At 69.8% G+C, this 56,525-nt stretch carries 52 protein-coding genes and 2 pseudogenes (1 of these 54 cut by a window edge); 27 read left to right on the top strand and 27 right to left on the bottom strand.

Features of this window, described 5'->3' with window-relative positions:
• Positions 1–37, bottom strand: partial view of a TetR/AcrR family transcriptional regulator gene (locus ACFRU2_RS00610; protein ID WP_382966386.1) — the 5' portion only. Its footprint begins 572 nt before the window's first position; only the first 37 of its 609 coding nucleotides appear in the window; it begins with the start codon at positions 35–37; the stop codon falls past the left edge of the window.
• 117 nt (positions 38–154) lie between these two features.
• Between ACFRU2_RS00610 and ACFRU2_RS00605 the strand changes: the two genes are divergently transcribed.
• From ACFRU2_RS00605 to ACFRU2_RS00590, 4 genes are all read left to right on the top strand, one after another.
• Positions 155–787 (top strand): FMN-dependent NADH-azoreductase, encoded by a 633-nt coding sequence (locus ACFRU2_RS00605; protein WP_382966385.1) that lies wholly within the window; start codon positions 155–157, stop codon positions 785–787.
• A gap of 431 nt (positions 788–1,218) precedes the next feature.
• Positions 1,219–3,240 (top strand): ATP-binding cassette domain-containing protein, encoded by a 2,022-nt coding sequence (locus ACFRU2_RS00600; protein WP_382967786.1) that lies wholly within the window; start codon positions 1,219–1,221, stop codon positions 3,238–3,240.
• A gap of 129 nt (positions 3,241–3,369) precedes the next feature.
• Positions 3,370–3,777, top strand: coding sequence for a phosphotransferase family protein (locus ACFRU2_RS00595; RefSeq protein WP_382966384.1), 408 nt, complete (start codon positions 3,370–3,372; stop codon positions 3,775–3,777).
• Between the two features lie 50 nt (positions 3,778–3,827).
• Entirely contained in the window at positions 3,828–4,514 is a 687-nt protein-coding gene (locus tag ACFRU2_RS00590; protein WP_382966383.1) for a class I SAM-dependent methyltransferase, read from the top strand.
• Here the strand turns inward: ACFRU2_RS00590 and ACFRU2_RS00585 are convergent.
• Complete coding sequence (locus tag ACFRU2_RS00585; RefSeq protein ID WP_382966382.1) at positions 4,444–5,427, bottom strand: LuxR C-terminal-related transcriptional regulator; 984 nt, start codon at positions 5,425–5,427, stop codon at positions 4,444–4,446. The genes ACFRU2_RS00590 and ACFRU2_RS00585 overlap by 71 nt on opposite strands.
• Positions 5,428–5,558: 131 nt before the next feature.
• Positions 5,559–5,867 carry a hypothetical protein gene (locus tag ACFRU2_RS00580; RefSeq protein ID WP_382966381.1) on the bottom strand — a complete coding sequence of 103 codons (309 nt, stop codon included), beginning with the start codon at positions 5,865–5,867 and terminating at the stop codon, positions 5,559–5,561.
• 448 nt (positions 5,868–6,315) lie between these two features.
• On the opposite strand from ACFRU2_RS00580, the gene ACFRU2_RS00575 reads away from it, so the two are divergent.
• From ACFRU2_RS00575 to ACFRU2_RS00540, 8 genes are all read left to right on the top strand, one after another.
• Positions 6,316–6,480, top strand: coding sequence for a hypothetical protein (locus ACFRU2_RS00575; RefSeq protein WP_382966380.1), 165 nt, complete (start codon positions 6,316–6,318; stop codon positions 6,478–6,480).
• A 20-nt stretch (positions 6,481–6,500) separates the two neighbouring features.
• On the top strand, positions 6,501–7,280 hold the full coding sequence (locus tag ACFRU2_RS00570) for a YqcI/YcgG family protein (protein ID WP_382966379.1): 780 nt from the start codon (positions 6,501–6,503) through the stop codon (positions 7,278–7,280).
• Positions 7,277–8,125, top strand: a complete 849-nt coding sequence (locus tag ACFRU2_RS00565; RefSeq protein ID WP_382966378.1) for an arginase family protein — start codon at positions 7,277–7,279, stop codon at positions 8,123–8,125. Before ACFRU2_RS00570 ends, ACFRU2_RS00565 begins: the two co-directional genes overlap by 4 nt.
• 85 nt (positions 8,126–8,210) lie before the next feature.
• Entirely contained in the window at positions 8,211–9,188 is a 978-nt protein-coding gene (gene cysK, locus ACFRU2_RS00560) for a cysteine synthase A (RefSeq protein WP_382966377.1), read from the top strand.
• Positions 9,189–9,222: 34 nt separating this feature from the next.
• Positions 9,223–10,341 (top strand): homoserine O-acetyltransferase, encoded by a 1,119-nt coding sequence (locus tag ACFRU2_RS00555; protein WP_382966376.1) that lies wholly within the window; start codon positions 9,223–9,225, stop codon positions 10,339–10,341.
• 69 nt (positions 10,342–10,410) lie between these two features.
• Entirely contained in the window at positions 10,411–11,166 is a 756-nt protein-coding gene (locus ACFRU2_RS00550) for an SDR family oxidoreductase (RefSeq protein ID WP_382966375.1), read from the top strand.
• Positions 11,160–12,137, top strand: a complete 978-nt coding sequence (locus ACFRU2_RS00545) for a RimK family alpha-L-glutamate ligase (protein WP_382966374.1) — start codon at positions 11,160–11,162, stop codon at positions 12,135–12,137. Before ACFRU2_RS00550 ends, ACFRU2_RS00545 begins: the two co-directional genes overlap by 7 nt.
• 143 nt (positions 12,138–12,280) lie before the next feature.
• Positions 12,281–13,195, top strand: a complete 915-nt coding sequence (locus ACFRU2_RS00540) for a DMT family transporter (RefSeq protein WP_382966373.1) — start codon at positions 12,281–12,283, stop codon at positions 13,193–13,195.
• A 276-nt stretch (positions 13,196–13,471) separates the two neighbouring features.
• Here the strand turns inward: ACFRU2_RS00540 and ACFRU2_RS00535 are convergent, their stop codons facing one another.
• The 3 genes from ACFRU2_RS00535 to ACFRU2_RS00525 all read right to left on the bottom strand — a co-directional run bounded on the left by ACFRU2_RS00535 (position 13,472) and on the right by ACFRU2_RS00525 (position 17,225).
• Positions 13,472–14,413 (bottom strand): hypothetical protein, encoded by a 942-nt coding sequence (locus ACFRU2_RS00535; protein ID WP_382966372.1) that lies wholly within the window; start codon positions 14,411–14,413, stop codon positions 13,472–13,474.
• Positions 14,414–14,449: 36 nt separating this feature from the next.
• Positions 14,450–15,943 (bottom strand): APC family permease, encoded by a 1,494-nt coding sequence (locus ACFRU2_RS00530; RefSeq protein ID WP_382966371.1) that lies wholly within the window; start codon positions 15,941–15,943, stop codon positions 14,450–14,452.
• Between the two features lie 121 nt (positions 15,944–16,064).
• Entirely contained in the window at positions 16,065–17,225 is a 1,161-nt protein-coding gene (locus ACFRU2_RS00525; RefSeq protein WP_382966370.1) for an agmatine/peptidylarginine deiminase, read from the bottom strand.
• Between the two features lie 152 nt (positions 17,226–17,377).
• Here ACFRU2_RS00525 and ACFRU2_RS00520 point away from each other — a divergent pair, with 152 nt between their 5' ends.
• Positions 17,378–18,013 (top strand): TetR/AcrR family transcriptional regulator, encoded by a 636-nt coding sequence (locus ACFRU2_RS00520; protein ID WP_382966369.1) that lies wholly within the window; start codon positions 17,378–17,380, stop codon positions 18,011–18,013.
• Positions 18,014–18,028: 15 nt separating this feature from the next.
• On the opposite strand, the gene ACFRU2_RS00515 is transcribed toward ACFRU2_RS00520, so the two are convergent.
• From ACFRU2_RS00515 to ACFRU2_RS00460, 12 genes are all read right to left on the bottom strand, one after another.
• Complete coding sequence (locus tag ACFRU2_RS00515; protein WP_382966368.1) at positions 18,029–18,826, bottom strand: ABC transporter ATP-binding protein; 798 nt, start codon at positions 18,824–18,826, stop codon at positions 18,029–18,031.
• Positions 18,819–19,814, bottom strand: a complete 996-nt coding sequence (locus tag ACFRU2_RS00510; protein ID WP_382966367.1) for an ABC transporter ATP-binding protein — start codon at positions 19,812–19,814, stop codon at positions 18,819–18,821. Before ACFRU2_RS00510 ends, ACFRU2_RS00515 begins: the two co-directional genes overlap by 8 nt.
• Positions 19,811–20,665 carry an ABC transporter permease gene (locus ACFRU2_RS00505; RefSeq protein WP_382966366.1) on the bottom strand — a complete coding sequence of 285 codons (855 nt, stop codon included), beginning with the start codon at positions 20,663–20,665 and terminating at the stop codon, positions 19,811–19,813. Before ACFRU2_RS00505 ends, ACFRU2_RS00510 begins: the two co-directional genes overlap by 4 nt.
• A complete protein-coding gene (locus tag ACFRU2_RS00500; protein WP_382966365.1) occupies positions 20,662–21,621 on the bottom strand; it encodes an ABC transporter permease in 960 nt (319 codons plus the stop codon). The genes ACFRU2_RS00505 and ACFRU2_RS00500 overlap by 4 nt, the downstream gene beginning before the upstream one ends.
• Positions 21,618–23,279: an ABC transporter substrate-binding protein gene (locus ACFRU2_RS00495; RefSeq protein WP_382966364.1), complete on the bottom strand. Its 1,662-nt coding sequence runs from the start codon at positions 23,277–23,279 to the stop codon at positions 21,618–21,620. Before ACFRU2_RS00495 ends, ACFRU2_RS00500 begins: the two co-directional genes overlap by 4 nt.
• Before the next feature lie 80 nt (positions 23,280–23,359).
• Positions 23,360–24,358: an agmatine/peptidylarginine deiminase gene (locus ACFRU2_RS00490; RefSeq protein WP_382967784.1), complete on the bottom strand. Its 999-nt coding sequence runs from the start codon at positions 24,356–24,358 to the stop codon at positions 23,360–23,362.
• Between the two features lie 369 nt (positions 24,359–24,727).
• Entirely contained in the window at positions 24,728–25,681 is a 954-nt protein-coding gene (locus ACFRU2_RS00485) for a nitrilase-related carbon-nitrogen hydrolase (RefSeq protein ID WP_382966363.1), read from the bottom strand.
• 422 nt (positions 25,682–26,103) lie between these two features.
• A complete protein-coding gene (locus ACFRU2_RS00480) occupies positions 26,104–27,264 on the bottom strand; it encodes an agmatine/peptidylarginine deiminase (protein ID WP_382966362.1) in 1,161 nt (386 codons plus the stop codon).
• Positions 27,265–27,432: 168 nt separating this feature from the next.
• Positions 27,433–28,632 carry an ABC transporter permease gene (locus tag ACFRU2_RS00475; protein ID WP_382966361.1) on the bottom strand — a complete coding sequence of 400 codons (1,200 nt, stop codon included), beginning with the start codon at positions 28,630–28,632 and terminating at the stop codon, positions 27,433–27,435.
• Complete coding sequence (locus ACFRU2_RS00470; protein ID WP_382966360.1) at positions 28,629–29,363, bottom strand: ABC transporter ATP-binding protein; 735 nt, start codon at positions 29,361–29,363, stop codon at positions 28,629–28,631. Before ACFRU2_RS00470 ends, ACFRU2_RS00475 begins: the two co-directional genes overlap by 4 nt.
• The gene (locus ACFRU2_RS00465) at positions 29,360–30,499 is read right to left on the bottom strand and encodes a peptidoglycan-binding protein (protein ID WP_382966359.1); all 1,140 of its coding nucleotides are present in this window, start codon (positions 30,497–30,499) and stop codon (positions 29,360–29,362) included. The genes ACFRU2_RS00470 and ACFRU2_RS00465 overlap by 4 nt, the downstream gene beginning before the upstream one ends.
• 2 nt (positions 30,500–30,501) lie before the next feature.
• A complete protein-coding gene (locus ACFRU2_RS00460; protein WP_382966358.1) occupies positions 30,502–31,029 on the bottom strand; it encodes a hypothetical protein in 528 nt (175 codons plus the stop codon).
• 172 nt (positions 31,030–31,201) lie between these two features.
• Between ACFRU2_RS00460 and ACFRU2_RS00455 the strand changes: the two genes are divergently transcribed.
• Positions 31,202–31,858, top strand: a complete 657-nt coding sequence (locus tag ACFRU2_RS00455) for a response regulator transcription factor (RefSeq protein WP_382966357.1) — start codon at positions 31,202–31,204, stop codon at positions 31,856–31,858.
• Entirely contained in the window at positions 31,855–33,168 is a 1,314-nt protein-coding gene (locus tag ACFRU2_RS00450) for a sensor histidine kinase (RefSeq protein WP_382966356.1), read from the top strand. Before ACFRU2_RS00455 ends, ACFRU2_RS00450 begins: the two co-directional genes overlap by 4 nt.
• Before the next feature lie 16 nt (positions 33,169–33,184).
• Here ACFRU2_RS00450 and ACFRU2_RS00445 read toward each other — a convergent pair.
• From ACFRU2_RS00445 to ACFRU2_RS00435, 3 genes and pseudogenes are all read right to left on the bottom strand, one after another.
• Positions 33,185–33,861, bottom strand: a pseudogene (locus ACFRU2_RS00445) (agmatine deiminase family protein).
• A gap of 217 nt (positions 33,862–34,078) precedes the next feature.
• The gene (locus ACFRU2_RS00440; protein WP_382966355.1) at positions 34,079–35,530 is read right to left on the bottom strand and encodes a purine-cytosine permease family protein; all 1,452 of its coding nucleotides are present in this window, start codon (positions 35,528–35,530) and stop codon (positions 34,079–34,081) included.
• A 315-nt stretch (positions 35,531–35,845) separates the two neighbouring features.
• Positions 35,846–36,424: a TetR/AcrR family transcriptional regulator gene (locus tag ACFRU2_RS00435; RefSeq protein WP_382966354.1), complete on the bottom strand. Its 579-nt coding sequence runs from the start codon at positions 36,422–36,424 to the stop codon at positions 35,846–35,848.
• 234 nt (positions 36,425–36,658) lie between these two features.
• Between ACFRU2_RS00435 and ACFRU2_RS00430 the strand changes: the two genes are divergently transcribed.
• The 3 genes from ACFRU2_RS00430 to ACFRU2_RS00420 are packed head-to-tail and all read left to right on the top strand — an operon-like array spanning position 36,659 to position 38,963.
• Complete coding sequence (locus ACFRU2_RS00430) at positions 36,659–37,756, top strand: 7TM domain-containing protein (protein ID WP_382966353.1); 1,098 nt, start codon at positions 36,659–36,661, stop codon at positions 37,754–37,756.
• Positions 37,753–38,616 carry a sugar-transfer associated ATP-grasp domain-containing protein gene (locus ACFRU2_RS00425; RefSeq protein WP_382966352.1) on the top strand — a complete coding sequence of 288 codons (864 nt, stop codon included), beginning with the start codon at positions 37,753–37,755 and terminating at the stop codon, positions 38,614–38,616. Before ACFRU2_RS00430 ends, ACFRU2_RS00425 begins: the two co-directional genes overlap by 4 nt.
• A complete protein-coding gene (locus ACFRU2_RS00420; RefSeq protein ID WP_382966351.1) occupies positions 38,616–38,963 on the top strand; it encodes a hypothetical protein in 348 nt (115 codons plus the stop codon). Before ACFRU2_RS00425 ends, ACFRU2_RS00420 begins: the two co-directional genes overlap by 1 nt.
• A 2-nt stretch (positions 38,964–38,965) precedes the next feature.
• Here ACFRU2_RS00420 and ACFRU2_RS00415 read toward each other — a convergent pair whose 3' ends face one another.
• The 4 genes from ACFRU2_RS00415 to ACFRU2_RS00400 form a co-directional block, all read right to left on the bottom strand.
• Complete coding sequence (locus tag ACFRU2_RS00415; protein ID WP_382966350.1) at positions 38,966–39,631, bottom strand: response regulator; 666 nt, start codon at positions 39,629–39,631, stop codon at positions 38,966–38,968.
• Positions 39,628–41,094 (bottom strand): sensor histidine kinase, encoded by a 1,467-nt coding sequence (locus ACFRU2_RS00410; protein ID WP_382966349.1) that lies wholly within the window; start codon positions 41,092–41,094, stop codon positions 39,628–39,630. The genes ACFRU2_RS00415 and ACFRU2_RS00410 overlap by 4 nt, the downstream gene beginning before the upstream one ends.
• A gap of 65 nt (positions 41,095–41,159) precedes the next feature.
• Positions 41,160–42,320 carry an agmatine deiminase family protein gene (locus ACFRU2_RS00405; RefSeq protein WP_382966348.1) on the bottom strand — a complete coding sequence of 387 codons (1,161 nt, stop codon included), beginning with the start codon at positions 42,318–42,320 and terminating at the stop codon, positions 41,160–41,162.
• Positions 42,321–42,418: 98 nt separating this feature from the next.
• Positions 42,419–43,963: a serine/threonine-protein kinase gene (locus ACFRU2_RS00400; RefSeq protein WP_382966347.1), complete on the bottom strand. Its 1,545-nt coding sequence runs from the start codon at positions 43,961–43,963 to the stop codon at positions 42,419–42,421.
• A 140-nt stretch (positions 43,964–44,103) separates the two neighbouring features.
• On the opposite strand from ACFRU2_RS00400, the gene ACFRU2_RS00395 reads away from it, so the two are divergent.
• The 5 genes from ACFRU2_RS00395 (at position 44,104) to ACFRU2_RS00375 (ending at position 50,672) form a co-directional block, all read left to right on the top strand.
• Positions 44,104–44,685, top strand: coding sequence for a TetR/AcrR family transcriptional regulator (locus ACFRU2_RS00395; RefSeq protein WP_382966346.1), 582 nt, complete (start codon positions 44,104–44,106; stop codon positions 44,683–44,685).
• 194 nt (positions 44,686–44,879) lie between these two features.
• Positions 44,880–46,052, top strand: a complete 1,173-nt coding sequence (locus ACFRU2_RS00390) for an agmatine deiminase family protein (RefSeq protein WP_382966345.1) — start codon at positions 44,880–44,882, stop codon at positions 46,050–46,052.
• Between the two features lie 235 nt (positions 46,053–46,287).
• Positions 46,288–47,820: a Na+/H+ antiporter NhaC gene (gene nhaC / locus ACFRU2_RS00385; protein WP_382966344.1), complete on the top strand. Its 1,533-nt coding sequence runs from the start codon at positions 46,288–46,290 to the stop codon at positions 47,818–47,820.
• Between the two features lie 41 nt (positions 47,821–47,861).
• Complete coding sequence (locus tag ACFRU2_RS00380; RefSeq protein WP_382966343.1) at positions 47,862–49,322, top strand: basic amino acid/polyamine antiporter; 1,461 nt, start codon at positions 47,862–47,864, stop codon at positions 49,320–49,322.
• A gap of 90 nt (positions 49,323–49,412) precedes the next feature.
• A complete protein-coding gene (locus ACFRU2_RS00375; RefSeq protein WP_351438744.1) occupies positions 49,413–50,672 on the top strand; it encodes an arginine deiminase in 1,260 nt (419 codons plus the stop codon).
• Positions 50,673–50,758: 86 nt separating this feature from the next.
• On the opposite strand, the gene ACFRU2_RS00370 is transcribed toward ACFRU2_RS00375, so the two are convergent.
• Positions 50,759–51,205, bottom strand: coding sequence for a hypothetical protein (locus ACFRU2_RS00370; RefSeq protein WP_382966342.1), 447 nt, complete (start codon positions 51,203–51,205; stop codon positions 50,759–50,761).
• Between the two features lie 185 nt (positions 51,206–51,390).
• Between ACFRU2_RS00370 and ACFRU2_RS00365 the strand changes: the two genes are divergently transcribed.
• From ACFRU2_RS00365 to ACFRU2_RS00350, 4 genes and pseudogenes are all read left to right on the top strand, one after another.
• Positions 51,391–51,882: a DUF1269 domain-containing protein gene (locus ACFRU2_RS00365; protein WP_382966341.1), complete on the top strand. Its 492-nt coding sequence runs from the start codon at positions 51,391–51,393 to the stop codon at positions 51,880–51,882.
• A gap of 51 nt (positions 51,883–51,933) precedes the next feature.
• Positions 51,934–52,092, top strand: a pseudogene (locus ACFRU2_RS00360) (DUF6480 family protein); the annotation flags it as partial.
• Between the two features lie 157 nt (positions 52,093–52,249).
• Positions 52,250–52,729, top strand: a complete 480-nt coding sequence (locus tag ACFRU2_RS00355) for a hypothetical protein (RefSeq protein WP_382966340.1) — start codon at positions 52,250–52,252, stop codon at positions 52,727–52,729.
• 345 nt (positions 52,730–53,074) lie between these two features.
• The gene (locus tag ACFRU2_RS00350; RefSeq protein WP_382966339.1) at positions 53,075–54,292 is read left to right on the top strand and encodes a hypothetical protein; all 1,218 of its coding nucleotides are present in this window, start codon (positions 53,075–53,077) and stop codon (positions 54,290–54,292) included.
• Between the two features lie 1,416 nt (positions 54,293–55,708).
• On the opposite strand, the gene ACFRU2_RS00345 is transcribed toward ACFRU2_RS00350, so the two are convergent.
• Positions 55,709–56,017 (bottom strand): hypothetical protein, encoded by a 309-nt coding sequence (locus ACFRU2_RS00345; RefSeq protein ID WP_382966338.1) that lies wholly within the window; start codon positions 56,015–56,017, stop codon positions 55,709–55,711.
• Positions 56,018–56,525: the final 508 nt, after the last annotated feature.

The raw sequence follows: 56,525 nt of genomic DNA, 5'->3' as shown, positions 1-56,525 counted from the left end.
CGCGGGGCGCTCCCACCGGCAGGACGAATCGATTCACAGCATCCACGCTACATCGGGAATGCTAAACGGGGTAAAGTCCGTTTACGCTGATGCGCGAATGCACCGCTGCCATGCCGCCGGGACGAACATCCCGCTGACCTGTGGAGATACAGTCATGAGCTTGCTGCGCCTGGATTTCAGCCTCTTCCCCGACGCCTCGGCCGGCGCCGAGATCGCCGACCTGGTGGAGGCCGAGTGGACCGCCGCCCACCCCGGTGAGCCCGTCGTACGCCGACGCCCGGGTACCGACCCGCTTCCCTCCGACGCCTGGGCGCTGGCCACCACCGCCGCCTCCACGCCCGAACCCGACCGCACCGCCGCCCAGCGCGAAGCCCTCGCCCTGGCCACCCGCCTGGCCGGGGAGTTGACCGGCGCGGACGCGGTCGTACTGGCCGCACCGCTGTACAACTACGGGGTTTCCCAGCACTTCAAGACCTGGGTCGACCTGGTCATCACCGGAGCCGGCGGCCCCAACCCGATCCTGGAAGGAACACCCACCGTGCTGGTCACCGTACGGGGCGGCGGTTACGGCCCCGGCGCCCCGCGGCACGGCTGGGACCACTCCACCGCCTACCTCACCCGCATCCTGGCCGACGTGTTCCGGGCCGACCTGACCGTCATCGAACGCGAGCTCACCCTCGCCGCGACCACCCCGGGCATGGAAGCCCTCCGCGACGAGGCCTCCCGGATCCACAAGGAGGCCCTGGCCGCGGCCCGCACGACCAGCCTCACCCCGACCGCCGGATAACGGCCCGACGCACCCACCCGCGCTTCCAAGCAGGGCCCCCGGATCATCCGGGGGCCCTGCCTGCGTTCCACGGGAACCTGATCCTCGTAACCCCACCCGTCACACGTGTATCAACACCGGCGTTTCGGCCAGCGCCCTCCGGGGCGGGACCCGCACGCCTCAAGGGTGGATGCACCCTGCACGAGCAGCCTTCCGCGCTCCTGTACGGGATCCGCTTCGTCTCAAACACGCGTGTTCGATCCGGTGCCCCAGGTCGTTGACCCCGGCACCATCACGTGAACACAACACACCGCGCAGCGAATGCAGTTGACCTCATCCGGCAGCGCAGGCACATCCTTGGGCAGCCGGGCTCCACCATCGAGAGGTATCCCCATGACGCCCGCTCGTTCCGAACTCCTCGACCTCGTCCGACAGGAAGCGGGGTGGACCGTATGACCGGCCGGCCACAGGCCGACGAAGAGTCCTCCGCGCTGGACGACGAATCCTCCGTGGTGTCGGAGTCGGAACGACTGCTGTTCGGCGGGGAGCTGGCGTACGACGTCGGCTGGGAACGGCACGAAGGCGCCTGGCTGAAGCTCGGCCTCGTGACCATGGCCAAGGCCTTGCCCCGTATGGTCGGCACCGGACTGAAGCTCGCGCACCTCGCCGACGCACGCGCCCTGCGCGTGGTGCTCGGCGCCGAGGTCGGGCGGGGTGTCGCCCAGGCGGTCGGTCTGGTCGCGGTCAACGGCGTACTGGGCCACGTGCTGGCCGGCGGCACGACCAACCAGCGCCTGGCCCAGGCCGTACCCTCGCTCGTGCTGGTCGCGGTCACGGCGTTGCTGGGTTCGCTGCTGCGCTCCGCGTCGACGGCGGCCACCGGCGAGCTCGAACCCAAGGTCCAGCGCGTCGCCACGGAACGGTACCTGGGACTGGTGCACCGGGTGGAGCTCGCGGCGATCGAGGACGACGAGTTCCACCGGCTGCTGGACGCGGCCCGCTACGGGGCCGACTCCGCCCGCCGGATGATCCGGTACTGCACCAACACGTTGAACTCCGGGATCTCCCTGATCGCGGCCGCCGGTGTGCTCACGGTGCTGCACGTCGCGCTCCTGCCCCTTCTCGTCCTGATGACCCTGCCGAGCGCGTGGAGTTCGCTGACGATCTCCAAGCAGCGCTACATCAGCTTCCACACCTTCGTGCAGCACGCGCGGGCCGGACACCTGCTGGGGCAGCTGCTGACCCAGCGGGAGGCCGCCGCCGAGGTCCGGGTCCACGAGGTCGGCCCCTTCCTCCTCGGCCACTTCCGGCAGATGGCCGAGACCAGCGAGCGCGAGCAGACCCGCCTGGCCCGCAACGCCGCCAGGATCGGGCTGATCGCGGACGGTGCTTCCGGGGCCGCGACCCTCCTCACGTACGGGGCGCTGGGGCTGCTGCTGTGGAGCGGCCGGATGGACCTGGCGGTCGCGGGCACCGCGGTGCTCGCCATCCGCGCCGGCTCCTCCAGCCTCGACGGCCTGGTCCTGCAGATGGCGGACCTGCACCAGGAGTCGCTCTTCGTCGCCGACTACGAGCGGCTGTGCACGGAGGCCGAGGCGCGCGCGATCCCGGAAACCGGAGAGGACCTGCCCGAACAGGTGCGGGAAGTCCGCTTCGAGAAGGTCACGTTCACCTACCCGGGCTCCGGCGGCGAGACCCCGGATCCGACCCTGCGCGAGGTGTCCCTGTCCTTCCCGATGGGCAAGGTCATCGCCTTGGTCGGGGCCAACGGCTCGGGCAAGTCCACCGTCGTCAAACTCCTGGCCGGCCTGCACCTTCCCGACGAGGGAGGCGGCACGATCTGGTGGGACGACGTGGACGCCGCCAAGGCCGACCGAGGACAGATCTTCGCCCGCATCGCCCTCATGTCGCAGTCCTTCTTCCGGTGGCCGTTCACGGTGCGGGTCAACATCGGCATCGGCCGGCCCACCGTGCCCATCGAGGACGCAGCGGTGCAGGACGCGGCGGCCTTCTCCGGCGCCGACAAGTTCATCGCGGCACTGCCCCGGGGCTTCGGCACGCTCCTGGGCCGGGGATACAAGGGCGGGCGCGAGGCGTCCGGCGGAGAATGGCAGCTGACGGGCATCAGCCGCGCCTGGTACAAACGCGCCGGGATCCTGGTGGTCGACGAGCCCACCAGCGCTCTGGACGCGGTCGCCGAGCAGCGGGTCTTCGATCAGATCCGCGCGCTTGCCGCGACCGGCCAGACGATCATCTTCATCACCCACCGACTGCATTCGGTGCGGCAGGCCGACGTCATCCACGTCATGAAGGACGGCCGGCTCGCCGAGTCCGGGACGTTCTCGGAGCTCATGGACGAGGCCACCGGCACGGGGGACTTCAGGGATTCCTACCTGATCCAGGCGGCCGCGTTCGCGGAAACCCTGCCCGCCCAGCGTGCCCCCGCCGCGGACGGCCCCGAGGCGGCGCGATGAACGGCGGGGCCCGGCACACGGTGCCGGTCGACGTCACCGCGGCCGTCACCGTCCACCACCGCCCTCCCGTCGGCACCGACTCCCCATCTGGAGGAGGCCGGGCCGCACCTGGCCGCCGGGGACGAGGGGGTGGTCCTCGCCTTGGCCGGGATGTACGTGGAGCTCCCGCGGCCCGCAGCGGTGCCGACGCACGGGGACCTGCAGTACCGCAACGTCCTCCTCGCCGACGACGGCGCGCTGCGCCTGCTCGACTTCGAGCGGTCGGAGTACGGCACCGTCACGCGGGACATGGTCCGCCTGAGCGACACCTGGACCGGCCGGCCCGACCTGCGCGCCGCGTTCCTCGACGGGTACGGCAGAGCCCTCACGCCCGCCGAGGATCTCCGCCTGGGCTGCGAGACGGCCTTCGACGCGGTGTCCGGCTTCGCTTACGGCCACGCCCACGACGACCCCGAACTCGCCGAACGCGGCCGCCGCACCCTGCTCCGGCTCCGGCTCCGGCTCCGGCTCCGGCTCCGAGCCACCGGGCATCCGTAGCCCGCCACGGGCCGCTCGTGAACACCGACACGAAAGGGAACACCTCCCCGATGAAGCAGGCACCCACCGCGCAGGACTGGCACGCCCACTACGCAGCCGGCCGGGACTTCCGGCCGCTGTCCGACACCGAGCAGGCCATCCTCCGCGAGCGGCTGGCCCCGCCCGACGGCGCCGAGGTTCCGAGGGCCATGGAGGTGGCGTGCGGAACCGGGGAGCTGGCCCGCCTCCTCGCCGGTCTCGGCTACCTGGTCGACGCGGTGGACTTCGCCGAGGCGGCGCTCGAACGCGCGGCCGCGACCTCGGCCGCGACCTCGACTTCCGGGATCGCCTACCACTGCTGCGACGTCACGGCCGGGGACATCGGCGCGCTCCCCGCCCACGACAGCCGGACCTACGAGGTCATCACCCTCCGCCGGGCCGTGGCGCACCTGCCCGACCGCACCCGGACCGTCGCCGAGCTCGCCGGTCTGCTCGCCCCTGACGGGATCCTGTGCGTCATCACCCCGCACGCCGACCGGCAGCCCGCGCACCTGCGCGGGATCAGTCTGGACGACGCCGAGATCGACCTGCTCACCGACGGCTGGGAGCACACCGACCGCATCGAGGCCGGCAACTCCACCGTCCTGCTGCTGCGCGGACCCAAGTCCACCACCCCACCGGCCCCGGTCAGAGAAGGCCGAGTTCCCCGACGCGCAGGCCTGCCTGGAACCGGCTCTTCGCGCCCAGCCGCTCCATGAGCTTGGCGGTGATCCGGCGGGTGGTCCGCAGCGAGACCCCGAGGCGCAGGGCCACCGCCTCGTCGGTCAGCCCCTGCGCGAGGAGCTTGAGGACCTCGCGCTCTTGGCGGCCGAGGTCCTCGCCGTCCACCGGGACCGACTCCATCAGGGGGGTCCCGGTGGCCCACAGGTGGTCGAAGAGCGCGCACAGAGCGGCGACCGTCCCGGGACCGCGGAGCAGGACCGCGCCCTCCTCACTCCGTTCGGGGTTGGCCGGCACCAGGGCCGAGGTCCGATCGGTGATGATCATGCGCAGCGGGAGCGCGGCCACGGTCCGCGTCTGCCCGCCCCTCGCGTTGAGCCACCGGGCGTACTCGACGCTCGGCGGATGGCTGCGGACGCTGTCGACGTACAGGGTGCGCAGCCGCACGCCGCGTTCGAGGAGAGCCTCGTCCAGCGGCTTGGCCGCTTCGAGGTTCTGCTCCGTCTGCGCCCCGCCGGGTGAGAGCGCCGAGAGCTCCTCGCGGACGTCCTCGACGAGCTCCGCCAGCCGCGCCCGTACCGCTTCGACGCCGATCAGGTGCTCGACGTGGGGGTGTTCGCGCGTGCCGTGAAGGTGGGCGAACCGGGCGATCAGTGTGGCCGCCGCGGCCCGGCTGCGCTCGATCTGGTGCTGACGCTCCAGCAGTTCGGCTTGCTGCCGAGCCAGTAGGGCCTCCAGGCCGTACTCGGGGCTGATCACCTGCACCGGGCTGCCCCCGTCGACGGGCGGGCGCAGCAGGGAGAGCGAGGCGAGCCGGTCCATGGCGGCGCGCACCTCGGCCGGGTCGGATCCCGTCTGGGCGGCGATCTTGTCCAAGGTCATGTCGGGACTGGACAGCATCAGCTGATAGGTGCGCTCGGCCAGTTCGTCGAGCCCAAGTGATTCGAGCATGCTGCCTGTTCCCCTTCGACGGTGGAACCGATGATGCTCGAATCGGCCGGGAATGGATCGTGCCGTCCTGTCGAGGGCCGCTGTTTCGATGCGCCACAGTGGACAGGACGGCGTACAGGATTCCCGTCGGTTCAGGGGAGGTCCGGGGCGCGCCGCCCCGTGTAGTACTCCGCCACCAGACCGGGCCAGACCGCGGACACGGTCCACTCGTCCGTGAGGACGGACCAACAGGCCTCGCAGGCCTGGGATTCGGCCTCCGCCAGGGTCCGGGCCCGGACGAACGCGGTCAGGACCGCCGTCCCGGGCTCCGGTCCGCCGTGCGTCGTCAGGTGCTCGATCCCGGCCGCCGCCAGGGCGGTCGCGTGGCGGGAGGGATCGACCGTCGGCGGATCGGGGAGCAGTCCGTGATCCGCCCGGAGCAGCAGGTGGATCAGGTACACGGCGATCGGCCCGTCTGCCGGCCGGCGACGAGCGACCGGGTGCCCGGGTGCAACGGCCCGGAGCGAGAGGTCGGGATCAAGGCGGAACAACTCCAAGGCGGTTCGGGGTCCGTGGGGACCGGGAACCTGGGCGGGCTCCCGCGACGCGATGCCGGACCGTGCGGGGGTGGGGGGCGGCGAAGGAACGCGCCCCTTCGAAGGCTGCCTTCCCGGCGGCCGGTCTGTACACCGTCCGGCGGTTCAGGTTGGTGACAGTGGCACTGCCCTGCCAGCAGCCCGTGCGGTGGCAGGCTGCGGCCCAGTCACCAGGCTGCCGCTCGAATCCATGGCGGACGCGCATTCGCATCGGCCACGATGGGACCCACCGGCCGACAAGGCCCCTCGGAAAGAGCGGGGAGAGGCCGGTTCTCGATTCGATCCCCCGTTCTCTCTTTTCTTTGGAGTTTCCATGAACCGCTTCGCCATGCTCGCTTGCGGACTGCTCGCCATTCTGGGATTCGCCGCGACCACCGAGTTCCCCGACACCACGACCCGGCTCACGGCCGATCCCGCGGTGGCGGTGACGGCGCCGGTCGATCCCGCGCCGAAGGGGGATTCGGCCGGATGGCAGTGACCGGGAATCCGCATTCCGTCATGGTGAACACGTCAACGAAGAGAATCGCCCTGATCTCCCAGGAACACGTCGAGGAGATCGGTACGGACTGGCATCGGGACGCCCTGCGCGAAGTGGCGTCCCGGCTCGAAGACCCGGGCTTCCCCTGCGTCTTCTCGAAGAACGCGCTGCGCAAGCAGCTGCTGAGGTTCGTCTTCGTGGAGAACGGCGACGCCGGCGGCATCCGGCACCTGGCGCAGGGGCTCAAGGAGTACGTAGAGCTCTCCAGGGAGTGGGACGGCAAGCTCGACACGGCGTATCCGCTGGTCGTCGTGTTCTCGGCCGGGGCGGTCGAGGGCCGTCGCACGGAGGACCACCACGCCTTCGGTTGGAAGGTCCTCCAGGGACTGCACGAAATCGACTCGGCGCCCTGGCCCGCGGACGTCGACCGGGATCCGAGTTCCCCGGGCTGGTCCATGTGCTTCGACGGAATGCCGCTGTTCTGCAACATGAGCAGCCCGGCGCACCGGAAACGCCGCAGCCGCAATCTCGGAGAGCGCTTCGTCATGGTGGTCAATCCGCGGGAGCGTTTCGACGTGTTCGCCGGTGACACACCGAGCGGCCGGAAGGTCCGCGCCAACATACGCGGCCGGATCGATCGGTACGACGAGATCCCGCATGCCCCGCAACTCGGCTCCTACGGAGCCGGCGCACTCGAATGGTTCCAGTACGGCCTTGACGACGAGAACGCCGAGCAGACGGACAGCTGCCCGTTCGCGTTCCGTCGCACCGGGCCGGCCGAGGAAAGGAATTCCCCGTGAATATCGACATGAATACCGACATGAAGATCGACCTCATTGTTTCCCAGGGCCGGGTGGCCGACCGCGTACCGCGGATGATCGAGGGCGCGGCCCTGGTGGCACGGGCCCTGGAGGAGCGCTACGGACTCCTGGGCCGGGCGATCGGCACCTTCGCGCCGCCCGCCGACGACGACTGGAGCGTGAGCCTGCCCCAGGCGAGGGAGACCCTGCTCGGACTGGGCACGGCGGTCACCGAGAGCCTGGGGGCAGGCCGGCTCCCGGTGCTGATCTCCAACACCTGCTCGGCCAGTATCGCCACCCTGCCCGCCGTGGCGCGGGAACGCCCGGACGCCGTGGTGCTGTACATCGATGCCCACGGGGACTTCAACACGCCGGAGACGACCGGCACCGGCTACCTCGGGGGCATGGTCCTCGCGGCCGCGTGCGGACTCTGGGACAGCGGCCACGGCTCCGGTCTCCGGCCCGGGCAGGCCGTCCTGGTCGGCGCCCGGGACATCGACGAGCCCGAGCGCGACCTGCTCGCGCAGACCGGCGTCCGCGTCATCCCCCCGGCGGAGGTGACCGGGGAGAGCATCCTGCGCGCAGTCGGCGGGGCACCGGTGTGGATCCACATCGACTGGGACGTACTCGACCCGGAAACCGCCGTGCCGGCCGAATACGTCGTCCCGGGCGGCCTGTTCGAGTCCCAGATCCGGGCGGTCTTCGAGGCAATCCCTCGGGATCAGCTGGTCGGGGTCGAGCTGGCCGAGTTCAACGCCCCGCTGGACGAGGAGATTTCCGAGGCCGCGGTCGCCGCGATCCTCGACATGGTCGCTCCCGCCTTCGAGGACGTACGGGCCCCATAGCCGGCCCTCCTCGAGACCTGCCCGGCATCCAGCCCCGGCCACGCCCGCCCTGCCAAGCCAAGCCACGCCATCGAAAGCGACACCCATGCCTCTCCACGACAGCATCCTCGACACCATCGGGCGCACGCCCATCGTCAGGCTGCACCGGCTCGCACCCGAGCACGTCTCGGTCTACGTGAAGGTGGAGTCCTTCAACCCCGGCGGCTCGGTCAAGGACCGCCTCGCCCTCTCCGTGATTCTCGACGCCGAGGCGAAGGGGCTGCTGAAACCCGGCGACACGATCGCCGAGTGCACCTCGGGCAACGTCGGCATCGCCCTGGCCATGGTGGCAGCGGCTCGCGGCTACAAGTTCGTGGCGGTGATGTCCGACTCCTACTCGGTGGAGCGGCGCAAGCTCATCCGCGCGTACGGCGGCAAGGTCATCCTCTTCCCCGGCGCCCTGGGCAGCAGCGGCGGCAACCGGCTGGCGGACGAACTGGCCGCCCGCCACGGCTGGTTCCGCGCCCGGCAGTTCGACAACCCGGCGAATCCGGCGTACCACCGCGAGACCACGGCGTCGGAGATCCTCAGCGACTTCGCCGGGAAGCGGCTGGACTACTTCGTGACCGGCTTCGGCACCAGCGGCACCCTGACCGGTGTCGGACAGATGCTGAAGCGGGCCCGGCCCGAGGTCCGGATCATCGCCGCCGAGCCGGACAATGCCGCCGTCCTGTCCGGCCAGGCGTGGAACGTCCACCGGATCCAGGGCTGGGCACCCGACTTCGTACCGAGCGTGCTCGACCGGAGCGTCATCGACGAACTCCTCACCGTCGACGAGGTGGACGGCCGCGACACCGCGCGCCGGCTCGCCGCCGAGGAAGGAATCTTCACCGGGCTCTCGGCGGGCGCCACCCTGGCGACCGCACTGCGCGTCGCGCAGACCGCGCCGGCCGGGTCCGTACTGCTGGCGATGCTGCCGGACACCGGAGAGCGCTACCTGTCCACGTTCCTGCTCGAAGGGGTGACCGAGGGCTCGGACGACGAGTGGCTGGCCTCGCTGGACGCCCTCGCGCGCAGCGCATGAAGGCCCCGACAGAGGACCGAAAGGAAGCAGACGCATGACGGAGTTCATCCCCCGCGCGACCCGCTTCGTCGACCTGCCCGACGGCTTCCCGATGAGGGCCGGCGGCACCCTCCACGGCGCGCGGATCGCCTACGAGTCCTTCGGGCGGCCGAGCCCGGCCGGAGACAACGTCATCCTGATCCTCACCGGGCTCTCGACGGACGCGCACGCCGCCTCTCATCCGCACGACCCCGGCCCCGGCTGGTGGGAGGCGATGCTCGGCCCGGGCAGACCCATCGACACCGATCGCTGGCACGTCATCTGCGTGAACTCGCTGGGCAGTTGCAAGGGATCCACCGGGCCCGCCTCGATCGATCCCCGGACCGGTGAGCCCTACCGGCTGGACTTTCCGGAGCTGTCCATCGAGGACATCGCCGACGCCGCGGCCCACACGGTCCGCGCGCTCGGCTTCGAACGACTGGCCTGCGTGATCGGCGTCTCGATGGGAGGAATGGGCGCGCTGTCACTGCTCACCCGTCATCCCGGGCTCGCACGCAGTCACGTCAACATCTCCGCCGGAGTGCACTCGTTGCCGTTCTCGATCGCGGTGCGCTCCCTCCAGCGCCAGGCGATCCGCTTCGACCCCCAGTGGAACCAGGGCCGGTACGACACGGAACACTATCCGTGCCGCGGAATGCTGACGGCACGCAAGCTCGGCATGATGACGTACCGCTCGGCCCGGGAGTGGGACAGCCGCTTCGGCCGGGCCCGCCTGAGTCCCGAACGCAGCTGCGACGAGGGGCCGTTCGGCCTCGAGTTCCAGGTCGAGGGCTACCTGGACTTCCACGCCCAGCGGTTCCTGCACCGCTTCGATCCCAACAGCTACCTCTACCTCAGCCGCAGCATGGACCGCTTCGACCTCGGGGAATCCTGCGGCACCACCGCCGAGGAAGCGCTGGCCCGGCTGCACCTGGAGAAGGCCCTGGTGATCGGGGTCGAGAGCGACATCCTCTTCCCCCTGTCGCAGCAGCGGGAGCTCGCCGAGGCGCTGGGAGCCGGCGGGCCCGGCGTCGAATTCCTCGCGCTGGAGTCCCCGCAGGGCCACGACGCCTTCCTCGTCGACGTCGCCCGCTTCGGGCCGCCGGTGGCGAAGTTCCTGTCGGTCGGCTGGTAAAGCCCCCTCCCCCGCCCTCCGTTACCCGCTTTCCCTCCCCCGGGCCGTATTCGACCTCTGGAGCCAGACGTGCCAGACGTGCCAGACCATCCGTCCCCCACCGCCCTCGTCACGGGCGCCAACCGAGGCATCGGCCTCGAAGTCGCCCGCCGGCTCGGCGAGCGCGGCGTCCGGGTCCTGCTCGGCGGCCGCGACCCCGGGGCGACCGCCGCGGCCGCGGCCGACCTGCGCGACGGCGGGCTCGACGCCGAACCCCTCGTCCTCGACGTGACGAAGCCGGACACGATCGCGGCCGCCGCGGCGGAGGTCGCCCGCACCCGCGGCCGGCTCGACATCCTGGTCAACAACGCCGGGATCCGCGTCGAGGAGTACGGCCGACGGCCGTCGGAGCAGCCCCTGCCCCAGTGGCGGGAGACCTTCGACACCAACCTGTTCGGCGTCGTCGCGGTGACGACCGCCTTCCTGCCGCTGATCCTGCGGGCGGAGGCGGGACGCATCGTGAACGTCTCCAGCCTGCTCGCCTCCCTGACCCTGCACAGCGACCCGGATTCCTACACGTACAGCCCGGCGTTCAAGTCCCTTCCGGCGTACAGCGCTTCCAAGAGCGCGGTGAACTCGTGGACCGTGCACCTGGCTTACGAACTGCGCGACACACCGATCAAGGTGAACGCCGTCCACCCGGGCTACACCAGGACCGCCATGAACGACGGCGCGGGCGAACTAGATCCCCCGCAGGGCGCCGAGACCGCAGTGCGGATGGCCCTGCTCGGCAGCGACGGGCCCAGCGGCGGCTACCTGCACCTCGGGGAGACCCTGCCGTGGTGATCCCCTCCGGCACCGACACGTACGCCCCCACCACCACCGACCCCACCACCAGCCCCACCGAAAGGACACCCACCATGGGCACCGTTGCCCTGGTCACGGATGCTGCAAGCCTCCCCATCGACCACGACATGCCGCTGCTGCTCGAAGCCTTTGCGGAGGTCGGACTCGCCGTCGAAGTGTGCGACTGGCAGGACCCGGCCGTCGACTGGCCGCGCTTCGGCGCCGTACTGCTGCGCTCGCCCTGGACGTACGTGGAACGGCTACCGGACTTCGTCGCGTGGTGCGAGCAAGTCGCCGCCACCACCGACCTGTTCAATCCGCTGTCGGCCGTGTGCTGGAGCCTCGACAAGTACTACCTGGCCGATCTCGCCGCGCACGGGGTGCCGGTCGTGCCGAGCCGCTTCGTCGAGCCCGGGGAGGATCCGCTGTCGGTGGTACGGGAGTTCCTCGCCGCCCATCCACAGGTCGACGAGATCGTGGTCAAGCCGACCGTCGGCGCCTACTCCAAGGGCGTCCAGCGCTACGCCCGATCCATGACGGAGGCGGCGGCCCGGTACGTCGCCGACAGGCTCGGCGAGGGGTGCCACCTCATCCTGCAGCCCTACCTGGAGGCCGTGGACCGGGAGGGCGAGACCGATCTGATCTACTTCGACGGGGTGTACAGCCATGCCATCCGCAAGAGCGCGCTGCTGATGGCCGACGGCACGGTGAACGTCCCGACGCTCGAGAGCCGCACCGCGCGCTGCGCCGACGCGGACGAACGGGCCGTCGCCTCGGCCGTACTCGAAGCGGCGGCCGCGCGCCTCGGCCTGGACCGACCGCTGCTCTACGGCCGCGTCGACCTGATCCGTGGCAGCGACGGCCGGCCCGTGGTGCTGGAGATGGAGCTCTGCGAGCCCTCGCTGAGCCTGCCCTTCAGCGAGGACGGCGCCCTGCGGCTCGCCCGGGCCGTCGCCGAGCGGCTGCGCTGACCCCGCTCCGTCGCGCGACGGAGCCCGGCGGCCTGCCTATCTATCTGACTGCCTGCCTGCCTGCCTGCCTGCCTGCCTGCCTGCCTGCGAAACCACCCTTCCCACATCACTTGATCATTCCGACCCGATGAAAGTTGTCAGTCATGGACGTCAAAGCCCCCGCTGCCACCCCTGTGCGCGTGCCGTCATCCCCACCGTCACGGGCCAACGGCACCCTGTTCGCCGCGCTCGGCGTACTGAGCTTCTCCTTCAGCTTCCCCGGAACCGCCTGGGCACTGGACGGGTTCGGCCCCTGGGCCGCGATCGGGGTCCGGGGTGTGCTGGCCGCCGTCATCGCCCTCGCGGCGCTGCTGCTCTGCCGCGTGCCGATACCTGCCCGCAAGGACTGGCCCGCCCTCGCCGTGGTCGCCGGCGGCTGCGCGATCGGCTTCCCTCTGCTGACCACGCTCGCCCTTCAGACCTCCTCCACGGCGCACTCCGCGGTCGTCATCGGGGCACTTCCCATGGCCACGGCGACCATCGCCGCACTCCGCACCCGGCGCCACCCCTCGAAGGTGTTCTGGGCCGCGGCCGCCACCGGTGCGGCCGCCGTCATCACCTTCACCCTGGCGCAGAACCACGGCGCGCCGACCGTCGCCGACCTGTACCTCTTCGGCGCCCTGCTGGTCTGCGCGGCCGGCTACGCCGAGGGCGGGCGGCTGTCGGCGCGGATGCCCGGCTGGCACGTCATCGCCTGGGGCGTGGTGATCGCCGCCCCCGTCAACCTGGCCGTGGCCGCGCTGGCGCTCCAGCACGAGCCCGTACACCTCACCGCGAAGGCCGTCATCGGCATGGCCTACATCGCCGCCATCTCGCAGTTCGGCGGGTTCGTGGTCTGGTACAAGGGCATGGGCCTGATCGGAGTGGCCAGGGCGAGCCAGCTGCAACTCGCCCAGCCGCTCCTGACGCTGGTGTGGGCCGTGCTCCTGCTCGGCGAACACCTCAGCCCCGCCGTCCCGCTCACCGCAGTCATCGTGCTCGGCTGCATCGTCGTCACCCAACGGGCCCGAGCCTCCTGACCACGGCTTCCCGACCCACTCTCCACATGCGGCGCCCGGGCCACCCGCCCGGGCGCCGCAGAGGCGTACCTGCTGGTCGGAGCGGCATGTGTCAGGGCACCGGCGAGGAGCCGGACCAAGGGGCGGGTGAAGGACGCCGGCGGCAGCTCGGGAAACCCGCTGGTGGCGAACACGAATGCGCGGCCCTGCCCGGTGGGCAGAGCCGCTACGAAGTCGGTCAGGCGGGGGTGGAGCCTCTCCGCAACGGCCGGGGATGCCATCACCACGCGTGGGTGATCAGCCGGACATCGTCCTGTTGCGCCAGCGGACGTACTGCTGCTCCGGGTCTCCCGTAAAGCTCCAGGGCACTTCGGTGGCCTGGCCGTCCAGCAGCCGGAAGACGGCACCGGCCCGGTCCGCCATTCCGGCGTTGACCAGACCGTGTGCCAAATGGTTGAGATCGGCGACGTCCTGTGCCGCGGGTACTCGGTGGGCGATCCACTTGTCCAGTGCGTTGCGCAGGTCCCCGCGGGCCCGCTCGTCGTTCCAGTGGCGGGTCAGGCCGATCACCGTGCCGTCCTCGGTCGCCATGCGGTGGCGGTAGTGCTCGGCGCGCGCCACCTGGGGAAGGATCGCGAGGGGTGATCCTTCCGGGGCGTAACCCGTGACGTCCCAGGCGAAGTTGAGGGCCGTTCCGTACGAGCCGTGCCAGCGGGCGGAGAGGTAGCGCAGCGCCTGATGGTGGCCCTCACGGTGGTACGGGTCCCGCCCCCGGATCTCCTTCCACCATTCGCTCATCCGGGAGTGCCCGCCCGGGTAGAGCCTGGCGAGGGCGAACAGCGAGACCCAGGGGTACGGATCCTCGGGTGCGAGTTCGGCCGCCCGGTGGCACAACCAGGCCGCCCGCTCGAGCCTGTCGGCGGCAGGGCTCTGCCCGGTGCGCGCGGCGGCGAACATCCGCATCACCTCGGTTTCGGCGCGGAGCACGGCGGCGTCGGGGTTGCGCGGTTCGGATGCCTGCCAGAGGTCCACGGTCCGTCTGCCGGCCGCCGCGTCGGCCAGCAGACGGATGCGATGGGCCCGCCTGTCCGAGTCGCCAGGTGTGCGCGCCAGCACGTCGCGGGCACCCTCCCAGCGGCCCAGGAGCATGTCCTGGCGGGCTTCGGCGAGTGCGGTGTCGCCGAAGGCCGGGTCATAGACCGGCGCTCCCTCACCACGGCGGCGCAGCCAGGCGGACATGGCATTTCTCCCTCGGGCGAGTTCCGGTCGGCACGGTCAGAAGTCGGACAGGAGGCCGTCCCGTCGGCCACCGGCCGGGCCGGTGGCTGCTTGGGCGTCCGCGAAGTGCGTGTCCGCCGCCTCCACGTTCTTCGGGCTGAGCGGCCGCGGACGGAAGTAGGACCGCCCTCCCTGGACGCGTGCGAAGGCCAGCGGGACCAGTCCGAGGGCCAGCGCACCGAGCCCGATGGCCAGTTGCGTACCCGTCAGCTTCGGGATCGACGCCGCGAGGACCCAGACGTTGAAGGCCGTGCCGGCCAGCGGCCACAGGCCCAGGAAGACGAGGTTGCCGATGGAGGCGAAGAGCACGCTGCGGAAGGCCACGGCGACGGAGATGCCGGCCAAGGCGTAGTAGAACGCGATCAGCAGGCCGATCCCCATCAGGGCGTCCCCGAGGACGGCGACCCCGGAGCCGGTGAGCGCGATCAGCGTCAGAGCCGACACCGCGACCGCGCCGACCGCCAGGGTGGCGGCCACGGGAGTCTGCCGGCGGGGGTGGATGCGGCCGAGGAACGAGGGGAGCGTGCGGTCGCGTCCCATGGCGAACAGCGTGCGGGTCGCCTGGAGGAGCGTGGTCTCCAGCGTGGCGATCATGGAGAGCGGCACGGCGAGGACGAGCAGGGTTCCGCCCACTCCGGGCCAGGCCGCCTCGCCGAGCTGGTGGAGGAAGCCGCCGTCCGTCGAGGTGACGGCGTCCGGGCCCAGAAGCATGTTCGCGCTGACGGTCAAGGTGAGGAGCGTGGCGGCGACGACCAGCAGGCCGATCAGGCCGCCGAGTCCGGAGCCGCCCCGGCCGCTGCGGGTCTCCTCGCTGAGGTTGGCCGTCACGTCCCACCCCCAGTACAGCCCGCCGGCGATCAGTGCGCCCGCGGTGAAGGTGTGGGCCGCGTCGAAGTGCCCGAAGCCGAACCAGGAGAACGAGAACTCCGCGGTGTGGACGTCCTGCGACAGCGCGGTGACGGCAACGGCCAGCAGCAGTGCCAGTTGGGCTCCGACGGCGACGGCCCGTACACGGGCGGCGATCCGGGCGCCCGATGCCACGAGGGCGGCCATCAGCAGGAAGCAGCCGAGCCCGGCCGCGGTGGCCAGGACGTCGTTCTCGGCCAGGTCTTCGTCGAAGAGCGAGACGGTGGCCCGGCCCGCGGGCGTCGTCGAGGCGACGACGAAGAGGGTGGTGGAGACGACCACGGCCCACCCGCTGAGGAAGCCGAGGAAGGGGTGCAGGCTTCGGGCCACCCAGGAGTACGTGGCACCGGAATTGACGTCGAGCCGTCCCAGGTGCCGGAAGGCGAGGGCGATGCCCACCATCGGGATCGCGCAGTAGAGCAGGACGGCCGGGGCGGCGAGGCCGACTGCGGCGACGAGCGCGGGAATCAACGCGATGACGGTGTACGCCGGCCCGCACCCCGCGACCGCCATGACCACGGAGTCGAACGTCCCCAGGGCACCGGCTCGGAGCCCGCCCCCGCCGTTGCCGGGCCTGTCGTTCACCGTTGCGCCTTTCCTCGGTCGTGCTGGACAACGTTCGTGACGTCCCTGAGATGAGGACCGGGCGGGGCGGTCGTCGGCCGCCCGCCCCGCGTCGGCCCGTCACCGGACGGTGGTCCTGGCCTCAGCGAGCGGGCTGCTGCTGGGTGACGCAGTGGATGCCGCCGCCGCCGGTGCCGAGGCGGTCGATGTTGAGCTGTTCGATGACCCGGCCCGGGAAGAGCCGCGTCAGCAGGGCCTTGGCCGCGGTGTCCGCGCGGGTGTCGCCGAACTGACCGCTGATGACGGCCCCGTTGCACACGTAGTAGTTGGCGTAGGAGGCGAGGAAGTCCGGGTTGGCGGAGCGGATCTTGTAGTAGTCCGGGCCCTGGAGCTTCTCGGCGGTCATGCCGGCACCGCCCGCGGTCGTCGCCGTGGACAGGATCTGGAACTGCTGGCGCGCGTCCTTCGCGTAGGCGTCGTTGTCCGTGGCCAGCGGCATCTGGACGAGGGCCTTGCCGGGCGCCAGGAAGCGCGAGGTCGCATCGACGTGGTCGTCGGTGATGTCCTGGCCGACCACGCCGTCGAACCAGATGACCTTGGACGCTCCGTAGGCGGTACAGAGCGCGGCCTCGATCTGTGCCTGCGACTTGTTGGGGTTGCGGTTGCCGTTCACGAGACTGCTGCGGGTGGCCATCAGGGTCCCCGCGCCGTCCTGCTCGACCGCGCCGCCCTCGCCGACCAGGCCGGCAACGGTGAACGGGACGCCCGCGTACGAGGCGATCCGGCCGGCGACCAGGGCATCCTTGGCGTGGGTCTGCTTGTTGCCCCAGCCGTTGAAGCTCAGGCCGATCGCGTCGAGCCCGCCGGCCCCGTCGGTACGGAAGACCGGGCCCGTGTCGCGCATCCAGCAGTCGTCCACGGGGATGGTGCTGACGACGGTGACGTTGGATCCGCACATCGAGCGGGCCTTGGCGGCGCTGCCGGAGTTGGCGCACATGTAGACCGGCTCGTACTTGGCGATGGTGCGGGCGATGAGGGCGATGTCCGACTGGACGCCGCTGAGCTTGCTGCCCCAGATCGAGGTGCTGTCCGGCCAGGCCATCCAGGTGCGGGTGTGGCGGACGTCTTCGATCGGGACGCTGAAGGTACCCGCCGCCGAGGTCCCGAGCATCCGCGACCCCGCGCTGGCCCGGCCCTCGGCTGCCGCCAGGGCCGCACCGGCGGCGGTCAGGGCCGCGGCCGCCAGAAATCCACGTCGGCCAAGACTTCCGCCCGACAACCGGTTCGCAACGTTCTCGTTCATTCGCGTCTCCTGTCTCAACTGCCCGTATGTGGTGCTGTGGTGGAGAGAAAGCTAGAACTGACCGAGCGCTCGGTCAATAATGTGGACACGGGTTTTCCCAGTGGATCGGGAAACCCGCAGGTGACCGTGGAAGCGCTCGTTAGAGTGGCGCCATGGCTGCATCCTTGAAGGGTCCTCAGAGCTCCGCCGCGCCCCAGGCCCGCCCGGGCCGGCCCCGCGTCTCGGCCAAGGGCGAGCAGACGCGGACGCGCCTGCTCGCCGCGGCGCGCGCTCTGCTGGCCGGTGAGATGAGCGAGCGGTTCACCACCCGCAACGTGGCGGCGCTGTGCGGGGTTTCGCACGGGATGTGCCATTACCACTTCAAGGACCGGACCGATCTCATCGTCGCGGTCATCGAGGACATCCGCCCCGAGTGGATCCTGCCGCTGGAAGAGGCCGTGTCCGCTCCCGGCACCTTCGCCGAGCGGGCCGAGCAGGTGCTCGGCCTGCTGACGCAGCCCGAGAGCACGGACCTCTCGCACCTGCACGCCGCGCTTCACTGGCATGCGCTGAACGACGAGCGGGTGCGCACCTCCTTGGAGGCGGAGAACCGGCGCTGGCGTTCCTGCTTCGTCGCCCTGTTCCAGGTGCTGGCCGACGAACGGGAAGGCGGCATCGACGCCCGGTCCCTGGGTGAGGCGGTGGCGGCCGCCGTCGACGGGCTGGCCGCCACCCAGACCCTCGATGCCGAGTTCGATGCCGCGGAGGTTCTGCGGACGCTGGTACGGACCCTCACCGCCGGCGCCTGAACCGGCGGCGGGCGGTCAGAGAGCCCGTCGGGCGGCGGCGATCGCGTCGGGATCCCAGCCGGGGCGGGGTACGGATTCCAGCAGGAGCCGGGTGTAGGGGTGCTCGGGAGCGGCGAGGACCTCGGCGGTGGCGCCCGCCTCGACGACGGCGCCCCGGCGCATGACGATGACATCGTCGGTGACGCAGCGGACCACGCCGAGGTCGTGGGTGATGAAGAGGTAGCCGATGCGCGTCTGCTCCCGGATGTCGGCGAGCAGGTTGAGGATCTGTGCCTGCACGGACACGTCGAGGGCGGCCACGGCTTCGTCCAGGACGAGGACGGCCGGCTCGACGGCGAGGGCGCGGGCGATGGCGACGCGCTGGCGCTGCCCGCCCGACAGCTGCCGGGGACGTGCATCGGCGGCGCGGGTTCCCAGGCCTACCTGGTCGAGCAGTTCACGGATGCGGCGGTCGTGGTCCGCGCCCGGGAAGTGCAGGCGCAGGGTCTCCCGCAGGACCGCGTCGACGCTGGTCCTGGGGTCGAGGGAGAGGTAGGGGTCCTGGAAGACCATCTGGACCTCGCGGGCCCTGACCAGGCGATGGGCCCGGCCACGGCTCCGTGCGGTCCGGGCCTGGCCGCGTACGAGGACTTCGCCGGCGTCGGCCCGCTCCAGGCCGACGATGATCCGGGCGGTGGTGGTCTTGCCGGAGCCCGATTCGCCCACGATGCCCAGGGACCCTCCCTCGGGGAGGGTGAAGGACACGTCGTCGACGGCGCGGACGGCTCCGTAGTTGCGGTGCAGGCCGACGACTTCCAGTACGTTCTCAGGCACGGGCGGAGCTCCCTTCGAGGAGGTCGCTGTGGTGGCAGGCGGCCTGGTGGTGCGGCGTCCCCGGTGCGGGCAGAGGCTGCGGAGCCTGCTGGTCGCAGATCTCCGTGGCGAGCGGGCAGCGGGCGGCGAAGGGGCAGCCGTGGAGTTCCTGCCGCAGGTCGGGGGGCTGGCCGTCGATGGCGGCGAGCCTGCCCTGAGGGGCTTCCAGGCGGGGGGTGGAGGCGAGCAGGGCTGCCGTGTAGGGGTGGCGGGGGTGTGCGAAGAGGGCTTCGGCGGGGCCGCTTTCCACGATCCGCCCGGCGTACATGACGTAGACGCGGTCGCTGATGGCAGCGGCGAGGTCGAGGTCGTGGGTGACGAACAGCAGGCCGGTGCCGAAGCGTTCGCGCAGCTTGGCCAGGAGGGCGATGACCTCGGCCTGGGTGGTGACGTCCAGCGCCGTGGTGGGCTCGTCGGCCAGGAGGAGGGCGGGATCGCCCATGAGGGCGGCGGCGATCATGACGCGTTGCAGCATGCCGCCGGACACCTGACCGGGGTACTTCTGCAGGGCGGAGGCGTCCAGGCCGACCGCCTGGAGGAGCTCGGCGGCGCGCGCCGTCGCGTCCGCCTGGCTCAGCGTCTTGGTCAGCGTGACGCTCTCGGTGAGGAAGTCGCCGATGCGGCGCAGCGGGTTGATGGCCGCGCGGGGGTCCTGGAAGATCATGGCCACCGTGCCGGAGCGCAGGGCCCTCAGCTCTTTGGTGTTCATGGTGAGCACGTCCTGGCCCCCCACCTTCACCGCGCCTTCGACGACGGCGCCGGGTGGCAGCAGCCGCAGGGCGCTGCGTGAGGTGAGGGTCTTCCCGGAGCCGGACTCGCCCACGAGGGCGACGGTCTCGCCGGCGGCGATGGTGAGGTCGACTCCGTCGAGGACGGGCCGGGCGGTGCCGGGGAGGGTGATCCGCAGCCCTTGGATGTCGAGTGTCTGCGGTGGTGTCATCGAATTCATCGGTCTCTCCTGGCGACGCGGTCGGCCCAGCGTTCTCCCACCACGTTGAAGGCGACCACCGTCAGCACGATGAAGACGCAGGGCAGGATCGCGGACAGCGGGTAGCCGTGCTGGATGGCGGTCTGTCCGTCGAAGACCATGCGGCCCCAGTCCGGGGTGAGCGCGGGTACGCCGAGTCCGAGGAAGGACAGGCCGGCGAGGTCCATCAGGGCGTAGCCGAAGTTGATCGTGGACTGGGCGAGGACCACGGGGGCGATGTTGGGGAGCACGTGGCGCAGGCAGATCTGGAGTGCCGAGTGGCCTTGGACCTGGTAGGCGCTGACGTAGGGGCGTTCGCATTCGGCCAGGACCAGGGAGCGGGTCAGGCGGCTGACGTACGGCAGGTAGGCGATCGAGAGGGCGATGACCGGGGCCAGGAGCCCTTCGCCGTAGACCGAGATGATGAGGATCGCCAGCAGCATTCCGGGGAAGGCGAAGACCAGTTCCGTGCTGCGGGAGAGGACGGAGTCGAGCCAGCCGCCCCTCCATGCGGCGGTCATGCCGACGGCGATGCCGGCGAGGGTGGAGAAGACGACCACTCCGAGGGGTCCCAGCAGGGAAGTGCGGGCGCCCAGCAGCAGGCGGGAGAGGGTGTCGCGGCCGGCCGCGTCCACACCGAGCAGGTGCTCGCCGGAGGGGCCGGCGAGTGCGTTGCCGAGGTCGATGGCGTTGGGGTCGTGGGTCACCACCCAGGGCCCGATCAGGGCGGCGGCCGTCACCAGGGCGACGAGGCCCAGGCAGACCACGTAGAGCGACGACCGGGCGGAGCGGACCTTGGCGAGTCCGGGCCGGCGGGTGAGGGTGGCGGTCATGCGCCGGACCTCCTCGATCCGAGGGTGATCCGCGGGTCGACCACAGGAAGCAGCAGGTCGACGATGAGGTTCACGATCATGAACAGGGCAACGATGATCAGGGAGATGGCCTGAACGGTCGGGAAGTCCTTGGTGGTGGTGGACAGTTCCAGCAGCTGGCCGATGCCGCCGATGCTGAAGGCGGTCTCCACCAGGATCGTGCAGACCAGGAGGGTCGAGATGATCAGTCCCCCGGTGGTCAGGACCGTGCCCAGGGAGTTGCGGAACACGTGCCGGCGGATGACTTCGCGTTCGGGGACCCCGCGGCTGCGGGCGACGGTGACGTGCTCGCTGTCGAGGGCTTCGAGCATGGCGGAGCGGGTGACCCGGGCGAGCATGCCGATCAGGTAGAGCGCGAGGGCGATCGCGGGAAGGGTCAGGTGCCAGACCATGTCGCCGAAGCCCTCGCCCGCGCCGCTGCTGGGGAACCAGCCCAGGTTCACGGCGAACAGGCCCTGGAGCAGCACGGCCGCGACGAAGGAGGGGGTGCCGAGGGCGAACGTGGTGCCGACGAGGATGCCGGAGTCGGTGCCGCCGCCGCGTACGGCGGCGATCCATCCGAGCAGCAGGCCGATCACCACGACCACCACCAGGGCCATCGTGACGAGCAGCAGGGTGGTGGGGAGGCGGTCCGCCAACAGCCGCGAGACGTCGGTGCGGTAGGTGATGGACCGCCCGAAGTCGCCGTGGAGCACGTCTCCGAGCCATCGGAGGTACCGGACGAAGAAGGGGTCGTCCAGGTGGTACTGGGCGTTGATCGCGGCGAGGGCCTCCGGCGAGGCCGAGCGTCCCGAGAGCAGGAAGCTGGCCGGGTTGCCCGGCGCCAGGTACATGGCGCCGAACACCACGAACGACGCACCGAGCAGGGTGGCGGCCATCTCCGCCACCCGGCGTACGGCGAATCTCAGGAAATTCACTTCACGGCCCCCACGTCGGCGGCCCACGGGTAGTACATGTACGAGATGGTGGTGGGAGCCCCGGTGATCCTCTTGTTGAGGAAGACGGCCGTGGGCCACTCCGCGACCGGCATCCACAGCACCTGCTCGACGGCCTGCTTCTGGAGCTTGGCCTCGATCTCCATCCGCTGCTCCGGCTGGTAGACGGCGGTGGCCTGGCTTACGAGGTCGTCGTATCCCTTGTCGCTGTAGGCGGCGAAGTTCAGGTAGGCACCGGTCTGGAAGTTCTGCAACAGGTCCAGCGGGTCAGTGATGTTCTGGTAGGAGGTGTACGGGAACATGTCGATGCCCTCGCGCGCCTGGGCATCGGTGAACAGCGCGGTGAAGGCGTTGGGGGCGATCGTCTTGAGGCGGATGTCCAAGCCGATCTGGGTCCCGGCCGCCTGGACCGCGGTGGCGAGGAGGGAGACGTCCTGGCCGATGGAGCTGGTGGCGACGGTCAGGGTCTTGCCCGTGGCCCCGGCCTCCTTGATCAGGGCCTTGGCCTTCTCCAGGTCCTGGGTGGCGGGCGGCAGCGTGTCGAAGGCGGCCTGCTTGGTCTGCTCCGAGGCTCCGGCCCAGGCGCCCCGGGGGGTGAGGGAGTTGGTGACGGTGCCCGCGCCGCCGAGTCCGGCCTTGACGAACCCGGACCGGTCCAGGGCGAGTGACAGGGCGCGGCGTACGCGGACGTCACCGAGCGGGCCCTGCATGTTGGTGACGTTGACGTTGACCGTGGTCAGGCCCTCACCGAAGTACAGGGTGCCCACCCCGCTGTCGCGCAGTCGGCCGTAGCTCTCGGTGGGGATCAGGTAGCCGCCGTCGGCCTCGCCGCTGAGCATGGCGTTGGTACGGGCCGACGGGTCGGTCAGGAACTTGAAGACGGCCTTCTTGGACTTCGCCTTGGTGCCCCAGTAGCCGTCGAAGCGCTCGAGTTCGATCGACTGGCCCTTGCTCCACGCCCCGAGCTTGAACGGGCCGGTACAGGCGAGGTCGCCGGTGGTGCCGTAGTCCTTGCCCGCCGCCTCGACACCTGCCTTGGAGGCGACCACGCCCGCGGCGGTCGCCATGTACTGCGGGAACTGGGAGTCGGGCTTCTTCAGCTTGACGGTGACCTGGAGCGGTCCGGTCTTCTCCAGGGAGGCGACGTTCTGGAAGGTCTGGGCCCAGGCGGCGGCGTTGTCCGGGTCCATCTGCCGGCCGAGGCTGAAGACCACGTCGTCGGCGGTCATCTCCTTGCCGTCGTGGAAGCGCACGCCCGGGCGGAGATCGTAGACCCAGGTGGTGGGGTCGGGGTTCGTCGCCTTCTGCGCCAGGCCGGGCTCGGTGGTGAGCCCCGGTGTCCAGCGCATCAGGCTCTCGCACACGTTCGACAGGATCGTGTTCTGCGGGTAGTCGAACGCCACCGTGTAGTCGAGGGTGGGCGGCTCCGCGTAGAGGGCCCAGCTGAAGGAGTCGATCTCACCGGCGGCCGGAGGCGTGGAAGCCGAGAGCTTGATCGCGGTGCCGGTGGCGCCCGAGTCCTTGGGAGGTCCGGAGCAGGCCGCGAGGGCGGCGAGGGAGGTGAGGACGGCCGCCGTGACGGCGATCCGTGCGCGCCCGCTGCGGGGGCGTCTGCGGCTGGGGGGTGGGGTTGTGGTCATCGTCGCGCTCTCTTTCCGTGAGGGGTTGCGGGGCGGGCGGGCCACTGGAAGCGGCCCGCCCGGAGCGGTCCGTTCTCGGCTCAGGCGGTGGTGCGCGAGGCCGGGATCTGCTGGGTGATGCAGTGGACTCCGCCGCCGCCGAACGCGATGGCGAGCGCCCGCACCCCGACGACCTTGTGGTGGGGGTACGCCGCGGAGATGATCGCGAGGGCTTCCGCGTCCTGGGCCACACCGGCCACCGGGACGACGACGCCGCCGTTGGCCACGTAGTAGTTCAGGTAGGACACCTCGATGTCGCCGCCGGGCATGTCGACGAACGCGGTCTGCGGGACGTCGATGATCTCGAACGGCCGCCCCTTGGCGTCGGTGGTGGACTCCAGCACCGCGCGGTTGGCGCGCATCCGGGCGTAGTCGGGATGCGCCGGGTCGTCGGGCAGGGAGACGACGACCTTGCCGGGGCCGGCGAAGGCGCAGACGCCGTCGACGTGACCGTCGGTCTCCGTGTCCAGCAGACCGCCGTACGGAAGCCAGACGACCTTCTCGACGCCGAGCCGGGACTTCAGCTCGGTCTCGATTTCGTCCCGGTTCATGCCGGGGTTGCGGTTGGGGTGGAGGAGGCACTGCTCCGTGGTGATCAGCGTGCCCTCGCCGTCGACGGTGATCGCGCCCCCCTCCAGGATCATGTCGGAGTGGATGCGCTCGACCCCGAGGTGCTCCAGCAGCAGGGCGCTGGCCCGGTCGTCGGAGTCGAAGGGGTGGTGCTTGCCGCCCCAGGCGTTGAAGCGGAAGTCGACCCCGGCGCGGTTTCCGTCGCCGTCGAGCACGAAGAGCGGGGCGGAATCCCGGAACCAGGAGTCGTCCAGCGGCATCTCCACCACGGTGACCTCGGGGTCGCACCAGTGCCGGGCGTCCTCGCCGTGGCCGGGCGGCGCGACCATGGTCACGGGCTCGAACCGGGCGATCGCGCTCGCCACGTTCGCGTACTCCTCCTTGACGTCCTTCAGCACGCTGCCCCACAGGTCCTCACGAGTGGGCCATGCCATCAGGCACCCCTCGTGCTCCGACCACTCGGCAGGCATACGGAACGCAGTCATCACGGGTCTCTCTTCGTTTCGCCAGAAGTACTCGTCGGGGGCGGCCGGCTCCGTGGAGCGCCCGGCAGAGCCGAAGGACGAGCACGCGGTATGAACGGCATCTTGCTCTCAACTGAAAATTCAGTCAAGAGGTGGGGCGGATTTCGGAGGTTCCGACCTTCAGGGCGTACGGCCGGCCGGGCTGCCACGGCAATCCGGCGGTGCCGGCAGGGCCCCCACCGGCCACCATGAGGCCGGATGGGCCATCCCGCGCGCCCTGAAGGTTCAGTCAGCCCACGGGGCGCTCAGAGGCGGCACAGGGGGCTCGGAGAGACGTCCTGGGCGGGCTCGGAGCGCATCGGGGCACCGTCCGGCCTAGACCTGGAGCGCGCGGGCGCGCGGGCGCTCGGTGAGCCGGCCGTAGAGCTCCGGGCGGCGGGTCTGCATGAGGCCGAAGTCGAGCCAGTCGCGGCGCTGGTCGAGGTCGAGGTCGGCGACGAGGACGGCGGGGCGGTCGCGGGGCGCGCGGAGCATGACGCGGCCGTAGGGGTCGGAGATGAAGGAGGAGCCGTAGAAGGTGGAGCGGCCCTCGGTGCCGATGCGGTTGGGCACGATCATGAAGAGGGCGTTGGCGAGGCCGTTGGCACTGATGGCGTGCTCCCACATGGGCCGGGTGTCGAAGTCCGGCAGGTCCACCTCGGAGCCGATGGCCGTGGGGTGGACGAGGACCTCGGCGCCGGCCAGGGAGTAGGCGCGGGCCAGCTCGGGGAACCACTCGTCCCAGCAGGTGGGGAAGCCGAAGCGGGCGCCCTCGTGGGCGACGACGGGGAAGCCGCTGTCGCCGGGGCGGAAGCAGAGGTCTTCGCGGTAGCCGGGGAACGCGGGGATGTGGTTCTTGCGGGTGCGGGCGATGAGCCCCCCGTCGGAGGCCACGCAGACGGCGGTGTTGTAGCCGAGGCCGCCGTCCTGCGCACGCTCGTAGAGCGAGGCGTGGACGGTGATGCCGAGGCCGGTGGCGAGCTCCGCGGCGAGCTGGACGGTGGGACCGTGCTCGACGTCCTCCAGGTAGCGGGCGGCGCCGTCGGCCATCGGGTCGTCGGTGTTGCAGAAGTACGGGCTGCGGGTCAGCTCCGGCAGGCACACCACCGTGGCGCCCTGGGCGGCGGCGAGGGCCACGCCCTCGCGCAGGCGGTCGTCGTGCTCGTCCTGGTCGGCGTACCAGCGCATCTGGACGAGGCCGACGCGCAGCAGGTCGCGCTCGGCGGGCTCCGTGCGGCCCGGGGAGCCGAGCGGGGAGCCGTAGGAAGTGAGGAGTTCGTACGAGGTCACGGATGGATCGCCTTCGGGAGAATGGTGTGCACTGCGCGGGCAGCCGCTGTTCTCGGCTGGTTCGGCGGCCGTGTACCCGGCGGTGGTCCCGTCGTGACGGCGTTCGCCTGTGGCGCGGGTCGGATCGACCTGCATCCTTACTGAAGTTTCAGTCAGGATGCCTGAGGATGAAATGCCTAGTCAAGGGGGCCCTGGCGCGGGTGAGGCCTGCCGGGTTCCAGGTCAGGCGCAGCACCCCACGGGCAGCGTGAGCGGCTGGACGAGCTGGTCCTGCTGAGCCACCCGGTCGTCGCCGGCGAAGGCCTCGAGAAGCTGTTCGCCGACGACGCCTCACTGCAGAAGCCGGAACCGATCAGCGCGCGGCCCACCAGCAGCGGTGTGATCATCGCGACCTACCGCCCGGCGCACTGACCTGTCCCGGGTCAGGCTGCCGGGGGTACGGCCGGCTGGGACTGGGTGGCGCAGTGGATGCCACCGCCGCCGCTGGCGATGTTGTCGATGCGGACCTGGACGACGGTCCGGCCGGGGTACGCGGTCCGCAGGATGCCGTAGGCCGCGTCGTCGGCGTAGCTGTCGCCGAACTGGGGCACAAGGAGCGCACCGTTCACGGTGTAGTAGTTGGTGTAGCTGGAGAGGAAGTCCGTGCCCCGTCCCCGGATGTACTTCCGGTCGGGTCCGGGAAGCTCCGTGATGGCCAGTCGGCGGCCCTGGGCGTCGGTGGCGCTCTGGAGGACCTTCTTGGTCTCGTTGTAGACGGCGACCCACTTGCTGCTGGCGCCGGGGCCGGGCTGGTCGAGGATCACCTTGCCGGGGGCGACGAAACGAGCGAGGCAGTCGATGTGGCAGTCCGTGATGTCCTGGCCGGCGAGACCCGGGACCCAGATGACCTTGTCGACGCCGAGGGCCCACTTCATCGACTGCTCCACCTGATCCTGGGTCATGCCCGGGTTCCGGTTGCTGTTCACCAGGGAGCTGACCGTCGCCATGAGCGTGCCCTGACCGTCGGTCTCCAGCGAACCCCCCTCGCCGACGAAGGGGGCCTGGATCCTGTTGACCCCGTACTGGCCCAGCAGGGCCGTGGCCGCCACGGCGTCGTTGGCGAAGGGCTGGTAGTACGACGTGCCGGTCTTGCCCCAGCCGTTGAAGTTGGTGTCCACACCGGCGATGGCGCCGGGGGCGACGACGAAGGTGGGGCCGAAGTCGCGGATCCAGAGGTCGTCGTTGGATATTTCGGCGACCTCGATGGCGTGGTAGGCGCCGGGGCCACAGATGTACCGGGCGTCGGCGGCCTGCGAGGGGCGCGCCAGGACGACGACGGGCTCGTAGCGGGAGATGGCGTGGGCGATGCGCGCGATGTCGTTGCGGACGCCGCTGAGCTGCGTGGACCAGACCGACGACAGCGCCGGCCAGGCCATGAAGGTACGTACGTGCGGGTCGGTCTCCGCGGGGATCCGCAGGGTGGTGCCGGCTCCGGCGGTGGCCGCGGCGGCGGTCGTGGGGAGCGCCGACCCGAGGGCGGCGAGCGGCACGGCGGTCGCGCCGAGTTGGAGGAGCCGGCGCCGGGAGGTGGAAGACGTAGACATGGGACTTCCTTGGATGAGGGGGGTGAATGCGTCGCCCATCCTGGCCCGGACTGAAAATTCAGTCAAGATCCTGGGTGAAGGGATACGCCCCCCCTCGGCACGGATGCCCTCGGCCGGCTGGTGCCGGCAACCGGCCGAGGCGGCACCGGTGTTGTTCCAGGTCTCTGTTCAGGCCGAGCGCAGGGCGTCCGTCGGGGAGGCCCCGGCCGCGCGCAGGGCCGGGTAGATTCCGGCAAGGGCGGCGACGATGACGGAGACGACGGGGCCGGCGACGATCGTGTAGAGCGGAATGGAGGCCGGCCACCCCTGGGTGAGGGCGTAGCCGTAGACGGTGAGGCTGCCTACGATCAGTCCGCCGATGCCTCCGATGAAGCCCATCAGCACGGCTTCCAGCAGGAACTGGACGGCGATCTGGCCGCCCCTGGCGCCCAGTGCGCGGCGCAGTCCGATCTCGCCGCGGCGTTCCATGACGCCCACCACCATGGTGTTGGCGATGCCCACGCCGCCGACGAGGAGGGCCACTGCGGCGAGGGACAGGACCAGTCCGGTGAGTGCTCCCTTCGTCTCGTTCCGTGCCGTGAGCAGGTCGGAGGGGCGGCTGACGGCGACCTGGCTCGCGTTGGCCGGGTTCGCGGTGGCGCCGGCCACGGCCTGGACATCGGGGACGCGTTCGGGGTGGGAGCGCAGGTAGACGGTGACGGCGGTGCCGTCCGCGCCCAGGTGGGCCGTGGCCTGGGGCCAGCCGACCAGGGCGGCCGTGCCGAGTTCGGGGGCCAGCTCGTTGGGAGCGAGGATTCCCGTGACGGCGTACCACTGTCCGCCGAGCCAGACCCGCTCCCCCGGCGCGGTCACGCCGAGGCGCTGCGCGGCCTGGTCTCCGAGCACGGTCACCGGGAGGTTCTCGCTCGCCCCGTCCAGCCACTTCCCGCTCCGCAGGGTGGCGTGCAGGACGTCCATCAGGTTCAGCCGGGCGGCCAGCACGGTGATGCTGCCGGTCTGTTCCTTCGGTACCAGGTCGTTGCGGTAGACCTCGGCCTTGGTGGCGCCGGTCGCGGTGACCTGCTGTACCGGGGCGATGTTGGCGAGCATCTTCTCGGCGGTGGGCGGGAGCGGTACGGGCTGCTGGTCACTGCCCTTCCCCGGGCCGACGGTGATCAGGTTGGAACCGAGCTGGTCCAGGCGGGCCAGCAGGTGCGCCTGGTTGGAGGAGGAGATCCCGGTCACGGCGATGACGGCGGCGATGCCCAGGGAGATGCCGAGGGCGGACAGGGCGGTGCGCATCTTGCGCGTGCGCGGTCCGATCATGCCCAGGCGCAGCAGGTCCGCCGGACGCAGCCGGGTCCGGCGCAGGGGGGACGGGGACGTCATCGGTCGGCTCCTGCGGGGTGCGGGCGGCGTTCGTCGAAGTCGATGCGGCCGTCGTGAATGCCGATGCGCCGGGGGAAGGAAGCGGCGAGCTCGCGGTCGTGGGTGATGACGACGACGGTGGTGCCGTTGTCGTTGAGGGCGCGCAGGAGATCGACGACGGCCGCGCCGGAGGCGCTGTCGAGCGCCCCGGTGGGCTCGTCGGCGAGCAGGATCGCGGGCCGGCCCACGAGGGCGCGGGCGATGGCGACGCGCTGCTTCTCCCCGCCGGAGAGCTGGTCGGGGTGGTGATCGAGGCGGTGCCCGAGGCCGACCTCGCGCAGGGCTTCGACGGCCGCTTCGCGCCGTCGTGCGTCGCGGGTGCCGTTGTAGAGGATGCCCGTGGCGACGTTCTCGACGGTGGTGAGTCCGGGGAGGAGGAAGAACTGCTGGAACACGAAGCCGATCCGGTGCGCGCGCAGGGCTGCCAGTTCGTGGTCGGAGAGGCCGGACAGGTCGCGGCCTTCGAACCGCAACTGCCCGGCGGTGGGCCGGTCGAGGGAGCCGAGGAGGGCGAGGAGGGTGGACTTGCCCGAGCCCGAGGGGCCGACGACGGCGAGGAGCTCACCGGCTTCGACGGTGAGGTCGATGCCGTGCAGGATGCGCAGCGGGGGCGATCCCGGAACCGGGTACTCCTTGACGACGCCGGTCAGCTCCAGCACGGGTGCCCGGCCCTGCCGCGGTGGCGTGGTCACTTGGGGATCACCACCTGGTCGCCGCTCTTCACGTCACCGGTGATCTGCGCCTTGGCATCGGCGACCAGCCCCAGCTGGACCCTGACCAGTCGGCTGGTCGCGCCATCGACGACCTTGACTCCGTAGCCGCCGCCGTCGAGGGCGAGCAGCGCGGTGACCGGGACGATGAGGGCGTCGGCGGCGCTCTCCCCGACGACGTTGACCGTCACCGAGGAGGGTCCGGCCTGCTGGGCCTTGTCCTGGCTGTCCAGGACGATGGTGACGGAGGTCTTCTGCTGACCGCCCCCGCCGCCGGCCCCGCCCTCGGCCCCGCCGACGTCGGCGCCGCGGATCAGGGAGCGGATGCGTCCCTCGACGGTGCCCCCGCCGGAAAGCCTGACCACCACCTTGCCGTTGGGTTTGAACTGGGACAGCTGGTTCTCGGCCGGCTGTACGACCGCGACGAGGTCGGTACCGCTCACGGTCATCACGGACCCCGCCCCGAGGGCGGAGCCGAGCTGTGCCCCGAGCTTCTGCACCTGCACCGCCGCCAGCGGCAGCATGACGACGCCGCCGGGCGGGAGCGTTCCCGTCTCCTTCAGGCCCAGGGCCTTCTGCCACCGCTTGACGGCGGTGGCGGTGCCCTCGGTGAACTTCTCGTCGACGGCCAGGCCGAGGCCGCCCGCGTGGCCGAGCTTGATCAGGTTGCTCTTGAGCTGCTTGACATCGGGGCCGTCGGCCACGCCGGGGCCCAGCTCCCGCCACATCGGCCGGTCCCCCGTCATGAGGACGACGGGGCGCCCGTCGACCTCGTAGAGCTTGCCGCCCGCCTTGACGACGGAGCCGAGGGCGGGCAGACCGGTGACCGTTCCCTGGCCGGAGCCGACGACGGGCGTGGGCGCGTCGTGGCTGAGGGCCCCTGCGACCTGGATGCTGCTGGAAAGCGTGCCCTTCTCCACCACCACGGTCCCGTGGCCGGCGGACGGCTGCTCGGCGACGGAGCCCTTGTCCTCCCAGGGGCGGGTCGCGCCCCACGCGGCGGTCCCCGCGAGCGCGGCTATGAGGACGAGCGGGACGACGGCCCTGCGGCGCTTCTTGCGCCCGGCGCCGCGCGCATCGGGAGCGACCGGGGCCGCGGACTCGACGCTCTCGGACATGCTCACTCGCCGATCCGGTAGCCGGGCATGGGCAGTTTGGCGCAAGCGGGCTGGACGGCGTCCCACTTGGCCGCGTCGAACGACGTCGCGGTGAAGACGAGGATGCCGTCCTTCGGGTCGGGGTCGGGCATGTCCGGGTAGCCGTTCTTCCTGCCGCACGCGACGAAGGCACGTGCCATGTCGACGAACTTCTGGTTGTCCTTCGCCTTGGCCTGGTGGATGCCGGGAACCTTCTCGTCGCAGGCCTTGGCCGCCGTCTCGTATCCGGCGACGTCGGCGTCGCCGCCGGTGCCCGAGGCGGGGGTGAAGATGTTGCCGTCCTTGTCCTGCTGGACCTCGTTGCGTCCCTGTCCGTGCATGCAGGTCACCCAGGCCCGACGGACCTCGTTGTCGTCCTGCGGCTTACTCTTGCCCGAGCCGTCGCCGCCGGCGACCTTGGGCGCGGCCTCCTCTGAGGAACAACCGCTCAGCACCAGTGCCGCGCTCACGGCGGCTGCCGCCATGAGGACCCGCCCGGTTCGACTGCGCATGATCGTGCTCCCTGCTCTCTCGACGATGTCTCCCGGCAGTTCTACGGGGCCTCCGGTGAGCCATCGGTGAGCTACGCCTAACCGATGGCTCACCCCGCCCGAGGGATCCTTGACCAGCGGGTTCACACACCGGACGGCGCATCGCGGAGGCGAGTGGAGGAGGAGGGACGACATGCGAGTACTCATCGTCGAGGACGAGGTGGAGCTGGCCGGGATGCTGGCCGAAGGCCTGCGGGGGGAAGGCATGGTCTGCGATGTCGCGCACGACGGTGCCCGCGCGCTGGAGATGACGGCCGCCGCCACGTACGACGTACTGGTCCTGGACCGGGATCTGCCCCACCTGAGCGGGGACTCCGTCTGCCGGGCCCTGAACACGGCCGGCTACCCGGCCAGGATCCTGATGCTCACCGCCGCCGGCAGCCTCTCCGACCTTCTCGACGGCCTCGGCCAGGGCGCGGACGACTACATGGCCAAACCCTTCTCCTACTTGGAACTGGTCGCCCGGCTGCGGGCTCTCGGCCGACGCGCCTCCCACGGCAGCGCCGCCACCGTGCTGAGCCGGCACGGCGTCAGCCTGGACACCGTCCGTAGGGTCGCCGAGCGCGACGGCCGGCCGCTCAAGCTGACACCCAGGGAACTCGGCGTACTGGAACTGCTGCTGCGGGCGGACGGCGCACCCGTCGACACCGAGGAGCTGCGGGACAGGCTGTGGGACGCGGCACTGGACCCCGCCACCACCGCCGTACGGGTCACCGTGCACGCCCTGCGCCGCAAGCTCGGCGAACCACCGCTCGTCCACCACGATCCCGGCTTCGGCTACCGGCTGTGAGCCGCGGCCACCGGGCCCGCACCCGCCCCACCCCGTACCGGCTGCGGCGGCGGCTGTGGCTGCCGCTGCCGCTGCCGCTGCCGCTGCGCGGCCGGCTGACCCTGCGCGGCCGGCTGACGCTGACGACCACCGCGCTCTTCGCGGTCCTCGGCGCCGGACTGCTCCTGCTGAACTGGCTGAGCTCGCGGCAACTCATCGAGGACAACCGCTACCTCATCGTCCAGTCCGCCGCCCTCCTCCCGGGAGCCGAGCCGCCCGGCGCACCCGACACCGGGCTCCTCCATCCGACGGAGAGCCCCGCCCCCCTGCCGCCGAGCACCTCAGAGGCCATGCCCACCACTCCCACCGAAGCCTTCGAAGACTTCCGGCACAGCGTCCTCAACGACCTGATGATCCGGTCCCTCCTGCTCCTCGCCCTCTTCGCCGGCCTCGCGGCACTGCTCGCCCTGTGGGCCGGCCGTCGCTCGTTGCACCGCCTCACCCAGGTCACCGCCGCCGCCCGGCGCATCAGCACCGGAAGCACCCTGGACGAGCGGCTCGCCCTGACCGGACCCCACGACGAGGTCCGCGAACTCGGCGACACCTTCGACGCCATGCTCGACCGCCTGGACCGCAGCTTCGCCGCACAACGCCACTTCACCGCCCACGCCTCGCACGAACTGCGGACCCCCCTGACGGTGCAGCGCACCGCCCTGGAAATCCCCCTGGCCCAGGGCAAGGTCCCCCCGGACCTGCAACCCACCCTGCACCGCGCGCTGGACGCCAACGCCCGCACCGAGCGCCTGATCGACGCCCTGCTGACCCTGGCCCGGGGCGAGAGCGAGAATCTGACACACCATCCGGTCGATCTCGCGGACCTCGCCCGGAGCGCCGTCGCGGACCTCGCCGAAGAGGCCCGGACGGCGAGGGTCCGTATCACCGCACACGCCGCCCCGGCACCGGTCGGGGGCGACCCCTCCCTGCTCCAGCAGATCGCACTGAACCTGCTCGCCAACGCCGTACGCCACAACCACCCGGAAGGCACGGCGACCATCACCACTGACGTCGCAGGGCAGTTGGCCTTCATCGAGGTCACCAACACCGGACCGGTCATGGACCCCGCAGAGGTCCTCACCCTCTTCGAACCGTTCCGGCGCGGTCCGGAACGCCGCAGCAAGGGGTTCGGGCTGGGCCTCGCCGTGGTCCGCGCGATCACCCTCACCCACCACGGCAAGGTCACCGCAACCCCCCGCCCCGGCGGCGGACTCACGGTCCGGGTCGACCTCCCCCTCCGTACCCGCAATCGAGGACGGCCCGGGTCTCATGGGTGAGACCCGGGCCCGTTGCTCAGGGTTCGGGCTGCTGCATGGTGACGCAGTGCGCGCCACCGCCCCCGTTGCCGTACAGGTTGTCGAGGTTGAGCTGGACGACGGGCCTGCCGTAGGCGGCCGCGATGGCCGTCTTGGCCGCCGCGTCCTTGGCGGTGTCGCCGAACTGGGTGGTGATCACTGCTTGGTTGGTCACCGTCCAGTTCATGTAGGAGCTGAGGAAGGCCGCCTGCTTGCCCCGCGAGATCCGGGGCAGCGTGTCGGGGCCTTCGATGGTGAGGACTTGGAGTCGGCGCCCCCTGGCGTCGGTCGCGTTCACCAGCACGTCGCGGATGGCCTCGGCATTGGCGGTCCAGACGTCAGCCAGATCATCTTCGAGGCGCCGAACCGGGAGAGCAGCTCCGCCTCGATCTGGCTCCGGGTCTTGCCGGGATTGCGGTTGGCGTTCACCCAGCAGCTCTCGGTCGCCATCAGCGTGCCGTCGCCGTCGTACTCCACGCCGCCGCCCTCGCCGACCACGGCCGCCCTCGCGAACGGCACTCCCCCGTACGCGGCGAGGTTCTGCGCGACCGCGCGGTCCTTGTTGTAGGCGGAGGCGGGGATCCCGTAGAAGCTCGTGGCGTTCTCGCCCCAGCAGTCTGGATCTTGGACAGCGTGTTGCCCCAGATCGTGTAACTGGACGGCCAGGCCATCCACGTCCGCTTGTGCGGCGACTCTTCCCCGGGTACGCGCCAGCCCGCGGCCGCGGCCGGCTGGATGCCGCCGAGTACCGGGCCCGTCGCCAGGGCGGCAGCGACCGCTCCGGTACGGGCGAGCAGGGTTCTGCGGCTGATCTGCGGCCTGTCGCCGTCGTGCCGTGTGTTCACGTGGTGCTCCTTTTCGCGGAGGTGGTGTACGTGCACGCGCGGGTCGCTCAGTGGAGTGGCTCCAGCAGCCCCTCCTCTCGGACCATCCGGCGTTCGGCAGCCAGGTCGAGGCTCCGGGCGAAGGCCCAGTAGCAGGCTCCGGCCACGGGCAGGCCGACGAAGATCGAGCAGTCGACGCCGCCGAGGATCTTCGCGACGGGGCCGACGTAGAGACCGGTGATGACCATGAACGGGGCCATGCAGGCCAGGCCGATCGCGTAGGCGAGGTTCCCCCGCCAGCCCCACCGGCCGTATATGCCGTTCGGGTTGAAGATCTCCTTGACGACGTACAGGCCGCGCCGGACGAAGAAGTAGTCCACCAGGTTGATGGCCGTCCAGGGGATGAACAGGTACGTCAGCACGACCACCACGTTGGCGAAGAACCAGTTGAAGCGATCGATGCCGACGAGGGTGGACACCGTCCCGACGGCCACCAGCATGATCCCGATCGTCACGACCCGGATGGTCCGCGTCGGCTTGACCGGCCGGAACGAGTCCACGATCGAGATCATGGTCAGGCTGCCGCCGTACTGGTTGATCGCCATGATGGAGAGCAGTCCGATCAGCAGCACCACGACCGCGACCGCCCCGAACCCGCTGAACAACCGGTCGGCCGCCAGCTTCAGCGCGGTCACCGGGTCGGTGCCCTCGGGTGCTCCGGCCGAGATCACGGCACCGAGGAGGAACACCCAGATCCCGGAGATCGCGCTGGGCAGGTAGGTCCACCAGAAGGTGCTGCGGGCCGGGACGTCGGGCTTGAGGTAGCGCGAATAGTCCGAGACGTAGGGTGCCCAGCCCAGCTGGAAGCCGGCGACGAAGACGAACACGAGCATGAACGGGGCGAGTTCGAACGGTCCCGCGTCCCAGACGCCCGCGGGCAGCCCCCCGCCGAACAGGGCCGCCACCGTGATGGCCGCGGTGACCACGACGAAGGGCCAGGTGAGCCACCTGTTCAGCCGGTGGATCCACTCGTACCCGAACAGTGCGATCACGGTCGCGATCGCGGCCGCCAGCAGATAGCCGAGCCCGTTGGGGATCCCGGTGAGCAGATTCATCGCCTGGCCGGACAGCAGGGCATCGGAGGTGTTGAAGGCCAGGTAGTTGACCAGGGCGAACACCCATACCGTGAGCGCGGCTCCGAGATAGCCGAACTGCGGCCGTGATTGCACCAGTTGAGGAAGGCCCAGCTGGGGGCCCTGGGCCGAGTGGAACGCCATGAAGAACGTGCCGAAGAGCGAGCCGAGGACGGTGGCGATCACCGTCCAGACGAGCGAGGCCCCCATGGAGAGCGTCACGACGCCGGTCGCCAGACCGGTGAGGTTGAGGCTTCCGACGAACCAGATGGCGCCCACGCTCGAGGGTTTGCCGTGCCGCTCCTCGATGGGCACCCAGTCGATCGAGTGCTGTTCTATGCCGGTGGAAGGTGCGGAATCTCCGACCTTCGAGGCGGCTGCCCCCATGTGGCCTCCTTCGTAAGGGAGCGTCTTTCGCCCGCCTCAACAGCCTCGACTGGCGGAGCTGTCGGGGTTGCGCCACCTTAGGGACTGACTCAAAATTCAGTCAATACCTACGGACAAGGTTCTGAGCAGGGCGGCTTCCGACCCGGGAAACGGCGGAGTTGACGAGAATTTCAGTATGCGGGCCATGGAGATGTACAAGAGCCCACGAACCGGCCTCGCGCGGGAACGGGCGCAGGCTTCAGACGGTCAGGTGGGGAGGACTAACCCGGTCAGCGTCCCGTCGCGGTGGGCGGGCGCATGAGGAGGGGGGACCGCTCAGAGTCCCAGGCATTCGAGCTCGGCGTCGATGGCGCCGGCCATCAGGGTCCGGGCATGGGATATCTGGAGCGTGCCGCTGAGCCAGCGCATGCTCAGGCCCTCCAGCAGAGCGGTGAGCCGCTCGGCGGCCGCCGCGAGCGCGACGGCCGGGGCCATCGGCCGGACCTGGCCCAGCAGGGCCGCCACCTCCTGGATCCAGACCAGGGTGGCTCGCGCCAGGTCTTCGCGCAGGACCTCGTCGAAGACGGCGCTGGCCCGCAGCTCTCCCCAGGCACTGCTGTTCTCCCTGACCTCGGGTGTGTCCTGGAGCTCCAGCAGCAGCGTCCGGTCCAGTTCCTCCCGCGGGGTGAGGGGTGCGGCGTCCGGATCCTGGTACGTCGTGTAGCGCTCGGCGCGGTCGTTGATGAACTCCAGCGTCTGGCGCAGGATCCCGGTCCGGTCTTTGAAGTGGTAATAGATCAGAGCGGTGGACACGCCCGCCTCGGCGGCCAGCTCCTCCACGCGCAGGCCGCGGACCCCGCGCCGGGCGATCACCCGGGCGGCTGCTTCGAGGATCTGAGTGCTGCGAGACGCCATGGTCAGCACCCTACCGGGCCCTGTCCCGCCGCCGTGAGGGGGAGGCCGGGGTCCTGCGCAGTTCACTTTCGTTGCCCCTCCATGGCCGATCGGTACTACTGGACGCCCGATCCGCTGATCAAGGCTGTCCGTATGCATGACCTCTTGAAGAGTGAGAAGAGTGAAACGAGTTCGGACGGCGGCCGCCGGGCGACCGGCGGCCACCGGGGTGGGCGCGGGAGGGCGCCGGTCCTCGTGAAAGTGCTCGCGGCCGTGGCCTGTCTGGGCGTTCTCCTGCTCGGCGTGCTCGGCTCCCCGGACCGGTCCCTGGGACGGTCGCCCGAGGTCGTCGGTGAGCGCGAGATGGTGCGGATCAGCGGACCGAACGGCAAGACCGCCGAGGTTCTCGCCCTGATCGACACGGGTGCGTCGGCGTCCTCGTTGGACACGGCGCTGGCGAAGGACCTCGGGTTCGATCTGGCCGCGGCGCCGAGGATCACCGTAGGTTCGGCCCTCGGCCGTGAGAAGCGCCCCGTGGTCGACACCACGGTGCGCCTGGCCGGCCGGTCGTTCGTCGCCAAGGTCAGCGTCAACAACCGCTCCAAGCGCGAAACTCCCGTACTGCTCGGACGCCAGGAGGTCCAGGGGCTTCAGGTGGCCGTGGGGAAGCGGCTCCTCACCCAGCCCGAGTCCACCGCCGCGCCCTCCGCCCTGCGGATCCTGTTCGCCAAGGCACCGGCGATCGACCCCGTGTCGATGATGGCCCTGCTGCCCTTGGCGGCCCTGCTGATCGTGGTGCTGCGGGTCGTCGTCGGGCTGAACACGCTGGGCACGTTCAGCCCGGTGCTCCTGGCCCTGGCGTACGCGCAAGCCGGCCTGACCCTGGGGGTGCCGCTCACGCTGGTGATGTTCGCACTCGGCTTCGCCCTGCAACCCGTGCTGCGCCGCTTGCACTTGCCGCGCGTCGCCCGCCTCGGCGTTCTGATCGCGGTGGTCACCTCGGGCCTGATCGCCACCCAGCTCGGCCTGGGCAGTTTCGGGCTCTCCGACTCCTGGGGCATGTCCCTGCCGGTCGTCGTCACGGCGATCATCACCGAACGTCTGTGGGACACATGGGACCTCGACGGCTTCCGGGCCGCCGTCGCGGGAGCCGCCCTCACGATGGGCACGGCCGTCCTGGTGGCGCTGCTCCTGCTCACGCCGTACGTACGCCACCTCGCGGAGGCGGTACCCCTGCAGCTCGCGCTCGTGTGCGCGGTGTGGACGGCGATCGCCGGAACGTACCGCGGGCTGCGGCTGAGCGAGCTCTCCCGGTTCGCGCCCGCGGCGAAGGCGCAGGGGGCCGCATCGTGATCCGGCTCCGCGGCTGGGACCCGGTCATGGGCATGAACCTGCGCAATGCCCGGATCTCCCAGCAGAACTCGTCGGCCGCCATCCGGCTCGTCAACGACAAGTACGCCACCAAGGAGGCCTTGACCTCGGTCGGCGCCCCGACCTCCCCCACCCTGGCGCTGCTGCGCTCCCGCCGGGAGATCGCCACCCTGTGCTGGGACGGACTGCCCGACTGCTGGGCGCTCAAGCCGAACCAGAGCCTGGGCGGCAACGGCATCCTGCTGGCCTTCGGCCGGCGCCGAGGGCACTGGACCTCCTCCTCCGGCAAGCGGATCGCCAGAGCGCTGGTCGCCGACCAGCTGCGCCGCATCCTGGACGGCGAGTTCTCCCCCCGCCCGAGCGACTGGGCCATGTTCGAACCCCTGATCCGGGCGCATCCGGATCTGGCACGGCTCTCCCACCAAGGGCTGCCGGACATCCGGGTGATCTGCGACGGGGACCGGCCGCGGCTCGCCATGCTGCGTCTGCCCACCCGGTTCAGCGGCGGGCGGGCCAACCTGCACCAGCGGGCCATCGGCGCCGCCGTCGATCTGCCCACCGGCCGGATCACCCATGCCCTCGTCGGGAAGGAGCCGACCGAGCGGCACCCCGACACCGGTGAACTCCTCATCGGAGCGACCGTCCCGCACTGGCCCGAGGTGCTCGACGCGGCCCGCCGGTGCGCGGCGGCGACGGGCCTGCGCTACCTGGGCGCGGACATCGTCGTCGATGCCGACCGCGGTCCGCTGATCCTCGAGGTCAACGCCCGGCCGGGTCTCCAGATCCAGAACGTCACCGGTCACGGCCTGATCGCCGCCGTCACTCACCCGAGGAGGCCCTGATGCGCTGGACCGCGCTGGTGTCCAAGATCGTCATCGCCGGGGCGGCCGGGGCCTTCCTGGCCGTCAGCGTCGCCGGAGCACAGCCTCCACGGCAGGCAAGCGACACCGATCCCGCCCGGGAAGCACCGGTCGGCCGGCAGAGCGCAACGCCGGTGCCCGCACCGGCCGGAGGCTCCCCGACACCGACGGCATCCCCGCGCGGCCCCTCGCGTACGGCCGCACCGCCGTCCTCCGCGCCCGGGCACGGCACCGCCACACCTTCCCCGGATTCCACCCCTTCCCCCGGTTCCTCCGGTTCTCCCGGTTCCTCCGGTTCTCCCGGTTCCTCCGGTTCTCCCGGGCGCTGACCTCAGGGCCTCTCGGGAGGCGTGCGCACCCGGGCGTCGCGGGCCAGAAGGGCCGCCTGGACCCGGTTGGTACAGCTGAGCTTGGTCAGCATCCGGCTCACGTACGCCTTCACCGTCCCTTCTCCCAGGTGCAGCATCTTGCCGATCTCCGCGTTGGAGGCCCCGGTGCCCACCATCGCCAGTACCTCGCGTTCGCGCAGGGTGAGATCGGCGATGCGGTCGAGGCGCGGGTCGACCGGTACCTCATCGCTGCTGAGGTACCGGTCGATGAGGTGCTGCGTGACCTGAGGGGACACGACCGGTGAGCCGGACGCGATCGTGCGGACGGCCTGGATGAGCTCCTGCGGGGTGCTGTCCTTCAGCAGGAACCCGGCCGCCCCCGCCCTCAACGCTCGGGCCACGTAAGCGTGTTCACCGAAGGTGGTGAGCATGACCACGCGTACCGAGGGGGCCCGCTCGGCGATCCGTTCCGCAGCGCACAGCCCGTCGGCGCCCGGCATCTGGATGTCCAGCATCGCCACATCGACCTGATGGAGGACGGCGAGCTGCGCCGCCTCGTGCCCGTCGGATGCCTCGGCCACCACGTCGATGTCCTCTGCATGCTTGAGGACGAGCCTGATGCCGGCGCGGACCAGTTCCTGGTCGTCGGCCAGCAGAACACGGATCACAGCAGAATCCTCACAGTCTGGGGTGTCACTCGGTCGCGGACCCTCGGCCCGGCGGGATCACCCGGGCGATCGATCCCTTCGGCCGAGACGACGATCTCCCCGGGCTCCGGCGGCTCGTCCTCCCCCGGGTAGGGAACGAAGGCGAGGGTGACGAACTGCAAGGCCACGGCACCCAGCACACCGAGCGCAGTGGCCGCTGCCGTCGCCACCCGGTTCCGCCGGGTCCGCGCGGCTGCCAGGGCTTCGTGTCCGGCCGGGACGGACGTACCCGCCACCACGGGGCCGGAGCCCAGGGGGATGTGCGCGACCACCGTGTAACCGCCGTGGTCCGTGGGTCCGGCGCTCAGCGTGCCGCCGAGCAGGCGGACCCGCTCGTGGAGACCGACGAGTCCCAGGTCGGTGCCGGGAAGCCGTGGCGAGCGGCCCGCCGTCTCGGGCCCGTTGCGCACCTCGACCCGTACGTGCCGGGCGTCCCCTCGTACGGACACCGTCACGTACGCCCCGGCCGCGTGCTTGTGCACATTGGTCAGTGCCTCGCGGATCACCCTGTCCACCGCGCGCCGGGCGGAGGGGCTCGCACCGGTCAGCTCCTCCCCGGTCCAGTCCAGGGCCACGGCGATGCCGGCCGCGCGGGACTGGGCGACCAGGACGGTGACATCGGCGCGGGTTCCCGTATCCGCGGTCAGCGCCTGCGAGGTGTCCTCCCTCGCCGGCTCCCCGGCTCGCAGCACCCCCAGTACGCCGCGCAGCTCGTCCATCGCCTGCCGGCCCGTACGGTGCACCAGCAGCGCACTGCGATGGACTTCCGGATCACCCTGCTCGGTGGCCATCGCGAGCCCGCCGGAATGCAGGGCGATGAGGCTCAGCCGGTGACCGAGCAGATCGTGCATCTCCCCCGCGATCCGGGCGCGCTCGCGCGACCTGGCCTGTTCTTCCGCGGAGCGATGCGCGTGTTCGAGGAAGGCGTTGCGCTCCCGCAAGGCCCGGACCAGCCGCTCGCGCTGGCCCGCCAGCGCGCCCGCCAGACCGGGCAGAGCACCGCACACGATGCCCGTGACGAGCACGACCATGACCTCGTACCCGAGCACGGGCGCCGGTTGCCCGGCCGAGTTCACCAGGGTGATCGCCAGGAGGACCGCTGCGCACGCGGCCAGCAGGAGGACGCGGCTTCGCAGACGGGCCCAGCGCAGACCCGCCGTATGGGCAACGGCCGCCAGGGCCCCGCCCGTCAGCGGCTCGACCGCCACGAGCACGGCAGCGGCCACCAGCGCGACCGCGGGGAACTGCCGCCGGATCAGTACCGCCGCCATCGCGCAACCGGCCACGAGGACGTGGCCGGCCGGTCCGTACGGCACGCCGCCGATGCTCCAGCCGCCTGCCCACTCGGAGAGTGCCAGCACGGCCAGCCCGATGACGGCGATCAGAACGAGATCGCTGATCGACTGGAACAGACCGTGCCGCATGCCCTTTGCCTCCCCTCGTGCCGTGCCGTGCCGTGCCGTGCTGTGCTGTGCCGGTGCGCGCCGGGTCAGGCTGCCGGGGGTACGGCCGGCTGGGACTGGGTGGCGCAGTGGATGCCACCGCCGCCGCTGGCGATGTTGTCGATGCGGACCTGGACGACGGTCCGGCCGGGGTACGCGGTCCGCAGGATGCCGTAGGCCGCGTCGTCGGCGTAGCTGTCGCCGAACTGGGGCACGAGGACCGCACCGTTCACCGTGTAGTAGTTGGTGTAGCTGGACAGGAAGTCCGTTCCCCGTCCCCGGATGTAGCGCCGGTCGGGTCCGGGGAGCTCGGTGATGGTGAGCCGGCGCCCCTGGGCGTCGGTGGCGCTCTCCAGCACCTTCTTGGTCTCGTTGTAGACCGCGATCCACTTGCTGTCGGTGCCGGGGCCGGGCTGGTCGAGGATGACCTGCCCGGGCGAGACGAACCTCGCCAGGCAGTCGATGTGACAGTCGGTGATGTCCTGGCCGGCCAGGCCCGGGACCCAGATGACCTTGTCCATGCCGAGGGACGACTTGAGCGTCTGCTCGACCTGGTCCTGGGTCATGCCGGGGTTGCGGTTGTCGTTCACCAGCGAGCTGACCGTGGCGAGCAGGGTCCCCTGGCCGTCCGTCTCCAGCGATCCGCCCTCGCCCACGAAGGAAGCCTGGATCCGGTCGACTCCGTACCGGGCGAGGAGGGTCGCGGCCGCCGCGGCGTCGTTGGCGAAGGGCTGGTAGTACGACGTGCCGGTCTTGCCCCAGCCGTTGAAGTTGGTGTCCACTCCGGCTATCGCACCGGGGGCGACCACGAAGGTGGGGCCGAAGTCCCGGATCCACAGGTCGTCGTTGTCGATCTCGACGACCTGAATGCTGTGGTAGGCCCCGCCTCCGCAGGCGTACCGGGCGGCAGCGGCCTGCTCGGGCCGGGCCAGCATGACGACCGGCTCGTAGCGGGAGATCACGTCAGCCACCCGCGCGATGTCGTTGCGGACCCCCGCGAGCTGGGTGGACCAGACCGACGACAGCGCCGGCCAGGACATGAAGGTCCGCACGTGGCGGTCGGTCTCCGCGGGCATCCGAAGCGTCTCGCCCGAAGGGCTGGTGGCGGCACGGGCAACAGAGGGCAGTACCGACCCGAGGGCCGCGAGCGGCAGAGCTGCCGCGCCGAGCTGGAGCAGTCGGCGTCGGGAAGTGACGGACGTGTTCATGGGACTCCCTGGTGCGGGAACGGAGAGGGGTGTTCCGCACATGCTCCCGTGGACTGAAAATTCAGTCAATGATTCTGATTCCAAAACTGAAATTCCTGTCAGCCTCCACTGCGATAGTGATCGATGGCCACCGTGACGGGCCCCCCATCGGCTTGCGCCGTGATCAGCCAGACGATGGCGATGTCCTGCCCATCGGGGCTGCGGACGCAGAACGGGCGCTCGCCGGCCAGGTCGGAGAAGGCGAGCGCGGTGACCGGCTGCGTATCGATGCCCAGAACGCAGTCCTCGGGGCCGAGCTCGTCCCCGGCCGCGATGAAGGCGTCACCGTCCTCGGGGAGGACGAACCCCTTCTGGTCGCGCGCCAGGTACCAGGCGGCGGTATCCGCGGGGACGACCTTCCCCGCCTTCAGGTCGAACTCGTACGTGGGATCGGGCGAGGTCAGCTCGACGCTCTTGTTGCCGGGCACATAGGCGGCCGCGGAGGACGGCGCGGCGGAGGCGCCGGGAGCCTTGGCCGAGTCCTGCGCCGGCGGCAGGGAGTCGAGGTAGTAGAAGGCGGCACCGGCCAGCGCGAGGGCCGCGACCACGGCCAGAGCCATGAGGGCCGGGCGGCGCTTCCTGACCGTGCGGGCGCGGTGCGAGGAGGAAGCGAGCCGGGTGTCGGTCCTCGGGGGCGGAACGGGAGCGGCCGGGGCCGCGAGGGTGGGTTGCACGTGGACCGGCCCCGCCTGACCGGCGTGTCCCGCAACCTCGCTGCCGACGGTCTGGGGCAGCCAGCCCTCGGAGAACTCCGGACGAGGTCCCACCAGGGGATGGGCGTGAACGGCGGCGATCAGGTCCACCGTCGCGGGGCGGTCCTCCGGCCGCTTGGCAAGACACCACGACACCAGATCCCGCAGCTCATGCGGCACGCGGGCGAGGTCGGGATGCTCGTGCACCACCCGGTACAACGCGGACGACTCCGGCCCCGGCCCGAACGGGGCTTCGCCGCCCGCCACGTACGCGATGAGCGCGCCGAGGGCGAAGACATCGGTGGCCGGTGACACCGGCAGGCCCAGCGCCTGCTCGGGGGCCATGAACGCCGCGGTGCCGACCCGCAGGCCCATGCCGGTCAGCGCGACGGCGTCGGCCGCACGGGCGATGCCGAAGTCGATCACGCGGGGGCCGTCTTCGGCGATCAGCACGTTGGCGGGCTTGAGGTCGCGATGGACGACGCCGGCGCCGTGGATCGCCTGCAGGGCCTCGGCGATGCCCGCCACGAGGAGCAGCACCGTGCGCACCGGAAGCGGACCGTGGCGCTGGACCACCTGGTGCAGGGAGGGGCCGGGAACGTATGCGGTGGCGAGCCACGGAGTCGGAGCGTCAACGCCGGAGGCGACCACCTGAGCGGTGAACAGCCCATGGATGCGCTCGGCGCTGGCCACCTCCTGAGCGAAGCGCTGGCGGAACTCGGGGTCGCCGGCGAACTCCTCCCGTACCGCCTTCAACGCGATCGGACGGCCACCCGGGGTGTAGGCCAGGTAGACCACGCCCATGCCACCGGAGCCCAGCCGCGCGTGAAGACGGTAGCCGCCTATCTCCCCGGGGTCTTCGGCCGACAATGCCGCGTGAGCGGGCTGCACACCAGGAAGCTGAGCGGACATGCGGTGGCTCTTTCGGCGGTACGGACTGAAACCCAACCCGCGCATGGTGCCTCTAACTAAACATTCAGTCAATATGAGACACTGGTGGACGCAGACTTCCAGGAGGGGATCACGTGGCGACGGACCGTCGAGGGGCAATCATGAAGGGCGCCGCGCGGGTCATAGCCCGTCGGGGGGTCCGTGGGCTGCGCGTGGAGGAGCTGGCAGCCGAAGCCGGGGTGTCCACCGCACTGATCTACTACCACTTCAAGGACCGGGCCGGCGTCCTGCGCCACACCCTGGAGTTCATCAGCGACCGGGCCGAGCGGTACACGTCCGAAGGGGCCGGCGGCGCCGGAGCGTACGACGCCCGGCAGGAGCTGGAGCAGTCCCTGCTGCTGGAGTTCCAGGATCTCGCCGAAGTCCGCGAGAACAGCACGGTGTGGGGCGAGCTGCGGGCCAGCGCGATCTTCGACCCCGCGCTCCGCGAAGACCTGGCCAGAGCCAGCCTGAACTGGACCCATGACGTCGCAAGCCTCCTGGGCGGGATCCGGCCGACGGCTCCCGCGCCGGCCCTCGCCACGTCCGCCGAGCGGCTGACCGCCCTCCTGGAGGGACTCAGCATGCGCTGGCTGAGCGGCGCCCTGCCCCTGGCTCACGCGCGCGACCTGATGCGGGAGGCGGTGTCCGTGGAGATCGAGCGACTGGGTCGCGACACCGAGCGGCAGACGCACGGCGCGTAGGGCTCCGACAGGGGCCCAGTGGGCGACACACGACCAAGAAATTGACTAAATTTTCAGTCAGTGCCAGGGTGACGGCACGAAGGGTCGCACCCTCCCCGCGCCACGAGCGCCCCCTCACCTGACGCTCGTCGCGGCCGGATCCCTGCCCCCTGATCCCTCATCCGCGGCCCTACACGTTCACGATCGGAGCCCCCATGTCCGGACTCTCCCCCTCCCGCCGCACCGCTCTGCGTGCACTCGCCGGAGTCGGCGTACTCGCCCTCGGCGCCTCGGCCTGCGCACTCGACGACTCCGGCGAGCCCGACGCTTCCCCCACGGCTTCCCCCACCACCGACCAGGCCGGCCCCAAGGGCGAGGGCCGGCGACTGGGAGCCGAGTGGGAGAGCCACGCCCGCACCTTCATGTCGTGGCCGGCGCTCGAGTCCGTCTGGGAGGACGACCTTCCCCGCGTCCGCGAGGACATCGCGCGCGTGGCGCGGGCCGTCGCGGAGTACGAACCCGTCGTCCTCATGGCCAGGCCCGATCAGCAGGACGCGGCCCAGCAGGCGTGCGGCTCGAAGGTGGAGGTCATCCCCCTGGCCGTGGACGACCTGTGGGCCCGTGACTCCGTCCCCGTGTTCGTCGAGGAGTCCGGCAAGGTCCTCGGAGTCGACTTCAACTTCAACGGCTGGGGCAACAAGCAGGAACACGGCAACGACGCCCTGATCGGAGCCAGCCTGCTCCAGAAGTACGGGATCCCGCGCGACAAGGCCCCCCTGATCGCCGAAGGCGGCTCCTTCGAAACCGACGGCGAGGGGACCCTGCTCATCACCGAGAGCTCGATCGTCAACGACAACCGCAACCGCGGCAAAACCCGCGACCAGATCGAAGCCGAACTCAAGAAGCTCCTCGGCATCGAGAAGGTGATCTGGCTCAAGGGCGTACGCGGCGAGGACATCACCGACGCCCACGTCGACAGCCTCGTACGGTTCACCGCACCCGGAGTGATCCTCCTGGACCGGGCGTTCCCCGGAACCCCCGCCGACTCCTGGTCCCGCTCCTCCGACCAGGCCAAGTCCGTGCTCAGCAAGGCAACCGACGCCCGAGGCCGCAGCTTCGAGGTCATCGACCTCCCCCAGCCCAACCCCGACCGGATCACCGGCTACAGCAAGGACTTCCTGTCCACCTACGCCAACTTCTACATCGCCAACGACGCCGTCGTCATGCCCCAGTTCGGCGACAAGCAAGCCGACGACCGCGCTCGCGGAATCCTCCAGGAACACTTCCCCAAGCGCGACATCGTGCCCGTCAAGATCGACACCATCGCCACCGGAGGCGGCGGCATCCACTGCGCCACCCACGACCAGCCCGGCAAACCGGCCGCATAGCCACAGCCACCGAAGCCCGTCGCACCCAGGAGCCGACGCCTCGCAGCGGACGTGTCCATGGCGCAGCGGAGCCGAGCGGCGCGGTCTTGTCGCAGCTTCGGTGCGCTCCTCGGCATGGACGCCGTCAGATCGCGACACTCTCCCAGCTACGAGATATCTACCGATATCGGGCTATATTCCACTCCTCGAAGGGATACGGCGTCGCGGCCGACGCTCATGCGTGAACGGGGCTGGGATGCGGGACGAGGAAGAAGGCGAAGCGTCGGGCTCTCCGGTGCGCGAGCCGTCCCTGCTCGACTCGATCGTGCCCCTGGTGGTGCTGGCCGTACTGGTCGCCGGGTCGCTGGCCCTCTTCGGGCTCGACGCGCTGGATGGGCCGATCCAGGTGGCCCTGGTCCTGTGTGCGATGGCTGCGGCACTGGTGGCGATGAAGAACGGCCACCCGTGGAGTGCGGTGCAGCAGGCGGGCCAGCGCGCCCTTTCTTCGATCACCAGTGCGGTTTTCATCCTCCTGGCGGTGGGCGCCCTGATCGGGGTGTGGAACCTTTCCGGGACGATCCCGACCTTGGTGTACTACGGCATCCAGGCACTGTCACCGAGTTGGTACTACGCGGCCACGGCCGTCATCTGCGGCGTCATCGCCATGAGCATCGGGAGTTCCTGGACGACCGCGGGAACGATCGGCGTGGGGTTGGTCGGGGTCGCGGACATGCTCGGCGTGTCCACGGCGATCACAGCCGGCGCGGTGATCTCGGGCGCGTACCTCGGAGACAAGCTCTCCCCGCTGTCGGAGACGACGGTGCTGACCGCACAGATGGTGAAGGTCGACGTCCACGAGCACATCAAACGGCAGGCATGGACGTCACTGCCCGCGTTCGTCATCGCCTTCGCGGTCTTCCTGGTGATCGGCCTGGTCAAGAGCGGCGACGTGGTCAACCCGGTCGGAGAGGACATCGAGCTCGCCTACCTCGGCGACATTTACCACATCACTCCCCTGAACCTTCTCCCTCTCGCCCTCCTGGCCTTCCTGTCGGTCAGGAAGGTGCCCGCCTCGCTCGCCCTCATCGCCGCGGCGATCTTCGCGGGCGTGCTCGGCGCGTTCCTGCAGCCCTCCGTGATGCGGGACTTCGTCGCCGGATCCGGAAACGTCGTGCTCGAGTCGCTGAAGGGCATCTGGCTCGCCATGGCGAACGGATTCTCCATCCAGTCCGGTATCCCGCTGATCGACCAGCTGCTCTCCCGCGGCGGCATGGACAGCATGCTCCTCACCCTCTGGCTGATCATCGGTGCGGTCACCTTCGGGGCCGTGCTGGAGGAGTTCGGCCTCATCGCCCGGCTCGTGAACCCACTGATCCGCTCGGCGAAAAGCACCGGCCGGCTGTTCCTCACCGTGTTCGCCTGCGCCTTCGGCCTGAACGTCGTCGCCGGTGACCAGTACATCGCCCTCGTTCTGCCCTCGCGGGTGTTCCGTCTGGAGTTCGAGAAGCGCGGGCTCGCAGCGACGAACCTGTCCCGTCTCTGCGCCGACAGCGGCACGGTCACCTCCGCGCTCGTCCCGTGGAACTCCTGCGGTGCGTTCATGGGAGCGGTGCTCGGCGTCCCCACCCTGACCTACGCCCCGTTCGCGATCTTCAACTACGCCAGCTCGGCCCTGAGCGTCCTCTACGGCATCACCGGATTCAAGATCGAGAAAGTCGCACCGCCCGAGGCCGGGTCGGTGACCGGCTCCGAGGGCGGGTCCGGGTCCGGAGCCTCCATCGGCTCGTAGCCGACAGCCCCCACCACCGAGAGTCGTAGACGAAGGAAGTCATGAGCAACGCCGAGACCAACGACGCGGCGGCGACCACCGCGGGCCGGCCGGCCGTCAAGCTGACGCTGGTGACACTGACCGCGATGGTGGTCGGCTCCATGGTCGGCGCCGGGGTGTTCTCCCTGCCGCGCCGCTTCGCCCAGGAGACGGGGGTCGCGGGCGCCCTGATCGCCTGGGCGATCGCCGGTGCGGGCATGCTGATGCTCGCGTTCGTGTTCCAGACCCTCGCGGTACGCAGGCCCGACCTCGACGCGGGCGTGTACGCCTACGCCAAGGCCGGATTCGGGGAGTACCTCGGGTTCTTCTCCGCCTTCGGCTACTGGGCGAGCGCGTGCGTCGGCAACGTCACCTACTGGGTGCTCATCATGTCGACGATCGGCGCGATCTGGCCCGCGCTCGGCGACGGGGACACCGTCCTCGCCGTCGTCCTCTCCTCGGTCGGCCTGTGGGCGTTCTTCCTGCTGATCCGCCGCGGAGTCAAAGAGGCGGCCGCGATCAACAAGATCGTGACCGTGGCGAAGATCGTGCCCATCCTGGTCTTCGTCGTCCTCGCAGTGTTCTGCCTCGACACGGACGTCTTCGCGGCCAACTGGGGCGGCGCCGACTACGCCGGCTCACTGTTCAACCAGGTCCGCGGGACGATGCTGGCCACCGTCTTCGTCTTCCTCGGTGTCGAGGGGGCGAGCGTGTACTCCCGGCACGCCAAGCGGCGCGAGGACGTCGGGCGCGCCACCGTGCTGGGATTCCTCAGCGTCTTCGCCGTCTTCGCCTCGGTCACCATCGTGTCCTACGGGATCATGCCGATGGCCGAGATCGCCGAGCTGCGCCAGCCCTCCATGGCAGGCGTCCTGGAGCACGCGGTCGGCACCTGGGGCAAGGTCTTCGTCAGCGTCGGCCTGATCGTCTCCGTCCTCGGCGCCTATCTGGCCTGGACGCTCATGGCCGCGGAAGTGCTCTTCGTCGCCGCGAAGGACAAGGACATGCCCCGGTTCCTGGGGCGGGCCACCTCTGAGGACGTGCCGGTTCCCGCACTGCTGATGACCACGTCCCTGAGCCAGGTCGTCCTGGTCGTCACGATGTTCTCCGAGGACGCCTTCAACTTCGCGCTCGACCTGACCAGCGCGCTGAGCCTGATCCCCTTCCTGCTCGCCGCGGCCTTCGCCGTGAAGGTCGCCTCCGGGCCGGGCCGCGAGGAGACCGTCGGGCGGAGCACGCGCGGGGAGCTGGTGATCGCGGTGGTCGCCACGCTGTACACGGCGTTCCTGCTCTTTGCCGCCGGGCTCAAGCTGGTCCTGGTCTCCTTCATCCTCTACGCCCCTGCGACGTTCCTGTTCGTCAAGGCGCGGCGGGAGCAGAACCGGCGCCTGTTCTCCCCCGGCGAGGCCGTCATCTGTGCCGTCTCCATCGCCGGTGCTCTTGTGGGCGTGCTCGCTCTGGCCCTGGGCTGGATCGAGCTGTGACCCGTACCCGACCCCCGATCCCCGATCGGGTGCGCCTGATCCCCGATCGGGTCGCCCGACCCCGGTCCATCCAACGAAAGGCGCAATGCGTTGAGCACCGACAGCACCCCCCGGCCCGCCTTCGGCGTCCACTCCGAGGTCGGCAGGCTCCGTAAGGTCCTGGTCTGCGCACCCGGGCTCGCGCACCGCCGTTTGACCCCCACCAATGCGGACGACCTGCTCTTCGACGACGTCATGTGGGTGGAGAACGCCCAGCGCGATCACGCGGACTTCGTCAACAAACTCACCCAGCGCGGAGTCGAGGTCGTCGAGCTGCACGAGCTGCTCGCCGAGACCATGGCCATCGCCGAGGCCAGGACCTGGCTTCTCGACCGGAAGATCACCGCCAACGAGGTCGGCCTCGGCCTCCTCGACGACACCAGGGCCTTCCTCGAGACCCTCACCCCGCGTGAGCTGGCCGACTTCCTGATCGGTGGGCTGTCGACCGCCGACCTGCCGGACGACTTCCGGTCCGGCTACGTGGCGCTCGCCCGCGAGGGGACCGGTGCTCGGGAGTACCTGATGCCGCCCCTCCCCAACACCCTCTACACCCGCGACACCACCTGCTGGCTCTACGGCGGCGTCACGTTGAATCCGCTGTACTGGCCCGCCCGGCACGACGAAACCCTCCTGATGAAGGCGATCTACACCTTCCACCCCGACTTCAAGGCCTCCACGGTGTGGTGGGGCGATCCCGAACAGAACTGGGGACAGGCCACCTTCGAGGGTGGCGACATCATGCCGGTCGGCAACGGCGTCGTGCTGATGGGCATGAGCGAACGCACCTCCCGCCAGGCCATCACCCAAGTCGCCGCCTCCCTGTTCAAGAACGGCGCCGCCCAGCACGTCATCGTCGCGGGCATGCCCAAGCTGCGTGCCGCCATGCACCTCGACACCGTCTTCACGTTCGCCGACCGCGACATCGTCACCCTCTATCCCAAGATCATGGACGCGGTGCACACCTTCTCCCTGCGCCCGAGCGACAAGCCCGTGGGCGTCGAGATCACGGACGAGGGATCGAGCCCGTTCGTCGACGTCGTGGCCAAGGGCCTCGGGCTCCCCCGGCTGACGGTCATCGAGACCGGCGGGGACGTGTACGCCTCCGAGCGCCAGCAGTGGGACAGCGGCAACAACGCGGTCGCCCTGGAGCCCGGCGTGGTCTTCACGTACGACCGCAACACGCAGACGAACACGCTGCTGCGCAAGGCCGGTGTCGAGGTCATCACCATCGTCGGTGCCGAGCTCGGACGAGGGCGCGGTGGCGGACACTGCATGACCTGCCCGCTCATCCGCGACGCCGTCTCCTTCTGACGGGCCGGGCACCGTCGCGGCGTGGCCCGTCAGATCAGCGGGCCGCGCCGGCGGCGGGGGCCGTACGTCGAGTACGGCGGGCGGGGTCAGGCGGTCGGGCCCGCGTCCGCTTCTCGGTGCATGCCCGTGCAGAGTGCCCAGATGACGAGGAAGTTGACGGCGATGAGCACCAGGGCCCACACGGGGTAATACGGCAGCCACAGGAAGTTGGCGATCGCGCCCAGCCCCGCGATGGCGACCCCGAAGAAGCGCGCCCACAGGGCTCCGCTGATGACGGCGCAGCCGGCGAAGACGAGGACGACGCCCAGGATGAGGTGGATCCAGCCCCAGCCCGCCAGGCTGAACTCGAAGACGTAGCGCCGCGTCGCGAGGAACACGGTGTCCTTGGTGATGGCCGCGATCCCTTCGAAGATCGCCATCGCCCCACCGAAGATCATGAAGGCTGCCGCCATGACGGTGGTGCCGGATACGGGCGCATGCCAGGGACTCGGCTGTGCGGTGCCTGCGCGGGGTCTGCTGGCGTCACTGGCCATTTCGGTCTCCATGGGTTGCAGAGCCGGCCTCGTATGCCGGGATCGGCGTGATCCCCCGTTTCAGCGTGGCACGGCAGCCATCCATCGGCATTCCGGCCCACGAGGTCTCCACGATGGCGGGATGCCGAAGCCCCCGCGAGGGCTTAGCGTGCCTTGAGGTCCTGTCGCCGCACCGGGAGGCATTGATGTCGGAGCTGATGGTGATCGGATACGAGGACCCCGAGACCGCCCGGCGGGCCTACGCCACCGTGCAGGAGCTCCACCGGGATCACACCGTCAGCGTGAGCGGGCTCGCCGTGGTGTGGGTGGATGCCCAGGGCGAGACCCATGTGGACACGCCGAGCCGTCTCATCGGTCCGTCGGCTGCGGCCGGGGCGGTGTGGGGCATCGTCTTCGGCGTGCTGTTCCTTCTGCCCGGAGTCGGGTTCGTCGCGGGCGCGGCGGTCGGCGGGCTGCTGGGGAAACTCGGCAAATCGGGTGTCGACGAGGAATTCCGCCGACGCGTTCACGATCTCCTCAAGCCTGGTGCGGCCGCCGTGGCGATCATGGGCCTGATCGTGTCGGAGGAAAGGTTCTCCGAGGCCATGCAGCCGCACGGTGGCACGATCCTGAAGACCTCGCTCGGCGCTGCGGAGGAGAGCGAGCTGGCCGAGCAGCTCGCGGGCTCTCAGCCGTAGGCACGCCATGCCGCCCCTTCGGTCAGGCCTTCGCGCCGCGGTACCCCTCCGGGCGAGACGCCCGCCGGTGAGTCGAGCACCGGCTCGGGGGCCGGCCCGTACCGTCCCCTCACCCGAGGCTGGGGCATGGGGCCGCTCGTAATCATCTGTCTGATGGCTCTGGTCTGTGCCCTGTTCTTCCTCGCCTACGCCGTCATCCTGGGCCTCTGACCAGCCCGGATGCCCCGTACACCGTCACCGGCCGGTCCCCCGTGCGGTCGACACCCCCAACCCCGCGGGGGACCATGGAGTGACTGCGGCGCGTAGACGCGCGGGCAGGCACAGTGCCCGATCGTGCGCGTCAGGACCCCTGACGAGGAGTAGCACCATGCACCGACGCCCGCACATCACCGCCGCTCTGATCGCACTGGGGATCTCGGCATTCGCCGCGGCGCCGACGGCAACCGCACTTCCCGCTGCGGCGCCCGCCGCCACCTGCACCGTGTCCGCCGCGGACCCGGCGGGCCGGGTCAGCCTCTCGGGCGAGGGGTTCGCGAAGGGACAGGCCCTGTTGTCCTCGCCGGGTGCGGCGCCGACGACCTTCAACGTTCCCGACGGCGGGGCCTTCACGATCGGGAGCAAGCCCGACGACAGGTACGCGGTGACACAGGCAGGGAGCACCACGCCGTGCACCGGCGGGGCCAAGCCCTCCACCACGCCGGGCACCACCTACAAGGCCGGGCTGACCGCGGGCTGGGACGCCGTGGCCGACAACTGCGACGCCAGCCCCCCGGCCTCGGCGAACAAGGCGTTCTCGGACGGCTGGACCAAGGGTGCGGCCGTAGCGAAGGAGACCTTCTGCAAGTGAGGGCCTGCACGTGAGGGCGCGCCGCAAGTCGGTGTTCTGGACGGCCCCGCCGCACGATCACGGAAGGGTCACCCCCACTCGATCGCCGAGGAGCCGCCCGTCATGCCCGTACCCGCGGACCGTCCACAAAAACGAGCGGCTCGCGGGTCGACCCGGCCGGCCGCGCAGGCGTCCGGATGCCCTGTTCGGAGACAAGGGCTACGACCCCAACCCCAACCGCGATGAGCTGCGCAACGTCGCGCCGCCTGAGGGCCGGGGGTAGCAGGTTTCAAGTTGCAAGATAACCAGGGCTGCGGTATGCAGGAATTGATACAGGCGGTCAGCCGCATGTTAGCGAGGTAGGAGATGCCTCAAGAAATTGCCCGAGCTTTCCTTGAGGGCCTTCAAAAGGATATCTATGCGAGCGTCGGTCGATCAGCCCCCCAAATAGAGGAACTCCTATCGGTCGACGCAATAGAAAAGGTAGTAATACCCCTCTACCGCGAAGCGGGAATTACGGATCCCCAACGCATAGAGCAACTAATATCCGAACAGAAGGATGAATTGGCCAGAGGTCTTCCCACAAGATATGAGGATCCTCTGAGGTATGCCATTATTAAAGATCTCGCGAGTCGCATCCAGAATGCCGTGCTGGGACTTTCCATGCATCTCCCAAGTATGCCGGTTGTGGGGACAGTCCCCACAGGGGAAGTAAACGCCATCACAGTCAAAGTCCCTGGAAGTAGCCAATACGTCGTTCTAATCCAGGATCAGCTGTTCAACTACGCGCTACTATTCAGTAAAGTAGTAGCGAGGGCCTTCCCCGGTGGCGATATAAACTCTGATGGTTTTCAACAATTTTCAGCCGACACGTCTGACATCATTGCCAATCTTGAGGCGAGCCCTGTCATCACTCAGCGCTTCAGAGAGTTGATCGTCGGATACCTAATAGACGGCAACCCGGGGCAGGCCCCACAATATATACTCCAGCAGCCTCATATGGGGCTAGCAGAGTCCCTTTACGACTCAATGGAACTCTTTGTGATGGGCCACGAATACGCACATATAATTACTGGACACCTCGATAGCACGGATCGCTACGCGACAGAGTTTGGTGGTGGCGAGGTTGAAGTGCTTACACGCAGTTGGGCGCAGGAGTACGAGGCCGACGGATTGGGGTTGCTGTTGATGGTTAAGGCAAAGGCCGAGGAAGGCTTTGATCTCTCTATGAGCTTTTGGGGTGCGGATCTCTTCTTCAACTGCGCCGATATAGTCGAGCGCGGGATATCTGTTATTGAGACGGGAGAAGAAGGTGAGGCTCGACTCGGTTCACACCCGCCTCCCGGACGGCGTCGTCAAATGATACGCGCAGCTCTCCAGAGGGATCTAGGCCCTGAATCAGAGCCGCCCATCCAACTGGCCGACGCGGTCGACACCATTACGAAATACCTATGGGAATCGATTAAACCGTACCTGATACAGCTGCATGAGCATAAAATCAAGACGGCCGAGAATTGGCGTCAAGACCCCCCTAGGAGCAAGGGGTGGCGGGGGACTGTGCAAGCGAAAGATGCCTGGCGGTAATGCTTACGGGCATTTCTCAACTACTTGCATAAGCAGAATTCCGCCTGTGGGGATTGCGACTGGCGCTCCGTTCTCGCTTAGCTTCACCGAGCTCCCGCCGCTGTCCTTAAATTCTCCACAATGCACCTGACCTCCCCTCAATACAACTTTCATTAGTGTAGGCGTTTCCAAGGGGCTTGTATACCAAGCTATGGCGGTTGCGCCAACCAAGAAGGCAAGAGTCGCAAAGGATAGAACTATCGCCCAACGCAATTGCTTCACCGAGCTGACCGTACGTTGGTGCCGATACCTCACATGCTCCTCAAGGCCTCCCTCTAGCACCCGTTTGCGCGGCAGTCCATAGGCGGCGAACATTCCCATGAGCACCCCAACCGCCGCAGTCACCAAGGCAGCCAGCAACAGGACCCCGACCACCACCTGCTGCGTCTCCGGGAGCTCCGAAATGCTGCTCCTTCCCTTTACGACACTCACAGTCGATATTAGCGCTATAAGAGCCGCGAGCCCGTCACGCCATTTGGCGGCTTGATCGCGAACACCTTCCAATTCGGTGGCGAGTAGAACCTGGGTCTGTTCAGCATGGGCTCTACTGGCAGCTGTCCCCGGAGGTCCAGGTGATACGCGAACTACCACAACTAGTCTCCCCACTCCACATGCAAGGTCCATGAAGCCCCGCAGCCCCGTTTAGTATCCGGAGCAGCCGGGTGGAGGTCCCCACAGCCGCAAATTACCTCAACATCACGTTCGCGGACACTAGCCGCAGCCTTCCTCATGACCTCCGCAAGGTTACTAGTGATCTCCGAATTTGGTGACTGCTGCATTCCTCTATAAGAGATGATCGGCTCAACATGTGCGGTCAAGTGACTACACCTTGGACAAGGCCCAGTAATCAAAATTGCAGCCGGCTCCGATTCATTCGGCTGCATAGTCACTTCAGACGAGACTGCAGCTTTCACATTCCACTCGGAGTCGTTGCGTGACTCGTATTCCATGGCTTGCAATTCAGCCACCTCCCGCACCACCAGACACCCCGGGATCGCCATGCCCAATATAGCTCCGGTTGGACACATTCGCATTTTGGGAGCTCTCGCATTAAAATACAACCTAATCCCTCGTGGAGCGTGGCGCTCTCGCGCCCATTTAGAGCTCGTAACACGATCATGAGTCGGGCTTGTTTAGGCGTCACCAGCAGATGAGGCTGCAGGCGAGGTAGATGAAGGCGTCGTGGAGCTCGGTGCGGCGTTTCCATCGGACGGCGAGTCGTTTGAACTGGTGGAGCAGGGCGGAGGTCTGCGCGGTTGGGGTTGGAGTCGTAGCCCTTGTCGCCGAACAGGGCGTTCGGACGCCTGCGGGGCCGGCCGGGTCGACCCGAATCGTCACACCGGTCACGGCTGACCAGGACATCTCAGCAAGATCCTGTTACGAGCTCTTGTGGTCGACGAGCCACGACAGGTAGAAGAGGCCCTGCGTGATGACGCCGGCGTCCCGCCCGCGCTTGTACTCGACGACGACGGGCGAGCCGTTCTCGTCGATACCGAGCGAGTCGATCCTGACTCCGTGCACCGGCCCCGTGCTGTACTCGCTCGCAAGGAACCGGACCCCGAGCAGGAGCTCCTTGGTCCCCTGGCCCACGTCCTGCAGGTGGCGCTCCAGCTCCGCCGGCCTCGCGGCGATCTCCACCGCGCCCCCACCGTTCACATCGAACAGCCTCAGTCTCAGCACCCCCATGCATCGCTGTATTCAGGGACCACAACAGCGGCGCTCGCCCCCGGAATTCCGCTCCGGCTGCGGCAGACCCATCCGAACTTCGAAACCAAGATCTTCGGTCAGGGTGTGCCCATCGGACCGGTCCACCGGACCTTGCCTGCTCGGTACGTTGTCCAGCGCCGAAGAACCGAAGAGGGCTGGCAACTGACCTTGGAGGCCGCCACCCAGCCGGGAGCCAACGCAGCGACGATCCAACGCGTCGGCCACAGGTACAGCGCACCCACTCCCAACTGCGGCGTCCCTTAACCCTGATTGCCCGTCATCAAGGTCAGCACGAGTGGGCATTCGCCCGATCGGAACAGGAATGGGTTCCTTCCTCAACGGACTGCGGAGACCCCAGGACACACCCCAGGGCGGGGCGACAGCTGCCCAACCCCCCCCCCCCCCCAGGAGGTTTCCTCGGGATTCCCCCACCCACCCAGGAAAAAAAACCCCCCTCTTCCCTCGCCACCAAACCCCCCACCCGGCC

Source organism: Streptomyces sp. NPDC056883 (genome assembly GCF_042788835.1).
Classification (GTDB): domain Bacteria; phylum Actinomycetota; class Actinomycetes; order Streptomycetales; family Streptomycetaceae; genus Streptomyces; species Streptomyces stoeckheimensis.
Note: the sequence above shows the minus strand (reverse complement) of the source record. Positions and strands in the feature narration are given on the sequence as shown.

Bases quoted from the DNA above. Each gene is read 5' to 3' on its own strand.
- ACFRU2_RS00605 (WP_382966385.1), top strand. From the start codon at position 155: ATGAGCTTGCTGCGCCTGGATTTCAGCCTCTTCCCCGACGCCTCGGCC.
- ACFRU2_RS00600 (WP_382967786.1), top strand. From the start codon at position 1,219: ATGACCGGCCGGCCACAGGCCGACGAAGAGTCCTCCGCGCTGGACGAC.
- ACFRU2_RS00590 (WP_382966383.1), top strand. From the start codon at position 3,828: ATGAAGCAGGCACCCACCGCGCAGGACTGGCACGCCCACTACGCAGCC.
- ACFRU2_RS00585 (WP_382966382.1), bottom strand. From the start codon at position 5,427: ATGCTCGAATCACTTGGGCTCGACGAACTGGCCGAGCGCACCTATCAG.
- ACFRU2_RS00575 (WP_382966380.1), top strand. From the start codon at position 6,316: ATGAACCGCTTCGCCATGCTCGCTTGCGGACTGCTCGCCATTCTGGGA.
- ACFRU2_RS00570 (WP_382966379.1), top strand. From the start codon at position 6,501: ATGGTGAACACGTCAACGAAGAGAATCGCCCTGATCTCCCAGGAACAC.
- cysK (WP_382966377.1), top strand. From the start codon at position 8,211: ATGCCTCTCCACGACAGCATCCTCGACACCATCGGGCGCACGCCCATC.
- ACFRU2_RS00555 (WP_382966376.1), top strand. From the start codon at position 9,223: ATGACGGAGTTCATCCCCCGCGCGACCCGCTTCGTCGACCTGCCCGAC.
- ACFRU2_RS00540 (WP_382966373.1), top strand. From the start codon at position 12,281: ATGGACGTCAAAGCCCCCGCTGCCACCCCTGTGCGCGTGCCGTCATCC.
- ACFRU2_RS00535 (WP_382966372.1), bottom strand. From the start codon at position 14,413: ATGTCCGCCTGGCTGCGCCGCCGTGGTGAGGGAGCGCCGGTCTATGAC.
- ACFRU2_RS00525 (WP_382966370.1), bottom strand. From the start codon at position 17,225: ATGAACGAGAACGTTGCGAACCGGTTGTCGGGCGGAAGTCTTGGCCGA.
- ACFRU2_RS00520 (WP_382966369.1), top strand. From the start codon at position 17,378: ATGGCTGCATCCTTGAAGGGTCCTCAGAGCTCCGCCGCGCCCCAGGCC.
- ACFRU2_RS00510 (WP_382966367.1), bottom strand. From the start codon at position 19,814: ATGAATTCGATGACACCACCGCAGACACTCGACATCCAAGGGCTGCGG.
- ACFRU2_RS00505 (WP_382966366.1), bottom strand. From the start codon at position 20,665: ATGACCGCCACCCTCACCCGCCGGCCCGGACTCGCCAAGGTCCGCTCC.
- ACFRU2_RS00495 (WP_382966364.1), bottom strand. From the start codon at position 23,279: ATGACCACAACCCCACCCCCCAGCCGCAGACGCCCCCGCAGCGGGCGC.
- ACFRU2_RS00490 (WP_382967784.1), bottom strand. From the start codon at position 24,358: ATGCCTGCCGAGTGGTCGGAGCACGAGGGGTGCCTGATGGCATGGCCC.
- ACFRU2_RS00480 (WP_382966362.1), bottom strand. From the start codon at position 27,264: ATGTCTACGTCTTCCACCTCCCGGCGCCGGCTCCTCCAACTCGGCGCG.
- ACFRU2_RS00475 (WP_382966361.1), bottom strand. From the start codon at position 28,632: ATGACGTCCCCGTCCCCCCTGCGCCGGACCCGGCTGCGTCCGGCGGAC.
- ACFRU2_RS00465 (WP_382966359.1), bottom strand. From the start codon at position 30,499: ATGTCCGAGAGCGTCGAGTCCGCGGCCCCGGTCGCTCCCGATGCGCGC.
- ACFRU2_RS00460 (WP_382966358.1), bottom strand. From the start codon at position 31,029: ATGCGCAGTCGAACCGGGCGGGTCCTCATGGCGGCAGCCGCCGTGAGC.
- ACFRU2_RS00455 (WP_382966357.1), top strand. From the start codon at position 31,202: ATGCGAGTACTCATCGTCGAGGACGAGGTGGAGCTGGCCGGGATGCTG.
- ACFRU2_RS00440 (WP_382966355.1), bottom strand. From the start codon at position 35,530: ATGGGGGCAGCCGCCTCGAAGGTCGGAGATTCCGCACCTTCCACCGGC.
- ACFRU2_RS00435 (WP_382966354.1), bottom strand. From the start codon at position 36,424: ATGGCGTCTCGCAGCACTCAGATCCTCGAAGCAGCCGCCCGGGTGATC.
- ACFRU2_RS00420 (WP_382966351.1), top strand. From the start codon at position 38,616: ATGCGCTGGACCGCGCTGGTGTCCAAGATCGTCATCGCCGGGGCGGCC.
- ACFRU2_RS00410 (WP_382966349.1), bottom strand. From the start codon at position 41,094: ATGCGGCACGGTCTGTTCCAGTCGATCAGCGATCTCGTTCTGATCGCC.
- ACFRU2_RS00405 (WP_382966348.1), bottom strand. From the start codon at position 42,320: ATGAACACGTCCGTCACTTCCCGACGCCGACTGCTCCAGCTCGGCGCG.
- ACFRU2_RS00400 (WP_382966347.1), bottom strand. From the start codon at position 43,963: ATGTCCGCTCAGCTTCCTGGTGTGCAGCCCGCTCACGCGGCATTGTCG.
- ACFRU2_RS00395 (WP_382966346.1), top strand. From the start codon at position 44,104: ATGAAGGGCGCCGCGCGGGTCATAGCCCGTCGGGGGGTCCGTGGGCTG.
- ACFRU2_RS00390 (WP_382966345.1), top strand. From the start codon at position 44,880: ATGTCCGGACTCTCCCCCTCCCGCCGCACCGCTCTGCGTGCACTCGCC.
- nhaC (WP_382966344.1), top strand. From the start codon at position 46,288: ATGCGGGACGAGGAAGAAGGCGAAGCGTCGGGCTCTCCGGTGCGCGAG.
- ACFRU2_RS00380 (WP_382966343.1), top strand. From the start codon at position 47,862: ATGAGCAACGCCGAGACCAACGACGCGGCGGCGACCACCGCGGGCCGG.
- ACFRU2_RS00370 (WP_382966342.1), bottom strand. From the start codon at position 51,205: ATGGCCAGTGACGCCAGCAGACCCCGCGCAGGCACCGCACAGCCGAGT.
- ACFRU2_RS00365 (WP_382966341.1), top strand. From the start codon at position 51,391: ATGTCGGAGCTGATGGTGATCGGATACGAGGACCCCGAGACCGCCCGG.
- ACFRU2_RS00355 (WP_382966340.1), top strand. From the start codon at position 52,250: ATGCACCGACGCCCGCACATCACCGCCGCTCTGATCGCACTGGGGATC.
- ACFRU2_RS00350 (WP_382966339.1), top strand. From the start codon at position 53,075: ATGCCTCAAGAAATTGCCCGAGCTTTCCTTGAGGGCCTTCAAAAGGAT.
- ACFRU2_RS00345 (WP_382966338.1), bottom strand. From the start codon at position 56,017: ATGGGGGTGCTGAGACTGAGGCTGTTCGATGTGAACGGTGGGGGCGCG.